At 71.0% G+C, this 55,498-nt stretch carries 51 protein-coding genes, 1 tRNA gene and 1 pseudogene (1 of these 53 running past the window's edge); 31 read left to right on the top strand and 22 right to left on the bottom strand.

What is annotated here, in order from left to right:
* Positions 1–293: 293 nt before the first annotated feature.
* Both ABD419_RS17365 and ABD419_RS17360 read left to right on the top strand, forming a co-directional pair.
* Positions 294–1,112: a SigB/SigF/SigG family RNA polymerase sigma factor gene (locus ABD419_RS17365; RefSeq protein WP_344488661.1), complete on the top strand. Its 819-nt coding sequence runs from the start codon at positions 294–296 to the stop codon at positions 1,110–1,112.
* Between the two features lie 163 nt (positions 1,113–1,275).
* Positions 1,276–1,611, top strand: a complete 336-nt coding sequence (locus tag ABD419_RS17360) for a low affinity iron permease family protein (RefSeq protein WP_344488658.1) — start codon at positions 1,276–1,278, stop codon at positions 1,609–1,611.
* On the opposite strand, the gene ABD419_RS17355 is transcribed toward ABD419_RS17360, so the two are convergent.
* The 3 genes from ABD419_RS17355 to ABD419_RS17345 form a co-directional block, all read right to left on the bottom strand.
* Positions 1,496–2,416 (bottom strand): VOC family protein, encoded by a 921-nt coding sequence (locus ABD419_RS17355; RefSeq protein WP_344488678.1) that lies wholly within the window; start codon positions 2,414–2,416, stop codon positions 1,496–1,498. The two genes, ABD419_RS17360 and ABD419_RS17355, sit on opposite strands and share 116 nt — an antisense overlap.
* Before the next feature lie 64 nt (positions 2,417–2,480).
* Entirely contained in the window at positions 2,481–3,038 is a 558-nt protein-coding gene (locus tag ABD419_RS17350) for a hemerythrin domain-containing protein (RefSeq protein ID WP_344488655.1), read from the bottom strand.
* A gap of 269 nt (positions 3,039–3,307) precedes the next feature.
* Positions 3,308–3,691, bottom strand: coding sequence for a low affinity iron permease family protein (locus ABD419_RS17345; protein ID WP_344488652.1), 384 nt, complete (start codon positions 3,689–3,691; stop codon positions 3,308–3,310).
* 320 nt (positions 3,692–4,011) lie between these two features.
* On the opposite strand from ABD419_RS17345, the gene ABD419_RS17340 reads away from it, so the two are divergent.
* Positions 4,012–4,869 (top strand): NmrA family NAD(P)-binding protein, encoded by an 858-nt coding sequence (locus tag ABD419_RS17340; RefSeq protein ID WP_344488649.1) that lies wholly within the window; start codon positions 4,012–4,014, stop codon positions 4,867–4,869.
* Between the two features lie 326 nt (positions 4,870–5,195).
* On the opposite strand, the gene chrA is transcribed toward ABD419_RS17340, so the two are convergent.
* From chrA to ABD419_RS17320, 4 genes and pseudogenes are all read right to left on the bottom strand, one after another.
* Positions 5,196–6,605, bottom strand: a complete 1,410-nt coding sequence (gene chrA / locus ABD419_RS17335; RefSeq protein ID WP_344488646.1) for a chromate efflux transporter — start codon at positions 6,603–6,605, stop codon at positions 5,196–5,198.
* Between the two features lie 22 nt (positions 6,606–6,627).
* Positions 6,628–7,059 (bottom strand): chromate resistance protein ChrB domain-containing protein, encoded by a 432-nt coding sequence (locus ABD419_RS17330; RefSeq protein ID WP_344488643.1) that lies wholly within the window; start codon positions 7,057–7,059, stop codon positions 6,628–6,630.
* The gene (locus ABD419_RS17325; protein ID WP_344488640.1) at positions 7,056–7,550 is read right to left on the bottom strand and encodes a Chromate resistance protein ChrB; all 495 of its coding nucleotides are present in this window, start codon (positions 7,548–7,550) and stop codon (positions 7,056–7,058) included. The genes ABD419_RS17330 and ABD419_RS17325 overlap by 4 nt, the downstream gene beginning before the upstream one ends.
* A gap of 141 nt (positions 7,551–7,691) precedes the next feature.
* Positions 7,692–8,139 (bottom strand): annotated as a pseudogene (locus ABD419_RS17320) (arsenate reductase/protein-tyrosine-phosphatase family protein); the annotation flags it as partial.
* 296 nt (positions 8,140–8,435) lie between these two features.
* Here ABD419_RS17320 and ABD419_RS17315 point away from each other — a divergent pair.
* Genes ABD419_RS17315 through ABD419_RS17305 form a run of 3 tightly spaced genes read left to right on the top strand, consistent with a single transcriptional unit; the run spans position 8,436 to position 10,335 of the window.
* The gene (locus tag ABD419_RS17315) at positions 8,436–8,807 is read left to right on the top strand and encodes an ArsR/SmtB family transcription factor (protein ID WP_344488637.1); all 372 of its coding nucleotides are present in this window, start codon (positions 8,436–8,438) and stop codon (positions 8,805–8,807) included.
* Positions 8,804–9,886, top strand: coding sequence for an ACR3 family arsenite efflux transporter (arsB, locus tag ABD419_RS17310; protein ID WP_344488634.1), 1,083 nt, complete (start codon positions 8,804–8,806; stop codon positions 9,884–9,886). Before ABD419_RS17315 ends, arsB begins: the two co-directional genes overlap by 4 nt.
* Positions 9,883–10,335, top strand: a complete 453-nt coding sequence (locus ABD419_RS17305) for an arsenate reductase ArsC (RefSeq protein ID WP_344488631.1) — start codon at positions 9,883–9,885, stop codon at positions 10,333–10,335. The genes arsB and ABD419_RS17305 overlap by 4 nt, the downstream gene beginning before the upstream one ends.
* A gap of 151 nt (positions 10,336–10,486) precedes the next feature.
* On the opposite strand, the gene ABD419_RS17300 is transcribed toward ABD419_RS17305, so the two are convergent.
* Positions 10,487–11,257, bottom strand: a complete 771-nt coding sequence (locus tag ABD419_RS17300) for a hypothetical protein (protein ID WP_344488628.1) — start codon at positions 11,255–11,257, stop codon at positions 10,487–10,489.
* 118 nt (positions 11,258–11,375) lie between these two features.
* Positions 11,376–12,203: a hypothetical protein gene (locus ABD419_RS17295; protein ID WP_344488625.1), complete on the bottom strand. Its 828-nt coding sequence runs from the start codon at positions 12,201–12,203 to the stop codon at positions 11,376–11,378.
* Positions 12,204–12,554: 351 nt separating this feature from the next.
* Here ABD419_RS17295 and ABD419_RS17290 point away from each other — a divergent pair, with 351 nt between their 5' ends.
* Entirely contained in the window at positions 12,555–13,193 is a 639-nt protein-coding gene (locus ABD419_RS17290) for a hypothetical protein (RefSeq protein WP_344488622.1), read from the top strand.
* A gap of 147 nt (positions 13,194–13,340) precedes the next feature.
* Here ABD419_RS17290 and ABD419_RS17285 read toward each other — a convergent pair whose 3' ends face one another.
* Both ABD419_RS17285 and ABD419_RS17280 read right to left on the bottom strand, forming a co-directional pair.
* Positions 13,341–13,889, bottom strand: a complete 549-nt coding sequence (locus tag ABD419_RS17285) for a dihydrofolate reductase family protein (RefSeq protein WP_344488619.1) — start codon at positions 13,887–13,889, stop codon at positions 13,341–13,343.
* A 125-nt stretch (positions 13,890–14,014) separates the two neighbouring features.
* Positions 14,015–14,872, bottom strand: coding sequence for an SDR family oxidoreductase (locus ABD419_RS17280; RefSeq protein WP_344488616.1), 858 nt, complete (start codon positions 14,870–14,872; stop codon positions 14,015–14,017).
* A 109-nt stretch (positions 14,873–14,981) separates the two neighbouring features.
* On the opposite strand from ABD419_RS17280, the gene ABD419_RS17275 reads away from it, so the two are divergent.
* Positions 14,982–15,593: a TetR/AcrR family transcriptional regulator gene (locus ABD419_RS17275; RefSeq protein WP_344488612.1), complete on the top strand. Its 612-nt coding sequence runs from the start codon at positions 14,982–14,984 to the stop codon at positions 15,591–15,593.
* A 253-nt stretch (positions 15,594–15,846) separates the two neighbouring features.
* Here the strand turns inward: ABD419_RS17275 and ABD419_RS17270 are convergent.
* Positions 15,847–15,919, bottom strand: a tRNA-Arg gene (locus ABD419_RS17270).
* A 14-nt stretch (positions 15,920–15,933) separates the two neighbouring features.
* On the bottom strand, positions 15,934–17,697 hold the full coding sequence (locus ABD419_RS17265; RefSeq protein WP_344488610.1) for a glycerol-3-phosphate dehydrogenase/oxidase: 1,764 nt from the start codon (positions 17,695–17,697) through the stop codon (positions 15,934–15,936).
* A gap of 69 nt (positions 17,698–17,766) precedes the next feature.
* Here ABD419_RS17265 and ABD419_RS17260 point away from each other — a divergent pair, with 69 nt between their 5' ends.
* Genes ABD419_RS17260 through ABD419_RS17235 form a run of 6 tightly spaced genes read left to right on the top strand, consistent with a single transcriptional unit; the run spans position 17,767 to position 22,649 of the window.
* Positions 17,767–18,507 carry a metal-sensitive transcriptional repressor family protein gene (locus tag ABD419_RS17260; protein ID WP_344488607.1) on the top strand — a complete coding sequence of 247 codons (741 nt, stop codon included), beginning with the start codon at positions 17,767–17,769 and terminating at the stop codon, positions 18,505–18,507.
* A 47-nt stretch (positions 18,508–18,554) separates the two neighbouring features.
* Positions 18,555–18,920, top strand: a complete 366-nt coding sequence (folB, locus tag ABD419_RS17255) for a dihydroneopterin aldolase (protein WP_344488604.1) — start codon at positions 18,555–18,557, stop codon at positions 18,918–18,920.
* A complete protein-coding gene (gene folK / locus ABD419_RS17250) occupies positions 18,917–19,438 on the top strand; it encodes a 2-amino-4-hydroxy-6-hydroxymethyldihydropteridine diphosphokinase (RefSeq protein ID WP_344488601.1) in 522 nt (173 codons plus the stop codon). Before folB ends, folK begins: the two co-directional genes overlap by 4 nt.
* Positions 19,431–19,985: a DUF3180 domain-containing protein gene (locus ABD419_RS17245; RefSeq protein ID WP_344488598.1), complete on the top strand. Its 555-nt coding sequence runs from the start codon at positions 19,431–19,433 to the stop codon at positions 19,983–19,985. Before folK ends, ABD419_RS17245 begins: the two co-directional genes overlap by 8 nt.
* Positions 19,986–20,041: 56 nt before the next feature.
* Positions 20,042–21,331, top strand: coding sequence for a hypothetical protein (locus ABD419_RS17240; RefSeq protein ID WP_344488595.1), 1,290 nt, complete (start codon positions 20,042–20,044; stop codon positions 21,329–21,331).
* A 37-nt stretch (positions 21,332–21,368) separates the two neighbouring features.
* Entirely contained in the window at positions 21,369–22,649 is a 1,281-nt protein-coding gene (locus tag ABD419_RS17235) for a hypothetical protein (protein WP_344488592.1), read from the top strand.
* 78 nt (positions 22,650–22,727) lie between these two features.
* Here the strand turns inward: ABD419_RS17235 and ABD419_RS17230 are convergent, their stop codons facing one another.
* Positions 22,728–23,513, bottom strand: a complete 786-nt coding sequence (locus ABD419_RS17230) for a DeoR/GlpR family DNA-binding transcription regulator (RefSeq protein ID WP_344488589.1) — start codon at positions 23,511–23,513, stop codon at positions 22,728–22,730.
* Positions 23,514–23,702: 189 nt separating this feature from the next.
* Between ABD419_RS17230 and ABD419_RS17225 the strand changes: the two genes are divergently transcribed.
* Positions 23,703–24,821 (top strand): N-acetylglucosamine-6-phosphate deacetylase, encoded by a 1,119-nt coding sequence (locus ABD419_RS17225; protein ID WP_344488675.1) that lies wholly within the window; start codon positions 23,703–23,705, stop codon positions 24,819–24,821.
* Positions 24,822–24,878: 57 nt separating this feature from the next.
* Here ABD419_RS17225 and ABD419_RS17220 read toward each other — a convergent pair whose 3' ends face one another.
* Positions 24,879–25,679 (bottom strand): DUF4190 domain-containing protein, encoded by an 801-nt coding sequence (locus ABD419_RS17220; protein ID WP_344488586.1) that lies wholly within the window; start codon positions 25,677–25,679, stop codon positions 24,879–24,881.
* Positions 25,680–26,182: 503 nt separating this feature from the next.
* On the opposite strand from ABD419_RS17220, the gene ABD419_RS17215 reads away from it, so the two are divergent.
* Both ABD419_RS17215 and ABD419_RS17210 read left to right on the top strand, forming a co-directional pair.
* Positions 26,183–27,040: an RDD family protein gene (locus ABD419_RS17215; RefSeq protein WP_344488583.1), complete on the top strand. Its 858-nt coding sequence runs from the start codon at positions 26,183–26,185 to the stop codon at positions 27,038–27,040.
* Positions 27,037–28,092, top strand: a complete 1,056-nt coding sequence (locus ABD419_RS17210; RefSeq protein WP_344488580.1) for a histidinol-phosphate transaminase — start codon at positions 27,037–27,039, stop codon at positions 28,090–28,092. The genes ABD419_RS17215 and ABD419_RS17210 overlap by 4 nt, the downstream gene beginning before the upstream one ends.
* A 42-nt stretch (positions 28,093–28,134) precedes the next feature.
* On the opposite strand, the gene ABD419_RS17205 is transcribed toward ABD419_RS17210, so the two are convergent.
* On the bottom strand, positions 28,135–28,473 hold the full coding sequence (locus ABD419_RS17205) for a helix-turn-helix domain-containing protein (RefSeq protein ID WP_344488578.1): 339 nt from the start codon (positions 28,471–28,473) through the stop codon (positions 28,135–28,137).
* Between the two features lie 226 nt (positions 28,474–28,699).
* Between ABD419_RS17205 and ABD419_RS17200 the strand changes: the two genes are divergently transcribed.
* The 8 genes from ABD419_RS17200 (at position 28,700) to ABD419_RS17165 (ending at position 39,325) form a co-directional block, all read left to right on the top strand.
* Positions 28,700–29,413, top strand: a complete 714-nt coding sequence (locus ABD419_RS17200) for an FHA domain-containing protein (RefSeq protein ID WP_091048899.1) — start codon at positions 28,700–28,702, stop codon at positions 29,411–29,413.
* A 189-nt stretch (positions 29,414–29,602) separates the two neighbouring features.
* On the top strand, positions 29,603–30,097 hold the full coding sequence (locus tag ABD419_RS17195) for an FHA domain-containing protein FhaB/FipA (RefSeq protein WP_344488575.1): 495 nt from the start codon (positions 29,603–29,605) through the stop codon (positions 30,095–30,097).
* 112 nt (positions 30,098–30,209) lie between these two features.
* The gene (locus ABD419_RS17190) at positions 30,210–31,454 is read left to right on the top strand and encodes a PP2C family protein-serine/threonine phosphatase (RefSeq protein ID WP_344488573.1); all 1,245 of its coding nucleotides are present in this window, start codon (positions 30,210–30,212) and stop codon (positions 31,452–31,454) included.
* A gap of 93 nt (positions 31,455–31,547) precedes the next feature.
* Positions 31,548–33,425 carry an FtsW/RodA/SpoVE family cell cycle protein gene (locus ABD419_RS17185; protein WP_344488571.1) on the top strand — a complete coding sequence of 626 codons (1,878 nt, stop codon included), beginning with the start codon at positions 31,548–31,550 and terminating at the stop codon, positions 33,423–33,425.
* On the top strand, positions 33,422–34,888 hold the full coding sequence (locus ABD419_RS17180; RefSeq protein WP_344488568.1) for a penicillin-binding transpeptidase domain-containing protein: 1,467 nt from the start codon (positions 33,422–33,424) through the stop codon (positions 34,886–34,888). The genes ABD419_RS17185 and ABD419_RS17180 overlap by 4 nt, the downstream gene beginning before the upstream one ends.
* Before the next feature lie 242 nt (positions 34,889–35,130).
* Positions 35,131–36,435: a protein kinase domain-containing protein gene (locus ABD419_RS17175; RefSeq protein ID WP_344488565.1), complete on the top strand. Its 1,305-nt coding sequence runs from the start codon at positions 35,131–35,133 to the stop codon at positions 36,433–36,435.
* A 73-nt stretch (positions 36,436–36,508) separates the two neighbouring features.
* Entirely contained in the window at positions 36,509–38,407 is a 1,899-nt protein-coding gene (pknB, locus tag ABD419_RS17170) for a Stk1 family PASTA domain-containing Ser/Thr kinase (RefSeq protein ID WP_344488563.1), read from the top strand.
* Between the two features lie 381 nt (positions 38,408–38,788).
* Entirely contained in the window at positions 38,789–39,325 is a 537-nt protein-coding gene (locus ABD419_RS17165) for a hypothetical protein (protein ID WP_344488561.1), read from the top strand.
* A gap of 182 nt (positions 39,326–39,507) precedes the next feature.
* Here ABD419_RS17165 and ABD419_RS17160 read toward each other — a convergent pair whose 3' ends face one another.
* Genes ABD419_RS17160 through ABD419_RS17135 form a run of 6 tightly spaced genes read right to left on the bottom strand, consistent with a single transcriptional unit; the run spans position 39,508 to position 45,647 of the window.
* Positions 39,508–41,289: an ABC transporter substrate-binding protein gene (locus ABD419_RS17160; protein ID WP_344488558.1), complete on the bottom strand. Its 1,782-nt coding sequence runs from the start codon at positions 41,287–41,289 to the stop codon at positions 39,508–39,510.
* Positions 41,286–41,474 (bottom strand): hypothetical protein, encoded by a 189-nt coding sequence (locus ABD419_RS17155; protein ID WP_176953316.1) that lies wholly within the window; start codon positions 41,472–41,474, stop codon positions 41,286–41,288. The genes ABD419_RS17160 and ABD419_RS17155 overlap by 4 nt, the downstream gene beginning before the upstream one ends.
* On the bottom strand, positions 41,462–42,613 hold the full coding sequence (locus ABD419_RS17150; protein WP_344488553.1) for an ABC transporter ATP-binding protein: 1,152 nt from the start codon (positions 42,611–42,613) through the stop codon (positions 41,462–41,464). Before ABD419_RS17150 ends, ABD419_RS17155 begins: the two co-directional genes overlap by 13 nt.
* Complete coding sequence (locus ABD419_RS17145) at positions 42,606–43,646, bottom strand: ABC transporter ATP-binding protein (RefSeq protein WP_344488550.1); 1,041 nt, start codon at positions 43,644–43,646, stop codon at positions 42,606–42,608. Before ABD419_RS17145 ends, ABD419_RS17150 begins: the two co-directional genes overlap by 8 nt.
* Before the next feature lie 4 nt (positions 43,647–43,650).
* Positions 43,651–44,550 (bottom strand): ABC transporter permease, encoded by a 900-nt coding sequence (locus ABD419_RS17140; protein ID WP_344488547.1) that lies wholly within the window; start codon positions 44,548–44,550, stop codon positions 43,651–43,653.
* Positions 44,547–45,647, bottom strand: coding sequence for an ABC transporter permease (locus ABD419_RS17135; RefSeq protein ID WP_344488544.1), 1,101 nt, complete (start codon positions 45,645–45,647; stop codon positions 44,547–44,549). The genes ABD419_RS17140 and ABD419_RS17135 overlap by 4 nt, the downstream gene beginning before the upstream one ends.
* A 467-nt stretch (positions 45,648–46,114) precedes the next feature.
* On the opposite strand from ABD419_RS17135, the gene ABD419_RS17130 reads away from it, so the two are divergent.
* The 6 genes from ABD419_RS17130 to ABD419_RS17105 form a co-directional block, all read left to right on the top strand.
* Entirely contained in the window at positions 46,115–47,338 is a 1,224-nt protein-coding gene (locus ABD419_RS17130; protein WP_344488541.1) for an NADP-dependent isocitrate dehydrogenase, read from the top strand.
* 207 nt (positions 47,339–47,545) lie between these two features.
* Positions 47,546–48,274 carry a phosphocholine cytidylyltransferase family protein gene (locus ABD419_RS17125; RefSeq protein ID WP_344488538.1) on the top strand — a complete coding sequence of 243 codons (729 nt, stop codon included), beginning with the start codon at positions 47,546–47,548 and terminating at the stop codon, positions 48,272–48,274.
* Positions 48,274–49,326: an iron-containing alcohol dehydrogenase family protein gene (locus tag ABD419_RS17120; protein ID WP_344488536.1), complete on the top strand. Its 1,053-nt coding sequence runs from the start codon at positions 48,274–48,276 to the stop codon at positions 49,324–49,326. The genes ABD419_RS17125 and ABD419_RS17120 overlap by 1 nt, the downstream gene beginning before the upstream one ends.
* A complete protein-coding gene (locus tag ABD419_RS17115) occupies positions 49,313–50,950 on the top strand; it encodes an ABC transporter permease (protein ID WP_344488534.1) in 1,638 nt (545 codons plus the stop codon). The genes ABD419_RS17120 and ABD419_RS17115 overlap by 14 nt, the downstream gene beginning before the upstream one ends.
* Positions 50,951–51,050: 100 nt before the next feature.
* Positions 51,051–53,195 carry an acyltransferase family protein gene (locus ABD419_RS17110; RefSeq protein WP_344488532.1) on the top strand — a complete coding sequence of 715 codons (2,145 nt, stop codon included), beginning with the start codon at positions 51,051–51,053 and terminating at the stop codon, positions 53,193–53,195.
* Between the two features lie 203 nt (positions 53,196–53,398).
* Positions 53,399–55,498 carry the 5' portion of an acyltransferase family protein gene (locus tag ABD419_RS17105; RefSeq protein ID WP_344488530.1) on the top strand. 234 nt of this gene lie beyond the right edge of the window, so 2,100 of the gene's 2,334 nt are visible here — the first part of the coding sequence; the start codon lies at positions 53,399–53,401; the stop codon falls past the right edge of the window.

Below are 55,498 nucleotides of genomic sequence, written 5' to 3'. Positions count from 1 at the left end.
GGTCACCTGGGGGACATTTGTCGGGATCGGGGTTACGGTCGGGGTATCGATGGAGCCGCTCGTTCGATGTGCGGGGTCTTCTTTGAGGTGAAGGGCCCAGAGCAGGAAGAGAACGGTCCGGGTGCTCCATGCCGATGCCGGAGACGGCGGTCCTCAAACCGCCCGGGGCGCACGCTCACCGCGACAGGGGGGCACGGCCTGCCGGTCACAGCCCGGGGCATGCTGCCTGGTCGATCCGAGACCGGTCTCGTACCGGTCTGACGCGCCAGTTGACCGCAAGGCGGTGGCCTGCCATGGCACCCGAGCACGACCGAACTGCCGAATCATCCGAAGAGCGACCGGCCGGGACCCGCGAGGAGTACCGAGCCCTGCGCCCGCTGTTCGAGCGCCTGGCCGCGCTTCCCGAGTCCGATCCGGACCGGAGCGAGATCCGCGACCGGCTCATCTGCGGCCACCTGCCGCTGGCCGAGCACATCGCGTACCGGTACTCGCGCAAGGGGATCGCGACCGACGATCTGATCCAGGTCGCGACGGTCGGCCTGATCCACGCCGTGGACCGCTTCGACCCGGCCTTCGGCAAGGAGTTCCTGTCCTATGCGGTGCCGACCATCATGGGGGAGGTGCGGCGCCACTTCCGCGACACCGCTTGGCCGATGCGCGTCCCGCGCCGGCTGCAGGAGCTGCGGATCGCGATCAACAACGCCACCGCCGACCTCGCCCAGACGCTCGGTCGCCCCGCGACCGGGCCGGAGCTGGCCGAGCATCTGGGCGTGTCCGAGGCGGAGGTCGCCGAAGGGCTCGAAGCGCGCCAGGCGTTCCGGTCGGTCTCGCTGGACGAGCCCGCGCACGCCGACACCGGGGCGGGGGCGCTGGCGGAGACGTTGGGCGCTGAGGATCTGGCGCTGCGTCTGGTCGATGACATCGGGGCGCTGGCGCCGCTGCTGCGGGAGCTTCCTGAGCGGGAGCAGCGGATCCTGGCGTTGCGGTTCTTCGGGGAGCGGACCCAGGCGCAGATCGGCGAGGCGGTGGGCCTGTCGCAGATGCACGTCTCGCGCCTGCTCAAGCAGACCCTCGAGGAACTGCGCGAACGCATGCTCACCGCACCGAAATGAAGCTGCCGAGCCGGTTCCGACCGGCCTACGCAGATGAACACCGCTCCGGGCGGCTCGCAGCGATGCCCGAGCGAATACGCGCTGCCGCAACCGGGTACCCCTCGCCGCGACACGATCGAGCGGACGGGATGTCCGCACCTGAGCGGCGAGGGATCTGGGCACGATGACTGAGAAGAAGCACTCGGGCGACGCAGCGACGATGCCGGAGGACATCTCGCATCGGACCAGCCCGTTCGACAAGTTCGCGACGAAGGCGTCCGAGCTCGCGGCTCGGGCCCCGTTCTTCCTGTTCTGCCTGCTGCTGGTGGTGATCTGGGCGCCGTCGATCATCTGGCTGCCGATGGAGCTGTGGCAGCTGATCATCAACACCACGACCACGATCATCACGTTCCTGNCTCGCCGACCTCATGCAGCACACCGCCAAGGAGGACCCGGACTCCCACGACCTGGACGACTGCCGCGAGCAGCTGCGCCGGGCCGTGGGTCTCGAGGACGATGAGAGCGCTTGATCGCGACTGGAGGAGGAGCTCATGCAGATCAGTGCCGAAGGACCGGTAGTCGCAGCGCTCGTGCGTGAGGCCGAGGGCGCGGCGTCGGGGCGCGCGGGACGGACGGTGCACGGGGGCAGCGGCCGCATCCTGGGCCAGACTCTGGTCGCGCTCAAGCGTGGTGCGGTGCTGGAGGACAATCCGAACCCCGCCGAGACCACGTTCCTGGTGATCCGTGGACGCGTCCGCCTCTCCGCCGGGGGCGACGTCCAGGAAGGCGGGGCCTTCGAGCTCCTGGCCGCGCCCGACGCCCCTGACTACGACCTCGAAGTCCTGGAGGACGCCGTCGTCCTTCTCACTGTCGCTCGCCACTGACCGGGCACCGCCGGGGGCGATCGCTCGCGCGAAGTGCGAGAGTGACGGGGCGCCCTGGTGGGCTGACACACCGGTGACGGTGCCGTCGTCGTCGGTGGTGAAGCGGCCCTTGGAGAGTTCGATCAGGACCAGTTCGTTGCCGAAGGCGTCACTGACGCCGATGACGCGGCCGACCGGGAGTTCGATCGGCTCGGTCGTCACGGCCCCGCCCGCGGCCTCGATCCGCTGGGCGGCGGCGTCGACGGTGTCGACCAGCAGATCGATCTCGGCGGTGGGTCGCTCGGTCTGGACGACCAGTTCCGTCTCGGAGTCAGGAAGCCGCAGCCCGGCCTGAGTTTCGGTCCGCCGGATCAGCTCATGGCCGAGCTTGCCGCAGTAGAAGTCGATCCCGGCCTCCAATGAAGGGACCGGCAGCCGGATGCAGTCGACGGACCTGAGCACAGGCCGATCGCTCACGCTCCCCCCTTGCTGCTCAAGATCCGCCGGCTCAGTCTGCGCTCGGGCTTCAGGATTTGGCCTGCTTCTTCAGCTCGCGTTCGAGCCGGGCCTTGTTCATGTCCGAGGCGCCGCTCATGTTCATGTTGCGGGCCTGCATCTCCAGCTCCTTGCGAGTGGCCTCGCCGGGCCGGTCGCCCAGGTGCGCGGCGCGGGAGGCGGCGAAGGCCGCGCCGAGTTCGGTGCGGCGGGCGTCGTCGAGGCGAGACTTCATCCCCGGCAGGACGGAGGACTCCTCCTCCTGGACGTGGTGGGTCACCGAGTCGACCAGCTCTTGGAGCACGGCGTCGAACCCCGGCGACTCGGGGTCGGCCTCGATGAGCTTGACGAGCAGCAGCTCGGCCTGCTCGTGCTCTTCCTGGGAGTGGGCGACCTCGTCGGTCTCGCCGGCCTCGGACTGGGCGACCGGGTAGACCTCGGCCTCCTCGGCGCGGCTGTGCGCCGTCAGCAGGGCCGCCAGCACCGGCACTGTCAGTGGCCGAGTCTCGGGGTGCTGCTTGAGCTGGTTGAACAGGCGCTCCACCTCGCGGTGGTCGGCCATGATCAGGTCCACTACATCGCCGCTCATAGATTCGCTCCTCTTGTCGTCTTGATGCTGCGTCGGTGATCGCTCGGTCAGGTGTTGAGGGCCTTGGCAGCGGCCCGCTTCGTTCCGGTGCGCCGGAGCAGGGAGTACCCCGCTCGCGGCTGGACATGCGAGCCCCATGAGCACGCCCAACAGGCGCGGGCACCCGCCGGCCACAAGGTCCCGCGAGGGGCCGCAGGTGACTGAGGGGGACAATGCGACGGGCAAGCCCGAGGAGCGGCAGGAGCCGCCCGGACGGCCCATGCGCGGGTTCAGGTGCTCTCGTCGTCTTCGAGGCCGACGGCGCGGTGCAGCTCGCTGCGGCGCTCGTTGAGGCGCTCGTCGCCGCCTTCGCGGGCGAGGTGTCCGAGGACGTCGGCGAGGCCGCCGGCGACGGCGTTGAGCTTGTGCTGGAGCGCGGCCTCATTGCGGGTCTCGCTGTTCTGCAGCAGCGCGACCATCAGGAACGTGATGATCGTGGTGATGGTGTCGATGATCAGGTGCCAGGTCAGCTTCTCGAACACGAAGAACGTGGGCGCCCAGATGAGGACGACCAAGGTGCAGAAGACGAAGTAGCCGGGGCGGCCTGTCAGCTTGGAGGCCCATGTCGAGAACCGGTCGAACCGCCCGACCCGTGCGTTGATGTCCGAAGGCATCGTGGCCGAATGTTCACCGGGGTCAACAGGGGTCTCACTCATCCCAGGAATATGCCCTGGTCCGCCGAACATAAACGGGAAATGGTGGTGGACTGACGTGGAGGCGCAGGGACGTGCATGGCCGCGATCTCGGCGGCGACGACCTCGGCGAGTGGAATGAGCGCTTCCTGCGCGGGGGCAGCTGTGCCGGTTCGCCTGCGGCGAGTCCGAGATGCCGCCGAGTTCGCCGCTCAAGTCAGTCTCGCCATGCTCTCCGATTGAGCGCGGCTTCGGATAGCCTGAGGCGTCTCGCGTCGCTTCACGGCATTCTTGGAGGCATTGTGGTCGTTCTCGTGACCGGCGCGAGCGGCAATGTCGGGTCGGTCGTCGCCCGAGAGCTCGCCGCCGAGGGCATTCAGGTGCGCACCACCGTGCACTCCGGGGCCGGGGAACCGGGTACCGTCCGGTTCGACTTCACCGATCCGGCCACCTGGGGACCCGCGTTCGACGGCGTGGACGCGATGTTCCTGGTCCGACCGCCCGCGATCGGCAACGTCGAACGGGACCTGCTGCCCGCGGTCGACGCCGCCCGAGCAGCCGGGGTCGAGCACGTGGTGTTCCTGTCGCTGCAAGGAGCCGAGCGGAACAAGGTCGTGCCGCACGCGAAAGTCGAATCGTGGCTCCGGGCCTCCGGCATGGCGTGGACGTTCGTCCGCGCCTCGTTCTTTCACCAGAACCTGTCCACCGTGCACCTCACCGACGTGCGCGACCGCGACGAGATCTTCGTGCCGGCCGGGCACGGCGCCACCGCGTTCGTCGACGCCGCCGACGTCGGCGCGGTCGCGGCCGCCGCGCTCGCCGACCGCGAAGCCCACGCGGACCGGGCCTGGACCGTGACCGGCCCGCGAGCGCTCACCTACGACCAGGTCGCTCAGATCCTCACCGCCGAACTGGGGCGTCCGATCCGATACGCGCGCCCCGGACTCCTGCGCTACATGCGCCACGCCAGACGGCACCTCCACATGCCCCGACCCATGGTGGCCGTCACCGCCGCCATCTACACCACGGCCCGCCTCGGCCTCGCCGCCGGCCTCACCGAAGACGTCGCCACCGTCCTCGGCCGGGCCCCAGTGGACTTCACCGAGTTCGCCCACCGGGAACGCGACGTCTGGATGGCCAGCGGCCCGCATCTCGACTGATGCTCAGGCCAAGGAGTCCTCGACCAGGTCACCTCACATGCGGGCGCAGGTTGCGCCGACGGCGACGGGTGCTCGACCCGCCAGGAGGTCCCGATCGCCGAGGCCGCCAGTGCCCACGCCGTCTCCCGCCGCCAGTACTCACGGGTAAGCGCCGTCGTCGCGGTGATGACAGTGGCCTCGCTGCTGCGGTTCCTGGACTGGTCGATGGGTCTACGCTCCCCGGGGGCGAGAACGCCACCGTCATGTTCGTCGTCCTACTCGACCTCGCCACCGTCCTCATCGGCAAGGGCCTCGCCGCACGCTGACCGCCCCGCTGCGCGCCAAGCTCAGGCGACGGGCAAGCCCGCGAGCCCGGCAATGAGACCGAGGGCGGCGCAGATGCCGAGGACGCGGAGGACCGACCATCGCAGGCCGAAGACGAGTACCAGTGCGATTACCGTGATCGCGACGGCGACCGGGCGGACCGAGGTGAGTTCGGGGAGCGTGAACTGGAACGGACCCGCATCGACGGCTCGGCTTTCGGCGAAGAGGGTGTTGACGGCGAAGTAGAGGGCGAGGTTGGCGATGACGCCGACGACGGCGGCGGTGATGCCGGTGAGCGCTGCCGACAGGCGCTGGTTGTTCCGCAGCCGCTCGATGTAGGGGGCGCCGAGGAAGATGAACAGGAAGCAGGGCACGAACGTGACCCAGGTGGTGAGGAGTGCGCCGAGGACGCCTGCGGTCCAGGGGTTGAGGTCGCCGGGGTTGTTGTAGGCGCCGAGGAAGGCCACGAACTGGACGACCATGATCAGCGGTCCCGGTGTCGTCTCGGCCAGGGCGAGGCCCTTGACCATGTCGGTCGCGGAGAGCCATGCGTAGTGCTCGACGGCACTTTGGGCGACGTAGGCGAGGACGGCGTAGGCGCCGCCGAAGGTCACGACCGCGGTGCCGGAGAAGAACAGGCCCTGGGCGGTGAACACCGAATCGGAGCCGGTCAGCAGGATCATCGCGAGGACCGGTGCGGCCCAGAGGATCAGGCCGACGGCGATGATACGGGTCGCGCGCCTGCCACTGGGTGCTTCGTGGTGGAGGGCGTCGTCGGCGATGAGCGGGGCGGGGCCGTCGTCGGCCTTGCCGTGGCTGCCGTTCTTCAACACGCCCGGCCTCCAATGTCCGATCGCCCATCCGGCGAGGGCCGCGGTGGCGATGACGATCGGGAAGGCGATCCCGAACAGCGCCAAGGCCAGGAACGCGGCGACGGCGAGCGCGATGAGGAGCGGGTGGGAGAGGGCGCGTTTGCCGACACGGTGCACGGCCTGGGCGACGATCGCCACGACCGCGGGGGCGAGTCCGGCGAAGAGGGCGGTGACGATGGTGGTGTCGCCGAAGGCGACGTAGACGATGGAGAGGACGAGCAGGGCGAGGGCACCGGGGATGACGAACAGGATGCCGGCGGCGAGGCCGCCGCGCACCCCGTTGAGAAGCCAGCCGACGTAGATGGCGAGCTGCTGGGCTTCGGGGCCGGGCAGGAGCATGCAGTAGTTGAGGGCGTGGAGGAACCGCTGCTGGCCGATCCAGCGGCGTTCGTCGACCAGGGTGCGCTGCATGACGGCGATCTGCCCGGCCGGACCGCCGAAGGTCTGGAGCGAGATGAGGAACCACGCTCGCAGCGCGGTCCGGAAGGGCACCACGTCGCCTTGGATCGTCACTGGCTGCTCGTCACGAGTCGGTTCGGTGCGGTCGGGTTGCGTGCTCATTGGGCAAGGGGTCCTTCACAGGTCAGGCGGGTTCGCGGCCGATGAGGGTCTGGCGGCGGTAGTACTCGTAGAGGCCGTCGAAGAGGGGCCGGGTGTGGGCGATGGTCTGCTCGTCGTCGCACACCATCGACAAGGCGCGCAGGGCGATGTCGATGCCGTGGGCCTCGGGGACGTCGAAGCGCTCGTCGTCGAGGTCGGCCTCATGGACGGTCTCTGCGATGCGCCACAGCACCGGGTCGGTCAACTCGTAGCGGCGCAGGATGGTCTCGAAGGTGCAGTCGCCGCCTTGGTGTCCGAGGTCGACGCCGCGCATGTCGAACGGCGTCGCGTCCACGGGGACGTGGGCGGGGTCGGTGACGAACACGAACTCCGCGTCCGGGTCGACGGCACGGCGGATCAGCCAGATGCACGCGGCCCGGTCGATGTGGATGTTCGCCCGCGTCGCCCACCTCATCGCTCCACCGCCCTCGTCTCGACGCTGCGGTGCAGGTCGGCGACGGCGCGGCGGGCCTCCTCGCGCTCGGGCGGCGGGAAGTAGTCGCGTCGGCCGATGCGTTGGAGTTCAGCCCGCAGCCGCCGCACCACCGGGACGCGCTCGGCCTCGGGCAGCTCGGCGGCGGCTGCGGCCGTTTCGAGGACGGCCCGGTATTCGACCGCCCGGGCTTCGGCCATGGCCGAAGCCAGATCCCGCTCTTGGGCGAGGGCCGCGGGCCGGGCGATCCAGATCGCCGCCGATCCGCCGCCTTGGACGGCTTCGTCGGCGATCCATTCCAGGTGCTCTCGTGTCCTGGCGTCGGCCGGCAGCGCGACCAGGCCGTCGGAGATCTGCGCGACGCCGAGCCGTTTGAGCTTGCGCCACAACGCGATCCGTGGACTCGACGGCTCCCGCGGCATCCGGTACGACAACAGCACCCACTCGCCCGATGACGACCCGCCAATGCTCATGTAACCATGGTTGCATGAAACCACGGTTACATCAAAGCGGGGTGCTACACGCCTCGCTGTCCACCGGTCCAACGTGCCGACGTCGACCAGGAGCTACCGCGACCCGGGGGCCACGAGCAACTTGAAACGAGTTCTCAGAGGTCAGGCCAGGAGCTCGGCCAGCAGTGCGCGGACGCGTGCGTCGATGTCGTCTCTGAGGGTGCGGGCGAAGTCGAGGTCGGCTCCGGCGGGGGACGTCGAGGTCCCAGTTCAGGTACCGCTTGCCCGGGTAGATCGGGCACGCGTCGCCGCAGCCCATGGTGATGACGACATCCGAGGCCCGCACGGCCTCGTCGGTGAGCGGCTTGGGGAACTCCTGGGCGATGTCGAACCCGGCTTCGGCGAGCGCGGCGACCACGGCCGGGTTCACCGATCCGGCGGGGGTCGATCCGGCCGAGCGGACGACGACACGCCCGGCCCCGTGGTGGGCCAGGAGCGCGGCGGCCATCTGGGAGCGCCCGGCGTTGTGCACGCACACGAACAGCACCTCCGGGACGTCGGGGACGGCGAGTCCGTTGGCTTTCGCGGTGGCGGCCAGGCGTTCGGCGGCTCCGTTAGGCGGGCGGCAGAGGTGTCCAGGAGCATCGCCGCGGCGGGCGGGATGGTGAGCGCGTCGGCATCGGACATGGCAGGGGTCCCTTCGATCCAGGGCACTCGAACTTGATGAACATCTAATTAGAGAGATGTCGAACTTGTATCGGCGTGAACATCGGCGGTCACGTGCGCAAACGCCGGGCGAACCCCTGGCATCGACACGCTGCTTGGTGCCCGAGTTGCCCCAGGCTCGATCTTTATGACCGGCATGTCCGAGTGGTGGGTTGGTTCGATCCTCGTCAAAATAGGCGCATGTCGAAGCAACCTGCACGGACCCCGCTCCCGCTCGCGCTGGCCGACTGCCACACGCCCCTGGTCGCTGAGCCGTTGAGCGCCGACCAGGCCGAGCGGCTCGCGCCCTCGTTCAAGGCCCTCGGCGACCCGATCCGGCTGCGCCTGCTCTCGCTCATCGCCTCCTTCGAAGGCGGTGAGGCGTGCGTGTGCGACCTGACCGACACGTTCGACGTCTCCGCACCGACCATCTCCCACCACCTCAAAGTGCTGCGCGAGATCGGCCTGGTCTCCTCCGAGCGACGCGGCACCTGGGTGTATTACCGCGCCGAGCAGCCCGCCCTCGACCTGCTCTCCACGATCCTCTCGGTCCCGCAGCAGGCCGGCGCATGACCGCGACAGAAGTCCCGACCGCCGCGGGCGCGCGGCTGTCGACCCTCGACAAGTACCTGCCTATCTGGATCGGCGCCGCCATGCTCGCGGGCATCGCCCTCGGTCAGTGGATACCAGCGGTGGGCAAGGCGCTCAACGCGATTCAGATTGGCGGCATTTCACTCCCGATCGCGGCCGGGCTGCTGGTCATGATGTACCCGGTCCTTGCGAAGGTCCGCTACGACCGCCTCGACACCGTCACCGCCGACAGGCGGCTCTTGGCTTCCTCGCTGGCCCTGAACTGGCTCGTCGGGCCCGCGCTCATGTTCGCCCTTGCCTGGGTCTTCCTCCCCGACCTTCCCGAGTTCCGCACGGGCCTGATCATCGTGGGCCTGGCCCGGTGCATCGCCATGGTCATCATCTGGAACGACCTCGCCTGCGGCGACCGCGAAGCCGCCGCTGTTCTGGTGGCCTTGAACTCGGTGTTCCAGGTGATCGCCTTCGGCGGCCTCGGCTGGCTCTACCTCGACGCCCTCCCGCGCTGGCTCGGCCTCGACGCCACCGGCCTCGACGTCTCCGGCTGGGAGATCGCCGCGAATGTCGCGGTCTTCCTCGGCATCCCGCTCGCCGCCGGATACCTGACCCGGGCCCTGGGCGAGCGGCGCAGGGGCCGGGACTGGTACGAGTCGCGATTCCTGCCGCGCATCGGGCCGTTCGCGCTCTACGGGCTGCTGTTCACCATCGTCGTGCTGTTCGCGCTCCAAGGTGAGGCGATCATCGCCCAGCCCTTGGACGTCGTGCGCATCGCGCTCCCGCTCCTGGCGTACTTCGCGCTCATGTGGGCCGGGTCCTTCCTCCTGGGCAAAGGCATCGGCCTGAACTACGAGCGGACCACGACCCTCGCGTTCACCGCCGCGGGCAACAACTTCGAACTCGCCATCGCCGTCGCCATCGCGACCTTCGGCGCCGCCTCCGGCCAGGCCCTCGCCGGCGTCGTCGGACCCCTCATCGAAGTCCCCGTCCTCGTCGGCCTGGTCTACGTCAGCCTGTGGGCCCGCCGGTTCTTCCGCGCACCCGAACCGCAGGAGACCCGCTTATGACCATCAACAGCTCTGCTACACAAAGGAACATCGCCATGTCCAAGCCGTCCGTGCTCTTCGTCTGCGTCCACAACGCCGGGCGCTCCCAGATGGCCGCCGGGTGGCTCACCCACCTCGCAGGCGACCGCGTCGAAGTCCGCTCCGCCGGGTCCGCCCCGGCCGACCAGGTCAACCCCGCCGCCATCGAAGCCATGAAAGAAGTCGGCATCGACATCTCCGACCAGTCGCCGAAGATCCTCACCGTCGACGCCGTCGAGGCGTCGGACGTGTGCATCACCATGGGCTGCGGCGACGCCTGCCCGATCTTCCCCGGGAAGCGCTACCTCGACTGGAAACTCGACGACCCCGCCGGGCAGGGCGTCGAAGCCGTCCGCCCCATTCGCGACGAGATCAAGACCCGCATCGAGGGCCTGCTGGCCGAACTCTTCCCCGAGGGCCAGAACGCATGAGCACCGGCGGGGTCCGCAACGTGCTGGAGTCCAAGGGGGGCGATCATATGCGGCCGCCCGTCCGGAGCGCGGGAAGGCGGCGGCACCTCGCAGCCGCTCGCCGGAGCGCAGGCCGCACCGAAGATCACCATCGGGCTCCGGAGCACCATGCTCATTCGCGGCCCGGTCCGGCGATTTCGATTTCCGGTGCTTCGACCCCGCTGGTGACGGGGGTTCGGGGCATCGGGGCGGATGCGGCATCGGGCGGGCTTGCCGGGATCGCGTCGGGGGCGGTGTCGTGGATGACCGGGAGCCTCGTCCAGCGGAGCAGGGTGCGGAGCTGGCCCGCGGCGTGCTGGATCGCGGGATCGGCGCTGAAGCGCATGGCGGTTTCGAGCGCCCGGATCTCATCGGAGAGGCGCATGGCGCGACTGCGGTGGTCGGCGAGTTCGATGACGGCTTCGCGGCTGCCGGTCTCGGAGAGCAGCACCAGGATCGGCCGGTAGCTGCCGACTTGTTCGCGCGCCTCGGCGCTGCCCGGTTGTGAACCTGGAACCTTCTCCAGGCGCACTTCCGAACGGACCTGGGAGAGGTCGAGGGCTGTGGGCGCGCGCCGTCCGGACCTCACCACGGTCAGCTCGGTGCCGTCGAGGTACAACAGATCACCCGCGCCCACCTGGAACGCGTAGCCGATGCCGTAGGGCACGATCAGGAGGATGAGCCCGACGATGACGCCGGTGCCCTCGTAGGAGAGCCCGGTGCCACTGCTGCTGCGGTAGGTCGAGCCGTGATACGCGGTCCATTCGAATCCGCCGTCCATGGTTCCGAGGACAACGGACACTGCGAGGAGGGCGACCCCGAGGCAGGTGCCCGTGATACGCATGCGGCGGACGAAGACGGCCATCTGTTCGGGGCCGAGGAAGGAGCCGATTCGCGACTCCATGCGCCGACCGCTGAATGACTTACCGGACATTGCGAGATCTGATCCCATCGGGTTGAGGTTTCGACACGGCGGCGGTCTTGGGCATCAGACTTCCTCGGTCTCGGTGTGCATGGGGGTCTCAGCCTTTCGCGTCGAACTCGCGCCAGCCGACATGGCGGCGCTCGAGCACCCGCCGCCATTCGCGATCGCTGAGGCCGTCGAGTTCGTTCCAGTACCCCAGCGGCATTTCGCCGACCCGGATCAGGTCGGCCTCGTCCAAGTAGACCAGCCCGCGGTCGAGGACGACCTCCAGCAGCCGCTGCCGCGCCTTCGCGGCGCGCGCCCGCTTGTCGCCCCTGGGCCCGCGCCGAGGGGGCTTGCGGCGCTTCGCCCGCCCTTCTGGTTTCGAGAAGGCGCCGAGCAGGAATGCCACCGCGCCGACGAGGGCCGTTGCGATGATCAGCCAGGGCAGCCAGCCCTCGGCCGAGACGGGCGAGAGCGCGAGCACCGCCCACGAAGCGACAGCGGCGAGCGCGCTGGTTCCGGCGACGGCGAGCAGCATCGGGCTCCGGCGCCGCGTCTCCCACCACATGCTCAGCATCGAGCCGACGCTGACCAACCCGAACAGGAACAGCACGGTCGCCGGGGAGAGCCACCCGTTGGCGGCGTCCTGGCCGTCCTGGGCGGCGGCGGCGATCGCCGCGAAGCCGACCACCGCGCCGCCGACGGTCGGCACCGCCAGGACCGCGATGAGGACCCAGGCGACGACGCCGACCAGGCGCATCACCAAGGATCCGGGCAGCGGCGGGTACTCGCGCGCGAGCACGGCCGCTTCGGCCTCGCCCCAGCTGAACGGCTGCGGGAACTCCCTCTCCCGGGCCCAGGAGTCGACCGCGTCGCGCGCCCATTCGACTTCGGCCGCATCGGTCTTGCGCGCCCAGCTCTCGACCGCCTTCGGAAGCTCCATTGCTGCTCCTACTCGAGGCCGCAACCGCTGTCGGATCGCCGGCGAAACGTTCGTTCCCGTCTCCGCCCGCCCCAGCCGCGCGGCGGACCGATAGCACTTGCAGCGCCGCCGCGAATTCTACGGAACCCGCGCAAGAGCACCATTCTCCTCGAAGCCCGCATGGCCTTCCCCGGCGAACTCCTTGAACCCGCGAGGACGTCCGCTTCGAGTCTGCAGCCGAACCCAGCAACGAACCGCAACCCTTCCACCACGGCGCCGACGCGCATCGCGTCATGGTCGCCACCTGGCCGGTGGACGCGGGTCGGCAGAATGGGGACCTGCTCGAATCACGACGATGGAACGGGGTCCCTGATGGGCGTTTGGGAGCACATGTGGGTCGCGCCCGCCGAACCGGTCCGGATGCCGCTCGACCGCTTCGCACGGCTGTGCGCCGACCTGCTCGACGAGCGCGTGACGCGGCAGCGGTGGGTGCTGGTCACCGGCCGGCTCGACTCGGCCGCGCCGATCGCCATCGGGAACCAGGCGGCCGACGCCTTCCGCGAGCAGGCGCGCGACGAACTGCTCGGCACCACCGTCGAGACGTACCGGGGGCTCATGACCTTCCGCGCCTTCGGCACCGGCTCCCGCGAAGCGGCCGCCGCGCTCGCCGCGCTGCCCGCCGACTGCGGGGACGTCGCCGTCTACTTCCCCGGCCTCGATTTCGGCAACCCCGGGATGGCCGAGGTGTACGGGGACGTGAGCGACCCTGAGGCGGCGCTCTACTCCCTGGCCGAACCGACGGCGCTGCGGGACGAGCGGGACAACCCCGACTTCATGGGCCCGGACGGGCCCGACTTCGAGGTCGACCCGGTCGTCATGACCGAGCACCCGGTGCGCACGGTCTTCGCCACCTACGCGAAGAACGGCCCCACCCGCCCCCACGGGCCGCTCCGCGACGTCCTCCTGCGGCACTTCGGCGCCGGTATGCTGGAGTGCTGCGCCTTCGATTGACGACGGCCACCGGTCGTCGTGCATGAACAAGGATCCTCTTCCCAGGCCACTACCCTGGACGCGAGGCCTCTACCTGTCAGACGAATCCGCTACAAGAGCGGACCAACGTCCCTGAACGTCACACCCAGTCGGCCATCGCAGTCGTGGTCATGCCGTACCGCCATGGGTGTAAGCCAGGACGATGACGCCCGAGGCGAAGGTCGTGGTCTTGATCAACTTGAGGTGGGTGGTATTGAGGCCGTCCAGGAGGCGCTCGCCGCTGCCGGCGATGGTGGGGTACATCCAGAAGTGGTACTCGTCAACGAGTTTGTGCTCCAGCAGGGTGCGGTCCAGTTCGCCGGTGCCGAACTTCAGGATGTTCTGGCCGGGCTGCTCCTTGAGCCCGGCGACCTCCTTGGCGACGTCGCCGTCAAGGATGGTGGCGTTCCAGGTGGTCTCGGTGAGGGTGCGGGAGGCGACGTACTTGGGCAGGCTGTTCATCCGGACCGCGTACTCGCCCTCGACCGCCTCCATACGCGGCCAGACCCTGGCGAAGTCCTCATAGGTCCGCCGCCCCAGCAGCAGCGCGTCGGAGGCGAACAGCAGGTCGCGGGCGTATCCGGCGTATTCCTCGTCGAAGTAGGGGCGGCCCCATTTCTCTGGTGCGGAGATAGCCCCGTCCAGGGTCACAAACGTCGACTCGATGAGCTTCCTCATTACTGGCCCTTTCAAAGCTGGCTGGTTGGTGCTTCCGGGTGCGGCCAGGAGCCGCACAGGTCGATTGCAGTTGCAGCGGGTCGGTTGCCACCCGTACTCAGCACGTGCGGGTTTCTACGTGATGATCAGGCGATCTGCTCTGGGGCGGGGACGGCATGCTCGGCGGCCCGGCTGACCGGTTCCCAGCTCTCCCAGACCGCCATCCGCTGCCGGGAGATGTCGAAGGCGAGGTCGTAGACCATGCTGCCGAGCAGCAACCGCGGTGGCGGGTTGTCGCTGTCCACCAGCTTCAGCATCGCCGCGGCCGCCAGCTCGGGCTTGCTGTCGACCGACCCCTCCGCCCATTGCCTGGCGAGTTCCTCGCGGAGCGGGCCGTACGGCTCCAGCGGGGCGGTCGAGGCCATGCTGGTGTACAGGTCGGTCCAGTAGCCGCCGGGCTGCACGATGGTGACCTTGACGCCGAACGCCGCGGCCTCCATCGCCAGCGCCTCGCTCATGCCCTCCAGCGCGAACTTGCTCGCGCTGTACATCCCGGTGGTCGGGAAGCCGCCGAGACCGGCGATGCTGGAGATCTGCACGATGTGCCCGCTGTTCTGGCTGCGAAGGTGCGGCAGGGCGGCCTGGCAGACCCACAACGCGCCGAACAGGTTGACCTCCAGCTGGGAGCGTGCCTCGGCCTCGGTGAACTCCTCGACCATGCCCGATGACATCGTCCCGGCGTTGTTGACCACGATGTCCAGCCGTCCGAAGCGCTCGACTGCGGAGGACACGGCGGCCATCACCGCGGCCCGGTCGGTCACATCCAGATTCAGCGTGAGTATCCGGTCGGCGTGGCGCTGGTCGAAGTGATCCTGGGTGATGCTCCGAGCGGCCGCGGCTACCTGGTCACCGCGTTCCAATGCGGCCGTGGCGAACGCGTGGCCCAAACCGCGGCTGGCGCCGGTGATGAACCATGTCCGCGGGGCAGCGGGTGTTGTGCGCAATGAAATCTCCTTCTGTCGAGACGAACCGTCTCGTCTCGACAGAATGCTACGGGCACTCGCCTGTGTTGTCAAGACGGAACGTCTCGTCTTTGTTTGCTAGGCTGCGGGCATGATGACGCAGCGTCCGTCGCCGGCGAGCGCGGCCCGCCGCAGCGAGGCCTCTCGGCGGGCCATCCTCACCGCCGCGTTCGAGCTGGTCCAGGAAGTGGGATACGCCAAACTGAGCATCGAGGGCATCGCCGCACGGGCCGGTGTCGGCAAGCAGACCATTTACCGCTGGTGGCCATCGAAGGGCGCGGTGCTCCTCGAGGCCTTCCTCATGCTCAGCGAAGGCGAGGACGGTCAGCCCGCGGCGCTGCCCGACACCGGCGATCTGCGGGCCGACCTGACCACGGTGCTGCGTGCCACGGTTGAGGAACTGAACGATCCACGCTTCGACGTGCCGATGCGGGCGCTGGCCACCGAGGTCGCGCACGATCCGAAGTTGGCCGCCGATTACGCCGAGCGACTTGACCGGCCGCTGAGGATGATCAAGTTGGAGCGGCTGCGAAGCGCGCAGCGGGCTGGACAACTCGCCGAGGACCTCGACCTCGATGTGGCAGTGGACATGGTGTGGGGTCCGGTGCTCAACCGCTGGCTGCAGCGCAGCGGGCCTCTCACCATCGAGTACGTCGACAGCGTCGTCACGACCGCCCTCAACGGGTTGCGTCACCGCCCTTAGGCGATCCAGGGCGGGGTGCCATGATCGGCACCGTCCGGAGTGCGGGCGCGTGCGGTACCCGCGGTGACCGCGGCGGTGTATCCCTCCCCGCCCGCCGTGATGCGGCGCGGTGCGTCTGCGGGCCATGGCGGGTCACAACGTCCCCCGATGGCGACCGCAACGGTGATGGCACCGTGCGAGTCAAAAAGCCGACGACCCTGCTGGTCATCGGCCTTGTGCAACATGAATTATATTCACGCTTATCAATATTATGTGCCCCCGGCAGGATTCGAACCTGCGACGCACGGTTTAGGAAACCGACGCTCTATCCCCTGAGCTACGGGGGCGACGGATGCCGAGTCTAGCCGATCGGTCGGGAGCGGGCGAGGCGGCGCAGCTCGACGGCGGCGAGCCTGGCGGTCTCGGCGGCGTCGTCGTCGGGCTGCTGCTGGGACCGGCGTTCGGCGTCGACGCGGTGCAGGTAGGTCTCCACTTCGAGGGCCTGGCGGGGGTCCTCCCAGCCGAGGACGGCGCCCGCGAGTGCGGCGGCGTCGGCGGCTGCGAGGGTGCCGCGGTCGAAGGACTCGATCGACAGGCGCAGCCGCCGCGTCAGGAGGTCGTCGAGGTGCAGCGCGCCTTCGTACCGGGCCGCGTAGACGACCTCGGCGCGCAGGTAGTCGCTCTCGGCGAGCGGCCGGCCCAGCTGGGGCTGCTCGGCGATCATCGTCAGCAGTTGGGGCGCCAAGCTGCCGTAGCGGCGCAGCAGGTGCTCGACCACGGCGACGGAGGTCTTGGCGCGCTTGGCGATCCGTGCGCGGTTGTCCCAGTAGACCGCGAAGCCGTCGGCGCCGAGGAGGGGGAGGAGGTGGGTCCCGCTGGCGGGCACGTCGGGGCCGAGGCGGGCGGCGGCGGCGTCGACCGCGTCGCGCGCCATGATCCGGTAGGTCGTCAGCTTGCCGCCCGCCACGAAGAACAGGCCCGGTTCGGGCTCGACCACGGCGTGCTCGCGGCTGAGCTTCGAGGTCTCCTCGGTCTCGCCGCGCAGCAGCGGCCGCAGCCCCGCGTAGACGCCCTCCACCTGCGACACGTCGAGGCGCCGGCCCAGGACGTCGCCGGCCTGCTGGAGCAGGTAGGCGACGTCGCTCGCCGACGCGGCCGGGTGGGCCGGGTCGAGGTCCCACGCGGTGTCCGTGGTGCCGACCAGCCAGTGCCGGTCCCACGGGATGATGAACAGGACGCTCCACTTCGTGCGCGAGATGATCCCCGCCGAGCCCCGGATCGCCGCCTCCGGGAGCACCAGGTGCACGCCCTTGGACGCCTTCACCGCCATGCCGGACCGCTCGGGGAGCATCCGCGCCAGCTCGTCGCTCCACACGCCCGCGGCGCAGACGACGGTCCGCGCCCGCACGGTCCGCTTCGTCCCCGACTCGACGTCGAGGACCTCCACCCCCGCGAGGCGGCCCCGCTCGCGGACGAAGCCGACCGCCTGGGCCGAGGTCGCCACCGCCGCGCCGAGCGAGGCCGCGGTGCGGGCCAGGGCCACGACCAGGCGGGCGTCGTCGACCTGGGCGTCGTAGTAGCGGATCGCCCCGTGGACGCGCGGGTCGAGGTCGGGGAAGGCGCGGAGGGCGCCCGCGCGGGAGAGGTGCCGGTGCCAGGGGAGGCCGCCGCGGCCGGTGCGGGCGGCGCCGAAGCCCATCGCGGTCGCGAGGACGTCGTAGGCGGCGACGCCCGCGCCGTAGTACGCCCGCTCCCACACCCCCTTGAGCGGCAGGAGGAACGGCACGGGCCGCACCAGGTGCGGGGCGAGGCTCCCGGCGAGGAGGCCGCGCTCGGTGAGGGCCTCGTGGACCAGGCCGAGCTCGAGCTGCTCCAGGTAGCGCAGGCCGCCGTGGACGAGCTTGCTCGACCGCGAGGAGGTGCCGGAGGCCAGGTCGCGGGCCTCGACGAGGGCGGTCTTCAGGCCCCGGGACGCCGCGTCGACGGCGGCTCCGGCGCCGGTCGCGCCGCCGCCGACGACGAGCACGTCGAACACGTCCCGGCCGAGCCGCTCCAGATCCGCCCGCCGCCGCTCCGGGGAGAGGCGGCCGGCCTGCGATCGGGTCCACGAGGCGGGCGTGCGCATGCGTTCACGATACGTGCAGCGAGCTGGGCTGACACCCGTCTCCGCGCACCCGGCGCGTAAATTGGAGGGGTGAGCCCGCACCCCCCTTCGCGCCCGGACAAGCTCACCGTCTTCGCCCGGTTCCTCCAGTTCAAACTGCGGGTCCCGGTCATCGTCGCGGTGTGCGTCTCCATTCCCGCCGTGTTCCTCACCGTCTGGACCGACGGCGACCTCGCCTTCGCGGGCAAGGTGATCGGGTGGACGGCGGGGGCCGTCCTGTGGTTCGAGTCGGTGGTGCTGCTGGTCGCGGCCGAGCACAAGCGCGACTGGCTGTGGCGGCACAAGTGGATGCTGCTGGTCTGCGCGCTCACGCTGGTGAGCCTGGTGGTCGCCGCGGGCGGCGCGCAGGTGCTGCGGCTCGCGTACCTGGTGGGCACCATCAGGGCGCTGCGCGCGAAGCGGATCTTCGACGCCGCGGGCATCCTCGCGCGGCGCTTCAGCCTGGGCCTGTGGTGGAAGTCGGGCCTGTTCACGGGGGCGGGCGTGGTCGCGGCGGGGATCGCCGCGGTGCTGCTGTTCGACCCGGACGCCGAGTACCGGGAGCTGCTGCACTGGTTCGACGCGAACCTGCGGCTGCTGCCGATCCTCCTCGCGGGCGCGGTCCTGGCGGTCGCCACGTGGTACTTCGTGCGCTCGCGCACGGCGGCGCGGCGGGCCGGCAAGGTCCCCGCCGTCGAGGTCGTGGAGGCGGCGGTGTCGGTCCCCGAGCCGCGCCTCGCCGCCGAGGTCCCGGTCGAGGCCGCGGCGGCGGAGGCGGCGGAGGCCCCCTGAGTTCGTCCTTCCTCGACGCCGCGGCCGGTTCGAGTAGGCTCGGGCGCGTGGATACCGACCTGATCACCCTGACCGGACTGCGCGTCCACGGGCGCCACGGCGTGTTCGACTTCGAGCGGGACGCCGGACAGGACTTCATCGTCGACGTCGCCCTCCGCACCTCCACCGCCGCGGCCGCCGCCAGCGACGACCTTCGGCACACCGTCGACTACGGCGCGCTCGCCGACACGCTCGCCGCGATCGTCGCGGGCGAGCCGGTCAACCTCATCGAGACCCTCGCCGAGCGGCTCGCCGCCGCGTGCACCGCCCTGGAGGGCGTCCGCTCCGCGACGGTGACCGTCCACAAGCCACAGGCGCCGATCGCGCAGCAGTTCACCGACGTCGCCGTCACCATCGAGCGGAGTGCGCAATGAGCCGGGTCGTCTTCAGCATGGGCTCCAACCTCGGCGACCGCGAGGCGGCCCTGCGGGCCGCCATCGCCGCGACCGCCCCCGAGGCCGTCTCCGACGTGTACGAGACGCCGCCGTGGGGCGGGGACGACGAGCAGCCCGCCTACTACAACATCGCGGTCGTCGCCGACGACCCCGCGCGCTCCCCGCAGGACTGGCTCGCGCTCGGGCAGCGCCTGGAGGCCGAGGCGGGCCGCGTCCGCGACCCCGAGCGCCCCTACGGGCCCCGGACCCTCGACGTCGACCTCATCGCCGTGTGGGACGGGGACGGCGCCGTCCACTCCGACGAGCCGGACCTCCGGCTGCCGCACCCGCTCGCCCATCTGCGGGCGTTCGTCCTGGTCCCGTGGTTCGCCGTGGACCGCGAGGCGGAGCTCCCCGGGAAGGGCCGGGTGAGGGACCTGCTACGGGACGAGACCGTCGCGGCGGACGCGCGCGCACTCCGCCGACTTCACCCGATATGGTCAGAGCATCATGAGTGACGGGAACCACGGTCCGACGCCGAGCCTTCGACCGACCGCGCCGTCCACCCTCGCGGTGGCGGCCCTCGTCGGGGCCGCGCTGACGCTGCTCCTCGTCGCCCGCTACTACCAGCAGGCCCCCGACCTCGGCTGGTACAACTCCGTGGTCGTCCTCGCCCTCGCCGCGCTCCTCGCATGGCTGGCCTGGACCACCCGGAGGACGCTGCGCCCCAAGAAAAGCAGCTTCCAGACGGCCGCGGTCGACGGGAGCGACCCGTCGCCCGCCCGCGGACGGCTCGACGGTCCGGAGCACGCGCTCCAGATCGCGCGCTTCGCCGTCCTCGGCAAGGCCGCCTCGATCGCCGGGGCCGCCTTCTTCGGCGCCTACCTCGGCTTCACCGTGTGGCTGGCGGTCCAGGCAGGACGTTTGACCGCCGCCACCGACGACCTCCCCAAGGCGGTGCTCGGCACCGTCGCCTGCGCCGCGCTCACCGCGGCCGCGGTCTGGCTCGAGCACTCCTGCCGCATTCCCCCGCAGGACGACGACGACCGCACCGACCGACCCTGAACCGACCCCGCTGAACCCATCCCCCCATACTCCGCGCGTGTTTTGAGGTGCGCCCCATGAAATTCGACTCCCCATCCCGGAGCGGCGACCGCGATTCGACCTCCGGTGCGACGACGTCGCAGATGAAGGCCGTCCCGGCCGGCGACGACGAGTCCCCGGCCGACCGCATGGCGGTCCACGTGGTCTGGGAGATCGGCCTGCTGCTGCTCTGCTGCGGCGTCCTGTTCGCCCTCACCCGGTCGAGCGCCGGCCCCTTCGCCGACGGCTCCTGGTCCGGCTTCGCCGACGCGCTCGCGCCGGTGCTCATGCTCGCCTGCGCGATGGCGGTCTCGCTGCGCGTCGGCGCCGTCAACCTCGCCGTCGGACCGATCGCGCTGCTCGCGGCGTGGATGTTCGTCGACGCGTCGAGCTCCGGCTCGGCCATGGCGCTCGCGGTCGGCCTCGGCGCCGCCGCGTTCACCGGCATCGTCCTCGCCACCGTCACCGCGTGGCTGCGCGCCCCCGGCTGGGCCGCGAGCGGCGCCGTCGGCGGCGCGATCGGCCTGTGGGCCGGCGGCGCCGGCGACCCGGGCGCGTTCTCGCTGGCCGCGCTGCCGGGCACCGGCGTCCTCGCGGCGCTCGCGGGCGCGGCGGGCATCTCGCTGTTCCTGGGCCTGGTCGGCGCGTTCGCGGGTATCCGCTCGCGCCTCGCCCCGATCCGCGACACCCCCGCCGGCGAGCGGCACGGCCGCGGGGGACTGGTGTTCCTCGGCGTGCTGCTCTCCTCGGCCCTGGCGGGCGCGGCCGGCGTCGTCGCCGCCTGGACCTCGGTGCCCGACGCGGGCGCGGCCGGGCTCCCCGACCCGATCCTGCTGACGGTGCTCGCGCTCGGCGCGGCGCTGCTGGGCGGGACGAGCCTCATGGGCCGCCGCGGCGGCGTGTGCGGCACCGTGTTCGCCGCGACCCTCGTGCTGGGCCTGATGTGGCTCGCCGAGGCGCGCGGCTGGAGCTTCGACCCGAGCTGGATCGCGCTGAGCGCCATCGTCGCCGGGTTCCTGGTGACCCGCCTCGTGGAGGCCATGAACCAGGTCGACGAGGTCGAGGCCGCCTCTACCTCCCGTGCCGGGTCGGTCGACGACCTGCGCGACGAGGACCCCCGCGACACCGGCTCCTACGAGCGGTACGACGACGACCTCGCCGACCTCGGCTCCGGCGGCGACCCGTGGACGAACACGGGCGGCATCCGGACCACCGGGGGCATCCCCAAGCAGCAGCCGGCCGACCCGTTCGGGGCGTCCGGCGCCTTCGACGACCTGCGGGACGGGTACGGGACCCGCTTCGACACCGACCGGCGCTACAACCGCTGACCCCACCGCCCTCCACACCCCGCAGAGGACAGACGACATGACGTACGTACCCCCAGAACGCGACGACCGGCTCGACCAGACCCAGCGGCTCGACGTCGCGGCCCCGGCAGTCGGCAACGGCGTCGACAACCAGAGCGCCCAGCCGATCGACCCGTTCGCGGGCCGCCCGGCCACGACCGTGGGCTACGCGGAGGCGCCCGCCCCCGTGCGCGACCGGGTGGGCTTCCAGTTCATCTGGGAGGCCATCCTCCTGCTGCTGACCCTGAACGCGCTGTTCCTGCTCTACCAGCGCCGCGACGAGGTCTTCGGCGGCGGCATCACCATGGACGCCCTCAGCCCGCACTTCGCGAACCTCGCCTCGGTGCTGCTGATCGTCACCGGGTTCGGGCTGACGCTGCGCCTCGGCGCGGTCAACCTCGCGGTGCCGGCCATGCCGGTGCTCGCGCTGTACCTCCCGTCGCTGTTCGTCGGCGAGAACCCGCTCGTGGGCCTCGCCTACACCGCGGGCGCCGCGCTGGTGCTGGCGATCCTGTTCACCGTGCTCACGGTGGTCTTCCGCATCCCGGCCTGGCTCGCGGGCCTCGCGTCGCTCGTCGTGATCGCCGGTTCGTTCCCGGCGCTCAACGAGCTCGTCGAGCGGCTCGGCGCGGAGGACGGCGGCACCTGGACCAACCCCGGGAACGCGTGGCTGTTCGCCGGGGCGGCCGCGCTCGCGGCGGCCGGTGGCCTCCTCGGCCTCGCGCCCGGCGTGCGCGACCGGCTCAGCCTGGTCAAGGGCGCCGCGGACGGGACCGGCGACCGCGACGGCGGCTCGGTCTTCCTGCTCCTCGCAGGGAACCTCCTCGCGCTGTTCCTCGCCGCCCTCGCCGGGTTCCTCCCGATGGTCTTCGGCGGCGGCCCGGAGTCGGTGCAGTGGGCGGTCGACTCCACGTTCACGCTCGGGATGCTCTCGGGCACCGACGTGACGCCGTTCGTGCTCATCGCGGTGTTCCTGGCGGGCACCAGCCCGTGGGGCCGGCGCGGCCCGGTGTTCGGCACCGTGCTCGCCACTGTCGCGGTGTGGGCCCTGCTGCTGGTGTGGGCGAGCCTCGACCCGGACGTGTACGGCGAGTGGACCGGCGCCGTCTACGCCGGCCTGCTCCTGCTCGGCCTGTTCGTCGCCTTCGGCCTCGACCGCCTCGGCCGGCCCAAGGAGTACGCCGACGTCGAGTCCGACACCGCCGAGATGTCGCCCTACGACTCCCCGAACGGCGCCGTCGACGACGGCACCGGCCTCTTCGAACCGACCCTCCCGGACGCGACCACCGCGGCCCGGTAGCACTCGGGACGACAGCGGGGCCGCCCATCGGGCGGCCCCGCTCCGCGTTCGGCGCCGCGCCTCGGCGGCGCTGCGCCCCTACACCACGATGACGCGGATGCCGGCTTCCTCGAAGCCGCGCAGCTGCTCGGCGGGGGCGTTGCCGTCGGTCACGAGGGTGTGGACGCGGTCGGTGGGGCAGATGCGCGCGAAGGCGTGGCCGCCGATCTTGGAGCCGTCGGCGATCACGACCACCTTGCGGGCCCGGGCCGCCATGAGCGCGTTGATGGCCGCCTCGCCCTCGTGGTGGCTGGTCGCGCCCAGCTTGTGGTCGATGGCGTCGACGCCGAGGAACGCGATGTCGAGGGTGATCTCGCGCAGGATCGGCGCGGCCAGGGGCCCGATCAGCTCGTAGGACTGCGGCCGGACCACGCCGCCGACGACCACGACCTTGAGGTGCGGGCGCACGATCAGCTCGTTGGCGATGTTCAGGGCGTTCGTGACGATCGTCAGCCCGGTCGAGCCGGGCGTGGCGACGAGGTCGGTGCGCATCGCGAGGGAGCGGGCGACCTCGGTGATCGTGGTGCCGCCGTTCAGGGCGATGACCTGGCCGGGGCTGACGAGGCCGGCCGCGGCGGTGCCGATGCGGTGCTTCTCCTCGACGTGGCGGGCGGTCTTGTAGCGCAGCGGCAGGTCGTAGGAGATGCCGCCGGCGACCGCGCCGCCGCGGGTGCGGGTGATCATCTGCTGCTGGGACAGCTGGTCGAAGTCGCGCCGGATCGTCGCCTGCGAGACGCCGAGCCGCTCGGCCGCCTCCTCCACGGTGATGCGTCCGGTCTCTGCGAGGATCTCCAGCAGGGTGTTCCACCGGGCGTAGCGGTCCACGTCGCTCCTCGTCGTTCGGAAGATCGGGACGGCGGCGGGCCGCCGCCGTCTGCACGATAGTGTTCGAAGTATGCTCTGGGGCGCTCGGGCCGTGCTCATGCGATGCTCGTGCGCTCACGATCATTGTGCCGCACCGGGGTGGGCCGACACACGCCGGATCGATTGGAAGGAGCGCCGGTGGACGGCGTCATGCTCCCGGCCGTGGGCCGGATCGTCACCCCCGACGGGATCGTCAACGGGACCCTCATCGTCGACGGCGACCGCTTCGAAGGGGTCCTGGAGCGGGACGGCGAGCCCACCGGGTGGGTCCTCCCCGGCTTCGTCGACGCCCACTGCCACGGCGGCGGCGGGTTCTCCCTCGCGAACGGCGACCCGGACTCGGCCCGCGCGGCCGCGGCGTTCCACGCCTCGCGCGGGACGACGACCATCGTCGCCTCCCTGGTCTCGCAGACCCGCGAGTTCCTGCTCGACGCGACCAAGGCCCTCGCGCCGCTGACCGCCGAGGGCGTCATCGCCGGCGTCCACTTCGAGGGGCCCTACATCTCGGCCGCCAAGTGCGGCGCCCACGCCAAGGAGGTCCTGCGCGACCCCGACATCGGGGAGCTCACCGAGCTCATCGAGGCCGGGCGCCTCGCCGACGGGACCGGCGCCGTCAAGATGGTCACCATCGCCCCCGAGCTCACCGGGGCCCTGGAGGCCATCGAGTTCCTCGACGGCCAGGGCGTCGTGCCCGCGATCGGGCACACCGCCGCCTCCTACGAGGAGACGATGGCCGGGATCGACGCGGGCGCGCAGGCCGCCACGCACCTGTTCAACGCCATGCGGGCCTTCAACCACCGCGACCCCGGGCCGATCCCCGCGCTCATGAACGACGAGCGGATCTTCTCCGAGGTCGTCGCCGACCCGGTGCACCTGCACCCCGGGACGATGCGGTTCGCGTTCGACCTCTCGCTCCCGGCGTGGACGCTCCTCGTCTCCGACGCGATGGACGCCGCCGGCCTCTCGGACGGGCACTACGTGCTCGGCCGCCACGAGGTCGAGGTCGAGGACGGGGTGGCGACCGTGGCCGGGACCGACGTCATCGCCGGCTCCACGATCACGCTCCTGGACGCGTTCCGCAACGCCGTGCGCCTCGCCGGGCAGTCCGTCGAGGCCGCCTCGCAGATGGCCTCGGCGACCCCCGCGGAGCTGCTGGGGCTGCGCGAGGTCGGGGCGATCGAGGCCGGGAAGTACGCCGACGCCGTGGTCCTCGACGACGACCTCAACCTGGTCTCGGTCATGCGCCGCGGCGCCTGGCTCCAGGTCTGACCCGCGACGCGGAGCGGGGCCGGGGCGACGAGCCCCGGCCCCGCTCCGCGTCCGCGCCTACATCGGCGCGGTGTCGTACATGGTCGAGCTGCCCGCGCCGATGAGCACGTAGATCAGGCAGAACGTGAAGAACGAGACGATGCCGAGCACGAGCCCGGTGATCGCGAACGGCTTGTTCGTGGCCTGGCCCTTGTTCGCCCGCGACCACCCGATCGCGCCGAACACGATCGCGAGGACGCCGAGCGGCCAGCTGAACGCGTTGAGCCCGGGGATGAACGAGAGCGCCACCGCGATGATGCCCAGCACCAGGGCGGCCTTGCCGAGCCCGTTGCGCGCCTGCTGCCCGTAGAGCGGCCCGTCGGCGTTGTACTGCGGCGGGGGAGGGGGCGGCGGCGGGACGGCCCCGCCGCCCGCGTACGGGCTGTACCCGGCGCCCGGGGGCGGCGGGAGCGGCGGCGCGGGCGGGACGGCCCCCGGCGACGGCGACTCGGGCACCGAGCGGGGCGCGCCCTCGCCGGTGTCGGTGAAGCCGTCCGGGTTGCCCTCCGGCGCGGCGCCGGCCTCGGGCCGGGAGTACCCGCTCCCCGGATCGGCGCCCGGCGCCTGCTCGGGCCGGGAGAAGTCGTGCGGTGTGGTGTCGGGCGCGGCGCCGCCGTACTGGCCGGGCGTCCCCCCGGGGGCGCCGCCGACCGGCGGGCCCTCGCCGTAGCCGCCCGGGGTCCCGTCGTCGTTGCCGCTGAAGGGCGCGTTCCCGGGCTCCCCCTGCGGGGCGCCGTCGGCGTTCGGGCTCCAGGCGGGCCCGTCGTCCTCCGGCCGCTCGGGCTCGGGCGGCCCGGGGGCCGGCGGGTAGGTCGTCATGGTGCCCTCCTCGGCTCGGATGCGCTCGCGGCGCCGATGCCCCGCAAGGTAACCCAATCCCCACGGGGCGTGTGCCGAATCAGGGGAACCGGCCGGGGCCGCCGCCGATTCGAGAACTCCGTTCGGATTTTTTGGAGTTAGGGGTTTACTACCCGTCAGTAGACGAGTAGAAATGAGTTACGGATCCGGAAGGACTTCCCGGGGACACGGTCTCCAGAGATCGGAAGGATTCGTGCACCGCCGCCGAGCACCCACGTGCGACCTGAGCCGTCGGGAGGCACAGCGGGCCCAGCACCTAGGAGCAGGGCGCCGCTAACAAGACTTCACGCTTGGTAACTCGGTCGGAAGTGCAGCTAGTTCGAGCGGCCCAGTCGAGGCGATTGACCGACTGGGCCGTGTCGTATGCCCGCCAAGCGGTTCCGCCCCTTCCTGAAGCCCTCTCCGGGGACCCTGTGTCCGAACTGACTGGGAACCTCGGGCCGCGGCTGCAAGAATGGGCCACGATGACCACGATCGAAGCCGGCTGGTACGCCGACCCCGCCGACCCGTCCACCCAGCGCTACTGGGACGGCTCCGCCTGGGTCGGGAAGCCGATCCCCGCGGGAGCCGAGCCGCCCGCCGAACCCGAGCCGCTCGACCCCGAACCCGAGCCGGTTCCACCCTCTACTCAGGACGCCAACGTCCAGGAGCTCCCGCCGGACCCGCGCTTCGGCGCCGGCCCGCCGCCGAAGGTGATCCAGCGGACCCCCGGCGCGGTCCAGCCGCCCGGCTCGGTCCCGATCCGGTCCCTCGGCGTCACCGTCGGCTGGATCTCCCGGCCCGACGTCGACCGCATCCTCGAGGGCCGCGTGCTCGCCCACCCCGGGCAGCGGTTCGTCGCGCGCATCGTCGACACCGTCGCCCTCCTGCTCCTCAACGTCGTCGTCAACGGCTACTTCGTCTACCAGTTCATGCAGACGGTCTGGCCGTACGTGCTGGAGATGGCCGTCGCCGACGACCCCAACGACATCCAGCTCCCCGCGCGCGCCTCCGACCAGTGGTGGGTCGTCCTGCTCATCTCGCTCGGCCTCTGGTTCGCGTACGAGGTCCCCGCCACCCTCAACTCCGGGCAGACCCTCGGCAAGCGCCTCATGGGCATCAAGGTCGTCTCGCTCGCCCCCGCCTCCCTCGGCTGGGGCCGGCTCCTGCTGCGCTGGTCCTACGCCGCCCTGCCGCTCCTGTGCTTCCCGTTCGGCGCGATCCTCTGGATCATGGACGGGATATGGTGCACCCGAGACCAACCCTTCCGCCAGTGCCTCCACGACAAGTCGCCGGGAACGGCCGTCGTGGAGGCGGGACCCCACAAGGAGCCAGTGCGATGACGACCGAGCCGATCCGCGACGACCTCGCGGCGATCCCCCGCTACGTCCCCGGGAAGGCGCTGCCCCAGGCGCTCAAACTCTCCAGTAACGAGGTGCCCTACGGGCCGCTCCCGGGGGTCGCCGACGCGATCGCCGCCGCGGCCGCCGACGTGCACCGCTACCCCGACATGGGCGTGGCGCGGCTGCGCGACGAGCTCGCGGCCCGCCTCGGCGTCGACGCCGGGCGGATCGCGACCGGCACCGGGTCGGTGGCCCTCATCGGCCACCTCCTCCAGGCCGTGTCCAGCCCCGGCGGCGAGGTCGTCTACTCCTGGCGGTCCTTCGAGGCCTACCCCATCGCGGCCACCGTCGCCGGGCTGCGGTCGGTCCAGGTCCCCAACACGCCCGAGCACGGGCACGACGTCGACGCGATGATCGCGGCCGTCGGGCCGAACACGCGCGCGGTGATCCTGTGCAGCCCCAACAACCCGACCGGGCCCGCGCTCACCGCCGACGAGATCGACCGGGTCTTCGACGCGGTCCCCGAGTCGGTGCTCGTCGTCATCGACGAGGCGTACCGGGAGTTCGTGACCGACCCGTCCCTGCCGGACGGCGTCGAGCGGTACGGGGACCGGCCGAACGCGGTCGTGTTCCGGACCTTCTCGAAGGCGTGGGGCCTCGCGGGCCTGCGCATCGGCTACATGGTCGCGCGGCCGGAGGTCGCCGACGCGGTGCGCCGGTGCGTGATCCCCTTCGCGGTCAACGGACCCGGCCAGGCGGCCGCCCTCGCGGCCCTCGCCGCCGAGGACGAGATGCGCCGCCGCGTCGCCCTGGTGACCTCCGAGCGCAAGCGGGTCGTCGAGGCGGCCCGGGACGTGCTGCCGGAGGTGCCGCAGACGCAGGCGAACTTCTTCTGGCTCCCCCTCGGGGCGCGCGCGGTCGAGTTCGCCTCGCACTGCGAGAAGCTGGGAATCCTGGTGCGGCCCTTCGCGGGCGACGGCGTCAGGGTGACGATCGGCCTGCCGGAGGAGAACGACGCGGTCCTGGAGGCCCTGCGGTCGTTCGCGGCCTGACCGGTGCGGAAGTCCGGGCGCCCCACCGGCGCCCGGAGCCGGCTACTTGACGGAGCGCTCGTTCTGGTCGCAGAAGGCCTCGTACATCTCGGTGAGGGTCTGCTTCTGGCGGGGCGTGAGGTCGCGGTCGGTCGCGATCGCCAGCGGCGTCGCCGAGCCGTCCTCGCCGCTGCCGACGGAGGCGCGGAGGTACATGATCGGGGTGGTCATCCGCAGCGCCAGCGCGAGCTGGCGGAGGACCGCGCCGCTGGGGCGGCGCACGCCGCGCTCGCCCTGGAGGTAGGGGTTCGAGACCCCGGCGGAGTCGGAGAGCTCGCGGAACGAGACGTGCGCGCGTTTGCGCACGTCCCGGACGAATGAGCTGAAGTCGCGATCTGTCACCCGCGTCACCATACGCGCCTCGGGCCGGGTCCGCCACCTGGCCCCGCCTGACCTGACCGACATTCGGTACTACCGGCCGACACGGTGCTCACCCGATCAGACGATATGAAAGCGACTCGGGAGGCGGTTGCGTCTCAACCCCTCGCCGTCGTGTGAAGCCAGCCGATACCATCGGAAGTCGACGCGTAGCGCGTCCCTGCGACGCCAGACGAGGAGGGGAGAACCGGTGAGCGTTCTGCAACGCTTGGAAAAACAACTGGAGGGCCTGTTCGAGGGCACCTTCAACAAGATGTTCAAGGGCGTTGTGCACCCGGTCGAGATCGCCAGCGCCATGCAGCGCGAGGCGGAGACCCACAAGGCGGTCCTCGCCGGCGGCCGCGTGCTGGTGCCGAACCGATACGTCATCGACCTCTCGCCGCCCGACCACGACCGGCTCGCGCCGTACGCGGCGGCGCTGGCGCAGGAGCTGGCCCAGTCGCAGGCCGAGTTCATCGGCGAGAACGGCTGGACGGTGTACGGCGACGTCATCGTCGAGATCGAGCGCGGCGAGGGCCTGGACACGGGCATGTTCCGTGTGACGGCCGAGGTCGCGGCCCTGAACGAGGGCGTCGACCAGCCGGTGTCCGGCGGCGGTTACGGTCCCGCGCACCCGCAGGCCCCCACGGGTCCGGTGCTGGTGACGGCCGACGGCCGGCAGTTCTCGGTGGCGCACGGCGCCACGGTGATCGGCCGCGGCGAGCAGGCGCAGATCCGCCTCCCCGACGTGGGGATCTCCCGGCGCCACGTGCGCATCGACTTCGACGGCCGGCAGGTGTCGGTGACGGACCTGGGCTCGACGAACGGGACGCTGGTCAACGGCCAGCGGATCGCGACCGTGTCGATGCAGCCCGGCGACGTGATCCAGATCGGGACGACCTCGCTGACCCTCCAGGCCGGCTAGTCCCGCACGAGTCTCGGCACGCCCCGACCCGCCAGGGTCGGGGCGCCGTCGTATGCGGAGCTCGATCCCGTACGGCCCCTTATGGGTAGCGGTGGGATGACCGGGCGGGTTCGGGATCTCGGCTTCTCGGGCGCGCGCACGTGGGCTACCGTGTTCGTGACCGTTCGTTCATCCGCTTGGGAGCGCCGCATGCCTGAGATAGTCCAGACCGTCGCCCGGTTCGGTTTCCTGGTGCTGCTGTGGCTGTTCGTCTTCGCGGTGGCCAGGACGATCACCCGCGACCTCCTGGCGCAGCGGCGCCCCGCCGCGGCCGGCCCGGCCGCGGGGCCGGTGTCGGCGCCGCCGGCGCCGGGCAACCGGGGCGGCGCCCGCCCTCAGCAGGGCGGCGCGCACGCCGCGCAGTGGCTGGTCGTGACCACCGGCGAGCTCCAGGGCCGCCGGTTCGTGCTGTCGGGCCAGCCCATCTCGATCGGGCGCGCGGCGGACTCCACGATCGTCATCCGGGACGACTTCGCGTCGAACCGGCACGCCCGGGTCGTGCCCATGGACGGGCAGTGGATGGTCGAGGACCTGGGCTCCACGAACGGCACGTACCTGGGGCGCGCTAGAGTCACCAGACCCACGCCGGTCCCGCTCGGGGTGCCCATCCGGATCGGGCGCTCCTCTTTCGAACTGCGTCCGTGAGCCCGAGTGTGACGCGGCGATGTCGGCATCGATCTGCGGGCGTGCCCCGCGCTACGGCGGTTGATACATGAGTTTGCACCTGCGTTACGCGGCCGTCTCCGACCGCGGTGTGGTGAGGCAAGGCAATCAGGACTCGGTGTTCGCCGGGGCCCACTTCATCGCCGTGGCCGACGGCATGGGCGGCATGGCCGCCGGCGACCTGGCCTCGGCGATCGTCATCAACACCGTGGCCCGGCTGGACGTCCCCCCGCCCGCCGACTCGGTCGTGGACGAGCTCGCCGACGCCGTCGCCGACGCCAACCGCGCGATCCGCCGCTGCGTGGCCGACGACCCGCAGAAGGAGGGCATGGGCACGACGCTCACGGCCCTGTGGTTCGACGGCGAGTGGTTCAACCTGGTGCACATCGGGGACTCGCGGGCCTACCGGATGCGCGAGGGCGGGTTCGAGCAGGTCACGGTCGACGACACGTACGTGCAGATGCTCGTGGACGAGGGCCGGATCACCGCCGAGGAGGCGGAGCGGCATCCGCAGCGGTCGCTGCTGCTGCGGGCCCTGGGGGCCTCCGAGGTCGAGCCGGCGTTCCAGACGATCAAGGGCGTGGCCGGGGACCGGCTGCTGCTGTGCTCCGACGGCCTGTCGGGCCCGGTCTCGGACGCCGACATCGCGCGGACCCTGCAGACGGCGGCGACGCCGCAGGAGGCCGCCGAGACGCTGGTGCAGCAGGCCCTGGACGCGGGTGCGCCCGACAACGTGACCGTGCTGATCGCGGACGTCGTCGAGGAGTACCCGGGGGAGCAGCGGCAGATCATCGGCGGCGCGGCCGCCGACCAGCGCCTGGCCGAGTCCGACACGGCGGTGCTGCGGGCCGTGCGCGAGGAGGACGGGGCGCCCGGCGACGACGCGACGGTCGACCTGCGGGCCGACGGCGGCGATGCCGGCGAGGAGCCGAAGCAGCCGAAGAAGAAGAAGCGCGGGCGGGTGTGGCGGACGGTGCTGTCCTGCCTCATCGTGCTGGTCCTGGCGGCCGGCGCGGGCGCCTACTGGGCGCGCACGCAGTACTTCATCGGGGTCTCCGACGCGGGCAACATCAGCCTCTACCGGGGCCTCCCTTTTGAGGTGGCCGGGCTGCGCGCGGCCTGGCTGGAGACCGAGTCGGACCGTCCCGCGTCCGAGGCGACCGACGAGGTCGAGGCGGACCTGAAGGCCGGCATCGAGACCGACGGGCGCGCGGACGCCGAGGCCGAGTTCGAGGCGCTCATCGATCCGGCCTCCACCAACGGGAACCTGGACGAGCTGTGCTCCGTTTCGGACACTGAGGCCGTGCCTACGGCTTCAAAGGACTGCCGCGACGACTGAGCGTCACCGTTGTACGCTCACAGCGTCCGACCCCCGAGTGCGCGGGGGCCGAGCGCGAAGGCGCCCTAGAACACGCAGATCGAGGGGAACCCGATGGCCCAGCCCATGTCGGCGACAGCCCGGGCGGCGGCACCGTCCGAGACGCCGCTCACCCCGCTGTCGGGCATGCCCAAGCGCATCGGCCGCGAGATCACCATGCTCGTCATGGGCGGGATCGGCGTCTTCTGCTTCCAGCTCACGATCGACATGGCGCTGTCCCAGCGGACCACCACGGTCACCTACATGCTGCCGATCACCATCTTCATCGTGTCGATGTGCGCGTGGGCCTCGGTGAAGTTCCTGGCGCCGTACGCCGATCCGCTGTTCGTGCCGATCGCGGCGTTCCTGACCGGCATCGGCATCGTGTACATCCGCCGCATCGACCGCACGGCCCTGACCGACGACCCGCTGCCCGAGTCGGCGGGGATCTTCGGCGGCCAGGGCGGGCGCCAGCTCATGTACTACATGGCCGCGGTCGTGCTCATGACGGTGCTGCTCGCGGTGGTGCGCAACCACCGGATGCTCCGCGGCTACGCCTACATCCTCCTGTTCGCGGGCATCGCGCTCGCGGCGCTGCCGGGCTTCCTGCCGGCCTCGATCTCGGAGTCGGGCGGCTCCAAGAACTGGATCCGCTTCGGGTCGTTCTCGGTGCAGCCCAGCGAGTTCGCGAAGCTGATGCTGCTGATCTTCTTCGCGGTGTACCTGGTGCGCAAGCGCGACATGCTGTCGGTGGCGGGGAAGAAGATCCTCGGGCTCCAGCTGCCGCGCATGAAGGACCTGGGCCCCATCGTGATCGTGTGGGCCGCGAGCCTGCTCATGCTCATCTTCGAGCGCGACCTCGGCACCTCGCTGCTGCTGTTCGCGATCTTCCTCTCGATGCTGTACATGGCGACGCGCCGGGCCTCGTGGATCGTCATCGGCCTCACCATGTTCTTCGGCGGCTGCGTCGCGATCTTCCCGTTCTTCTCCCACCTGCAAGTGCGCGTGGACATCTGGCTCGACCCGTGGGACCAGACGAAGGTCTTCGAGACCGGCACGTCGTGGCAGCTGGTGCAGGGCCTGGTCGCCATGAACTCCGGCGGCCTGCTCGGGAACGGCCCCGGCTCGGGCAACCCGAACCTCATCCCCGCCTCCGAGTCCGACTTCATCCTCGCCGCGATCGGCGAGGAGGTGGGCCTGATCGGGCTCATCGCGATCCTGCTGCTGTACGCGATCCTCGTGGAGCGCGGCTTCAAGACCGGCATCATGTCGCGGGACCTGTTCGGGAAGCTCATGGCCGGCGGCCTGGCGTTCCTGGTCGCGTTCCAGCTGTTCGTGGTGTTCGGCGGCGTCACCGGGCTCATCCCGATGACCGGCCAGACCACGACGTTCCTGGCCGCGGGCGGCTCCTCGCTCGTCGGCTCGTGGCTGCTCATCGGGCTCCTGGTACGCGTCTCCGACGACGCCCGCAAGCCCTGGCAGGCCTCCTACGGCCTCATGAAGACCGAGGCCCCGCCGGAGTTCCTCGCCGAGCAGGCCGCCAGGCGCGCCGCCGAGGAGGCCGCGAAGGGCGAGCTCGCCGGCGTCATGGACTCCGGCCCGATCCCCGGCGGCGACCAGCCGACCGAGCTCATCATCCCCGGCCACCTCCCCGGCACGCCCGGACCCACGGGCACCATGGAGGAGGACGTGGTCTCCCCGACCCGCCAGGGCCCGACGTCCGCCCCGCCGTCGCCGCCGACCGGCGGCCCGTTCTCGCCGCCCCCGACCGGCCCCCAGTCCCCGCCGCCCGCGGGCCCGACGCAGCCGTACCGGCCGCAGTCGCCGCCCCCGCCGAACCCGAACCACGGCGGGCCGCAGGGCCCGGCGACCCGTCCGGCCCCCCAGACCCCGCCCCCGCCGCCGCCCTCGGCGTTCGATCCCCGAACCGACTCGAAGGAGGGCGACCGATGAACCCTGCCCTGCGACGCACCGGCGTCATCGCGCTGATCCTGCTGGCCGCGCTCATCGCCCAGTCCACGTGGGTGAGCTTCTTCCACCACGACGACTACGACCTCATCGCCGACTCGCGGACCCTCATCGCCGAGTACTCGGTGCCGCGCGGGCAGATCCTCGCCGGCGACACCGTCATCGCCCAGTCGGTGGAGACCGACGGCGACTTCTACGTCTACGAGCGCGAGTACCCCGAGGGCGACTACTTCGGGAACATCACCGGCTTCAAGTCGTTCAACTACGGGTCCTCCGCGATGGAGGAGGCCGAGAACTCGATCCTGAACGGCACCAGCTCGCTCCTGGCGTTCGACGACTTCTGGGCCACGGTGAAGAAGGACCAGAAGCCCGGCGGGAACGTCGTCACCACCATCGACGCCGACCTGCAGCGGACCGCGTACGACGCCCTCGCCGACTCCGGCGTCAAGGGCGGCGCGGTCGTCATCGACCCGCAGACCGGCCGCATCCTCGCCCAGGCCTCGTTCCCGGGCTGGAACCCGACCGACGTGTCCTCCAACGACGGCGACACCGCCACGACGGCGTGGGCCGCGCTCAACGACGACGAGGACGAGCCCGGCGTCGACCGCACCCGCTCGACCTTCTACCCGCCCGGGTCGACGTTCAAGACCGTCGTCGCCGCCGCGCTCATCGAGTACACGGGCGCGACCGCGGACACCATGGTCCCGGCCGGGAACGGCTACAACGCCCCCAACACCGACCACGAGATCACCAACTCCTCCGACCAGTGCCCGAACGAGGAGTACACCCTCGAAGAGGCGTTCGCGAAGTCCTGCAACACCACGTTCGCGCGGCTGTGCGTCGAGGAGCTCACCGCCGACCAGATCAAGGAGATGGCCGAGAACTTCGGGTTCGGCGAGGCGTTCGAGACCCCGCTGTACACCCAGCCCTCCGGGACCGGCGACCTGTCCGAGGACGCCTTCCGCGCCCAGGCGTGCATCGGCCAGCAGGACGTGCAGGAGACCGTGCTCCAGAACGCGATCATCGCCGCCACCATCGCCAACGACGGCGAGCGCATGGAGCCGCAGCTCGTCGACCGGCTGACCGACTCCGCGGGCGAGACCGTCCAGAACGGCGGCGAGGACTCCGCGGGCCGCGTCATCGACGGCGACACCGCCGAGGAGCTGCGCACGATCATGGAGGCCGTCGTCACCGACGGCACCGGTGGCAACGCCGCGGTCGACGGGTACACCGTCGGCGGCAAGACCGGCACCGCCGAGCACTCCGACTCCAGCGACAACGTCCTGCCCGACCACGGCTGGTTCCACGGCTGGGCGATGAACGAGGACGGCGAGCCCGCCGTCGCGGTGGCCGTGTTCCTCGACTCGTACGGCTCCGGCGCCTCCGCCGAGGCCGCCGACATCTCCGGGACGCTCATGGAGCAGGTGCTCGAGGGCGGCGGCGAATGAGGCCGCGGCCGCACCCGCACGGCAACGGAGCGTTAGGAAGACGCGAGCGTGACACGGTTTCCCCGAGATCGCCGGGAACGGCAACCGAAGGGGCCGCCGGGACGTGGATCTTCGGAGACGGTTCGACGGCATCGCGATAACGGGAGCCCAGGTGCCGGGCGTCCGACCAGTAGACTGAAGCGTCGGTCCCCCCGGATCGGACCCGCCCTGAACTGGGCCGCCGAAAGAAATGAGGAGACGCCGTGTTGAGCCCCGAAATGCTCCTCGGGCAGCGCTATCGGCTGCGCGAGCGCATTGCCGTGGGCGGCATGGGCGAGGTCTGGAGGGCCGAGGACACCGTCCTCGAGCGCACCGTGGCCGTCAAGGCCATGCTGCCGTCCCTGCTGAGCGAGCCGGGCTTCACCCAGCGGTTCACCGCCGAGGCGAAGACCGTCGCCGCGCTCACCCACCCCCACATCGTCAACGTCCACGACTTCGGGAACGCCGACCTGCCCAGCGGCGAGACCACCGCCTACCTCGTCATGGAGTTCGTCGAGGGCAAGTCCCTCGCCGACCTCATCGCCGAGCGCGGGCGCATCGACGCCCGCGAGCTCATGCCGATCATCGCGGCCACGGCCGAGGCCCTGCACCACGCCCACGTGCACGGCGTCATCCACCGCGACATCAAGCCCGGGAACATCCTGGTGCGCGACCGCGACGGCCGCGCCGTCCTCACCGACTTCGGCATCGCCCGCTCCGGCGCCTCCGGCGACCTCACCCAGACCGGCGCCGTCATGGGCACCGCCTCCTACATCGCCCCCGAGCAGGCCGAGGGCACCGGCGTGCTCCCCGCCTCCGACATGTACTCGCTCGGCGTCGTGGCCTTCCACGGCCTCACCGGGCACCGGCCGTTCCAGGCCGAGAACCCCATCGAGCTCGCCCTGCACCACGTGCGGACGCCCGCGCCGCCGCTGCCGCAGGAGATCCCCCCGGGCGTGCGCGCGTTCGTCGAGCGCGCCATGACCAAGGACCCGCACCGCCGGTTCGCCACCGGCGCCGAGATGGCCGCCGTCGCGCTCACCGCCGTCGACGCGCCCCCCGCCACCTCCGTGATGCCGCCGCTCGGGGCCCTGCCCCAGCGCGCCGGCGTCGTCGCCATGGGCGGCCCGCCCGCGGGCGTCGCCGAGCAGTACCCGCCGCACGGCGGCCCGCCCAGCCCGGCCCGCATCGACCTCGGCACCCCGCCCGGGACCGGGGCGGCCAAGCCCGGACCGAACAAGGCGCTGCTCGGGGCGATCGTGGGCCTGGCGGCCCTGGTCCTGGTGGGCGGTATGGTGTGGCTGATCCTGTCGATGAACGGGAACGACGACCCGAACGGCGGCGGCGAGGACCCCACCGACGGCGTCACCACCTCCGAGTCCAGCGAGGATGACGAGGAGGGCACCACCGACCAGGGCACCGAAGAGGAGTCCACGCCCGACGACCCGAGGACCACCGCCGACGGCCCCACCGACGGCGGGGGCGGCGGTGTCGGGGAGTGCCTCCCCGGGGCCGACTGCAACGACTGATAGCGGGCTTCCCGGCCTGGCGCTGCCACTAGAATCAATCCGCGATGAACGGAACACGAGGACGTAAGACGCGATGACGACAGAGCCCCGCCTGCTCGGCGGCAGATACGAGATCGGCGAGGTCGTCGGCTACGGGGGGATGGCTGAAGTCCACCGCGGCCGCGACCTGCGACTCGGCCGCGACGTGGCGGTGAAGCTGCTGCGGGCCGACCTCTCTCGGGACGAGTCGTTCCTCATCCGCTTCCAGCGCGAGGCCCAGAACTCCGCCTCGCTCAACCACCCCAACATCGTCGCCGTGTTCGACACCGGCGAGGACATGGGCATCCCCTACATGGTGATGGAATACGTCAACGGCCGCACCCTCAAAGAGGTCCTCATCGCCGAGGGCCGCTTCGAGTACACCGCGGCGTGCGAGGTCGTCGCCGACATGTGCTCGGCGCTCGACTTCAGCCACAAGCACCACATCATCCACCGGGACGTCAAGCCCGGCAACGTGATGCTCTCGGACACCAACCAGGTCAAGGTCATGGACTTCGGCATCGCCCGGGCCCTCGCCTCCAACCAGGCCACCATGACCCAGACCAGCGCCGTCATCGGCACCGCGCAGTACCTCTCCCCGGAGCAGGCGCGCGGCGAGACCGTCGACGCCCGCTCCGACGTGTACGCCGTCGGCTGCGTCCTCTACGAGCTCCTCGTCGGGCACCCGCCGTTCACCGGCGACAACCCCGTGTCCGTCGCCTACCAGCACGTGCGCGAGGAGGCCCGGCCGCCTTCGGAGCTCAACCCGAACGTCCCGCCCTCGGTCGACGCCGTCGTCATGAAGGCCCTCTCGAAGAACCCCGAGCACCGGTACCACTCGGCCGCCGAGATGCGCGAGGACCTCATCCGCGCCGCCCGCGGCCAGGACGTCATGGCCCCCGCGGTCATGGGCCCCGCCGACCGGACCGCGATCATCGACCCCGACGCCACCGCGCCGATCCGCCAGCTCCCCACGTCCTCCGGCAAGCGCCGCCCGTGGCTCATCGCCCTGGGGGTGGTCCTGGCGCTCGTCGCGGTCTCCGCGGCCGCCTGGGGCATCATGCGGGCCATGAACGAGACGGCCCTGGTGCCGGTGCCGCTGGTGATAGGCCAGACCCAGGAGGCGGCGACGGAGACGCTCACCGCCGACGGGTTCGAGGTCGAGGTCGTCGAGCAGAAGGCCGAGACGGCCGACGACTCCGCCCTCGGGAACGTCATCGACCAGAGTCCCGGCGCCGAGCAGGAGGTCGACGAGGGCTCGACCATCGAGATCACCGTGCTCGTCCAGCCCGACGACGTCGAGGTCACCGACGTGCTCGGCGAGAAGGTCGAAGACGCGGAGGCCACGCTCACCGAGGACCTTCTGGTCGTCGAGGTCAACAACGTCCCCAGCACCGAGGAGCCCGGCACCGTCCTGGAGCAGGACCCGGCCGGCGGTGAGATGGTCCCGCCCGGCACCACGGTGACGCTCACCGTCTCCGAAGGCGGCGAGGCCACCGTCCCGAACGTCGTCGGCATGACCACCGACCTGGCGATCTCCACCCTTGAGGGCGAAGGCTTCACCTACGAGCTCGTGTACGGCAACGGCGGTTCCACCATCGGCGCCGTCTACGAGCAGAACCCGCAGGACGGCTCCACCGAGCAGGACGGCGCCACGGTCACCATCACCGCCAAGGGCGTGTCGGTCACCTGGGACGCCTCGACCACGCCGCAGGCCCTCATGGACACGCTGAACGCCGCCGGGCTCGTCGCCACGATCGAAGGCGACACGACGCTCGAGACCATCGAGAGCGTGGCCGGTCCCGACGGCGACCTCACCAGCGGCACCGCGGTCGCCCCCGGCTCGGCCATCACCATCGTCCCCGCCGCGGACGACGGCGGCGGAGGCGGCGACGAGACCACCACCGACGGCGAGTCCTGCAACCCGATCGACCCGACCTGCGACGACACGTAGGTTGACGAACTCCTGACAGGGGCTCGGTGCGGTGGCACCGGGCCCCTGTCGCGTGAGCTGAGTCTCGAACCTGAGCCCACCGCGCGTCGCTACCGACTTGGCCCAAATTTCTGTAGTGTTATCTGTACATGCCGAGACATCCCAACAAGCACATCCGCGCGGCGATCGAGTACATGGAGGCGAAGGGCTGGAAGATCAAGGCTTCGGGAGGACACGCATGGGGCCGGGCCTTCTGTCCTGGCGGCGGCTCGGGTTGCCGGCCGCCGCGATCGATCTGGTCGACGCCGAGGTCGCCAGAGGACTTCGCCAAGCTGCTGTTGAGGGACGCGGCCGAATGTCCGCATGGCACGGAAGCGGACCAGTAGAAGGGAGCATGAAACAGTGACGATCTACGAGTTCGAATTGCACTTCACCGCCCCGCCGGGCGAGCAGGTCATCGATGCGCTGTACGAGGCCGGTTGGGGCGACGCCCTGGTCGCCTTCGACCCCGACACCGGTGGCGAGGGCTGGGGGACCTTCTCCCGCGAGGCGCCCTCGGCACTCCAGGCCGTCGTGTCCGCCATCAGAGAGGGCCGCATGGCCGGAGTGGAGCTCCTCGGCGTCACCGAGGACTACGTGACGCTCACTGAGATCGCGAACCGCACTGACCGGACCCTCTCCGCCGTCGACCACTGGGCCACCGGCAGGCGCGGGCCCGGCGACTTCCCCGCCCCGCGGGTGCCGCGGCCGCGGGTGAGCCTGTACTCGTGGGCGGAGGTCACCATGTGGCTCGTGCAGCACGGCCTGGCGGCGATGTCTCCTGAAGGAGTCGAGGTCGCCCGGGTCTGCGAGGTCGCCGACGCGACCCTCCGCGCTCGGCGCTTGCAGAACCGCCTGCCCGAAGCCGACCGGGAGGCCCTCAACCTCGCAGTCGCCTGACGGGCCGCGAGAGGCACCGGGCACGCGGAAGGGCCCCGGCCGTGAGGCCGGGGCCCTTCGCTTCTCTCGCCGCGCTCAACCCGCCTCGGTGTCGCGCGGCAGCGGCAGGGCCCCTGTGGAGGCCCCGCCGCCGAGTCCTGCTCCCGGAGCGAGCAGCGTCTCCGGGAGCGGGTCACGGTCCCCTACGCGGGCTCGATGCCGCCCTCGAGGATGCGGACCATGACGGGGTTGTCGAAGTAGATGTCGTTGAGCTCGTAGTCGCCCGCGTCGATCGACTTCACGCGCTCGCCGTCGATGGCGTAGGAGACGCGCTGGTTCAGGAACAACGGCAGGCGCGGCAGGGTCTCGTTGAAGACGATGCCGAGCGTCTTGTTCGCCTCGGCCTGCTCCTCCGGGGTGCCCTTCTGCGAGGCCAGGTACAGGTCGTCCACGTTGACCGTGCCGAGCGAGGTCGTCTCGACCTCGGCGGTGGCCAGGCCCATGCCCGGCGCGTCGGTGGTCTGCGAGTTGTCCGTGAACCAGGCCATCTGCCAGGAGCCGTACACGTAGGGCACGAACGGGTTCGCCCACTGGCGCACGGCGATGTCGAACTCGCCCGCGCCCCAGATGCCCCACGGGTTGTCGGCCGGGACGTTCTCGTAGGCCACGTTCAGGCCGAACTCGGTCAGCTGCGACGCCGCCTGCTCGCCGGTGAGCGAGAAGTCGGTCCAGCCCTCGACGCCGATGATGGTGTACTCGGCGAGCGAGCCGTCGGCCTTGTGCCAGCCGTCGGACTCCTTCGCCCAGCCGGCCTCGGTCAGCAGCGCCTCCGCCTTGGCGTGGTCGGTCGCGTAGAACTCCAGCTCGACGTCGTCGAACAGGCCCTCGGCGTGCGGGTCGGGAAGACCCGAGTAGGTCGAGGGGACGTAGTAGCCGCCCGCGCCCTTGGCGATCTCGCCGATGACCTCGGTGTCGAAGACGTACATGAACGCCTTGCGGACCCGGGCGTCCGCGAACTCGGGGAACCGGCCCTCGTTGAGCATGAGGCCGACACCGTCGTAACCGGGGGTCGAGATCTCCTTGAGGCCCTCGACGCCGGCGATCGTGGAGCGGTCGGTCGCGCCGAGCACCTGGGTGGAGTAGTCCACCGCGGAGGACAGCAGGAACTGCACCGAAGCGGCGTTGTCGCCCTTCTGGACCTCGATGGTCTCGAACTTCACCTGGTCGGCGAAGAGGCCGTCCTCGTGGACCGACAGGGTGATGACGGTCTCGCCGATCTGCTCGAACTTGTACGCGCCGCAGGAGATGAACTCCTCGTCGAGGAAGTCCTCCGCCGCGATCTTCTCGGCCAGGGCCACCTGGCCCGGTCCGCCCTGGACCTCGCCGGCCTCGACCAGGCCCTGGGCCTCGTCCATCCACGCGCCGTAGCGCGAGTAGGGGAGGACCTGCGCCTTGAGCGCGCCGTGCTCGACGCCCGTGAACGCCTCGGTGTAGGTGACCGTGACGGTGGTGTCGTCGTCGGCGACCGCGGACTGGAGCTGGTCCCAGCCGATGGTGCCCTGCGCGGCGTTCAGCTTCTGCAGGTAGATCGTCCCGGCCACGTCCTTGGCGAGGACGTCGGAGCCGTCGGTCCACTTGATGCCCGAGCGCAGCTTGATGGTGAGGGTCGTGCCGTCCAGCGTCACGGACTCGGCGAGCTGCGGCACCCACTCCTGCGTGTCCCAGTTCAGGATCGCGGCGCGAGGGATGAAGAGCTCGGCGACGGGAGCGGCCGTCAGCAGCACACCGGTGTTCAGGGCCGCGTTGTAGTGCTCGACGGAGATGTCGAACGGGTACACGTACACGAACTTGCCGCTGGCGCCGTCGCCTTCGCCGCTGTCGGCCTGGCACGCGCCGAGGACGGAGGTGGTCGCAACGGCGCCGGCTCCGAGGCCGACCGCCTGCATGAGGTTGCGTCGGCTGATCTCGAATCGCTGAGAGGTCATCGCCGTTTCCTTTCGATGTAGAGGGCGATAGAGGTAATGAGGATGAGGAACACCCCGAGTCCGACGGTCAGCGCGCTGACCGAGGACTCCGCGGTTCCGCTGGGCAGGAGGAGCAGGAGGAGCCCGGCGGCCAGGGTCAAGAGGACCCCGAACGCCAGCCCCGCGCGGGCGATCAGGCCGACCATGCCGCTCCCGGTGACTTGTGTGGATCTTCGGTCGCCCCCGTGGAGGCGGGACGCCGCGAACCGGGAACGGCGTCGAGGGTGAGCGTCCGGTCGTCGCGGCCGTCGGCCGCGCTCCGGACCGCGTCGCGCCGCTGGTCGCGCGCCACGATGTGGCAGGCGACGCGGCGGCCGCCGGCGGCGCCGTTGCCGTTCGCACCCGTGCGGTCGAGGCCCGGTTCGGCCGCGTCGCACAGGCCCGGTTCGAATGCGGGGCACCGGGGGTGGAAGGCGCAGCCGGCGGGAAGAGCGGTGAGGGACGGGATCTCGGCCGAGCGCAGCTGCTCGGCGGACTGGTTGGCCTTCGCGAGGTCCGGGTCCGGCTCGCACACGGCGCCGATGAGCGCCTTCGTGTACGGGTGCTGGGGGTTCCCGATGACCTCGGGCGTGGGGCCGTGCTCGACGACCTTCCCGAGGTACATGACCGCGATCTCGCCGTCCCACGCGAAGTACTTCGCGACGGCGAGGTCGTGGGTGATGAACAGGAACGCCACGTCGAGGTCGTCGCGGAGCCGCCCGAGGGTGTTGAGCAGGCTCACGCGGATCGAGACGTCGAGCATCGACGTCGACTCGTCGCAGATGAGCAGCTCCGGGTTCATGGCGAGCGAGCGGGCCACGTTGACGCGCTGGCGCTGGCCGCCGGAGAGCTGGTGCGGGTACGAGTCGAGGTAGGACTCGGGCGGGGTGAGGTTGACGAGCTGGAGCAGCTCGGCGGCCTTCGCCCGGGCCTCGGTGCGGCTCTTGACCAGGCCGTGGCGCTTCAGGCCCGCGGTGAGGGTCGAGGCGACCGTGCGGGTCGGGTTGAGCGCGGCGTACGGGTCCTGGTGGATGTACTGCACGGCCCGGCGGTAGGCGGTCTTCTCGGCGGCGCCCATCTCGGTGAGCGACTTGCCGCGGAACTCGACGGCGCCGGCGGTGGGCCGGGTGATGCCGGCGGCCGCGCGGGCGGTCGTGGTCTTGCCGCAGCCGGACTCGCCGACGAGGCAGAGGACCTTGCCGGCCTTGACCTCCAGGTCGACGCCGCCGACGGCGGCGACCGGGCCCTTCTTGGTGTCGAAGACCTGCTCCAGGCCGCGGAGCTTCAGCAGGGGCGCGTCAGACATTGGCGTTCTCCTTGCGCTGGAGGCGGACCTGGTCGTGGTGGAGGCAGGCGACCGAGTGGTGCATCGCCAGGGGCCGGTCGGTGAGCAGTTCCAGCGGGACGCGGTCCTGCCCGCACTCGGCGGTCGCGAAGGCGCAGCGCGGGTTGAACGCGCAGCCGTCGGGCATCGCCTTGAGGCTCGGCGGGTAGCCGGGGATCGACTCCAGGGCGGGCCGCGCGCCCTTGACGGGCATGACGGCGTTGATGAGCCCGGCCGTGTACGGGTGCTTGGGCTCGTAGAAGATGTCGCGCGCGGAGCCGGTCTCGATGATCCGCCCGGCGTACATGGTGGCGACGCGGTCGGCGAGCTCGGCGGCGAGGCCGAGGTCGTGGGTGATGAACACCATCGTGAACCCGAACTTCTTGCGCAGCTCGTGGAGCTGCTGCACGATCGAGCGCTGCGTGAGCAGGTCGAGCGCGGTGGTCGGCTCGTCGAGGACGAGGACCTGCGGGTCGAGGGCGATGGCGAGCGCGATGAGGGCGCGCTGCTTCATGCCGCCGGAGAGCTCGTGCGGGTACGACTGGAGGACGCGGTCGGGGTCGAGCCGGACGGTCTCCAGCAGCTCCCCGGCGCGGGCCTCGACGGCGGCCTTCGACCACTTCCTGCCGTCCGAGTGGTCCCGGAGGGTGTCGGCGAAGTGGTCGACGATGCGGATGACCGGGTTGAAGGCGTTCATCGCGCCCTGGAAGACCATGGCGGCCTCGTTCCAGCGGAAGCGGCGCAGCTGCTCCTTCTTCATCGTGAGGAGGTCGGCGCGCCGCCCGTCCTTGAGCCGGTAGGTGAGGGAGCCGGAGGTGATCTCGCCCAGGCCGGGCAGGAGCCGCAGCAGGCCGAGGCCGAGCGTGGTCTTCCCGCAGCCGGACTCGCCGACGAGGGCGAGCGACTGGCCCTCGTACAGGTCGAGGTCGACGCCGCTGACGGCGGTCACGGACTCCTTGCGGCCGGTCCGGTACGCGATCGCGAGGTCGCGGACGCTGAGAATCGGGTCGGTCATGGTCTCACCTTTCCCGGAGGCGCGGGTTGAGGGCCTGGTCGAGGCCGCGGCCCATCGTCACGAGCCCGATCGTGAAGAGCACGATCATGATCAGCGGCGCGACGACGAACGGCAGGGCGACCGGGTTGAGGTAGAAGTTCTGGCCCCAGGACTGGTGGATCATCAGGCCCCAGTTCGGCGTGCCCGAGGGCATGAGGCCGAGGACGTAGAGGCCGACGATCGCGTAGATGGCCTGGTTCACCGAGATCACGAAGTTCACGAAGATGAACCCGGCCATGTTCGGCAGGATCTCGCGGAAGACGATGCGGGCGGCGCCGAGGTTCTGGAGCCGCGCGGCCTCGACGAACTCGCGCTCCTTGAGGGACATGACCTGCGCCCGGATGGAGCGGAACAGGAAGGCCCACATGGTGGAGCCGACCACGATCGAGATGCCCCACGGCGGGATGTCCTCGAAGAACGCGACGACCGCGAGCATGAGGAGGAACTGCGGGATCGTGACGGTGACGTCGGTGAGCTGGAGCAGCACCGCGTCGATGCGGCCGCGGAAGTACCCGGCGATCGACCCGAGGGCGACGGCGACGAAGGTCGCCATGAGGGCCGCGAGCGTGCCGACCCAGATCGGCTGCGCGCCGGAGTTCACCAGGATCGTGAAGGTGTCCTTGCCCTCGTACTGCGTCCCGAGCCAGTGCTCGGCGGACGGCGAGGTCCAGATCTGCGTGGTGTCGGTGGGGTTGTCCTGGTTCACCAGGAGCGGGCCGACGAAGGAGAACAGCACGATCGCGAGGACGAGGACCGTCCCGGCGAACCCGGCGGGGGAGCGGGTCAGGCCGATCCACAGGCGGCCGAAGAAGGTCTCTCCGAACTGCTTGCGCGGCTTGGCGATGGCGGCGTCGAGAGCGGTCACGCGTCCTGCCCTTCGGACTTGATGCGGGGGTCGATCCTGACGAGGAACAGGTCCACGATGAGGCTGGCGATGACCACCGAGGTGGCGAGGATGATGACGGCGGCCTGCACGACGGGGTAGTCGCGGTTGGAGATGGCCTCCATGAGCATCTGGCCGGCGCCGGGGTACTGGAGGATCTGCTCGATGACGATCGAGCCGCCGACGAGGGTGCCGAGCTGGAGCGCGATCTGGGGGATGATCGGCAGCATCGCGTTGCGGCCCACGTAGCTGCGGCTGATGCGCCCGGCCTTGAGGCCGCGGGCCTGCGCCACGGTCACGTAGTCCTCGGTGAGGACCTCGGTGGTGGCGGCCTTCATGTTGAGCATGAAGGAGCCGGTGGCGGTGAACGCGAAGGCGATGATCGGCAGGATCGCGTGGAAGATCGCGTCGCCGAAGAAGACGAAGTCGAAGCCGGGCTCGACGCCGGCGGTGATCCGCCCGCGCATGTCGAGGAAGGGCAGGACTCCGAGCATCGTGTAGCCGACGACGATGACCGCGGCGATGAGGATGTAGTTCGGGACGCCGGTGAGGAAGGACCCGACGGAGGTCATCGCGTGGTCGAACCAGGAGCCGCGGCGGTAGGCCATGGCCATGCCGACCGACAGGCCGACGACGACCGCGAGGACCACGCCGGCGCCGACGGCGAACAGCGTCCACGGCAGGTACTCCATGACGTGCTCGAACACGGTCTTGGAGGGGTTGGTGAGGGAGTTCCCGAGGTCGAAGGTGACCAGGCCCCGCATGAACTCGAGGTACTGGACCCACACGTTCGCGTTCGGGTCGTAGGAGATGATGTTCGCCGCCGTGGCCATCGCCTGGTCGTGGCTCATGCCCGCGCTGTTGAGGCGCCCGGCCATGATCTCGATCGGGTCGCCGGGCATCAGGTGCATGAGCAGGAAGGTGATCGTCGCGACCAGCCAGATCACGAACACGGACTGGCAGACGCGGCGGAAGGCGTAGGAGGTCCACACGCGGCGGAGCAGGGAGGAACGCGCGGCGGGGGGCGGCGTACCGACCGCCGCGGAGGTTCGCGGCGGGGGTGCGGTAGGTGCGGTCACCTGGGGCACTCCTTCGTGCGTGGTCGTGGCTCGTCCGCGGCTCGCAGGGCTTCGCCGCGGAGAGGTCTCGGATCCCGAAACAAATTGGAAAGATTGTTTCTAGTTAACGAACCTACCTGTCGTGACCCGGCGCACGCCAGCCTTGAGACGGAATCGTTACGTTGAACTTCAGGGAACGTTTTCCCAGGTCTCATCCGGCGGGTGCCGTCCGACGGTAGCCGGTTCGCGACGCTGCGAACGGGCCGTTCGGCCCGCGCGGTCCGATACCGGGCCCGGGGGTGGGGCGATAGGCCCGTTCGGCCGATTCCCGGTCCGCCGAGCGGCCGGTCCCCGGGGCGGCCGTGACCAACGACTCGCCGGGCGGACGACGGCTCTCCGCACCAGTCCAGTACGCTCGTACTGTTAGGAGCAGTCCGCTCCCCGTCCCGACCACGCGCGGCGAAGCGCAAGGAGAGGTGCCGAAACCCATGGCGAAGATCAAGGTCGCGAACCCCGTCGTCGAGATCGACGGCGACGAGATGACCCGCATCATCTGGAGCAAGATCAAGGACGAGCTGATCCACCCCTACCTGGACGTGGACCTGCACTACTACGACCTCTCGATCGAGCACCGCGACGCCACCGACGACCAGGTCACCGTCGACGCCGCCAACGCGATCGCCGAGCACCACGTCGGCGTCAAGTGCGCGACCATCACCCCCGACGAGGCCCGGGTCGAGGAGTTCGGCCTCAAGAAGATGTGGCGCTCGCCGAACGGCACCATCCGCAACATCCTCGGCGGCACCATCTTCCGCGAGCCCATCATCATGAGCAACGTGCCGCGCCTGGTCCCCGGCTGGACCAAGCCGATCGTCGTCGGCCGCCACGCCTTCGGCGACCAGTACCGCGCCACCGACTTCAAGGTCGACCGCCCCGGCACGCTCACCGTCAGCTTCACCCCGGACGACGGCACCGAGCCGATCGAGTTCGAGGTCGCCCGCTACCCGGAGGGCGGCGGCGTCGCCCTCTCGATGTACAACTTCCGCAAGTCCATCGAGGACTTCGCGCACTCCTCGTTCCGCTACGGCCTGCAGCGGAACTTCCCGGTGTACATGTCCACCAAGAACACCATCCTCAAGGCCTACGACGGCATGTTCAAGGACGTGTTCCAGGAGATCTTCGACAACGACTACAAGGCCGACTTCGAGGCCAAGGGCCTCACCTACGAGCACCGCCTCATCGACGACATGGTCGCCGCGGCGCTCAAGTGGGAGGGCGGCTACGTCTGGGCCTGCAAGAACTACGACGGCGACGTCCAGTCCGACATCGTGGCGCAGGGCTTCGGCTCGCTCGGCCTCATGACCTCCGTGCTCATGACCCCCGACGGCAAGACCGTCGAGGCCGAGGCCGCCCACGGCACCGTCACCCGCCACTACCGCGCCCACCAGCGCGGCGAGAAGACCTCGACCAACCCGATCGCCTCGATCTTCGCCTGGACCCGGGGCCTCGCCCACCGCGGCAAGCTCGACGGCACCCCCGAGGTCACCGCGTTCGCGAACGAGCTCGAGAAGGTCGTCATCGACACCGTCGAGAGCGGCAAGATGACCAAGGACCTGTCGCTGCTCATCGGCCGCGACGAGCCGTGGCAGACCACCGACGAGTTCCTCGACACCCTGTCGGAGAACCTCGCCAAGGCCATCGCGGCGAAGTAGGGCGTAACCGGGTCGTCGCAGACTCGTTGTAGAGGGTGCGGTCACCGCCTGCGCGGTGGCCGCCCCTTCCCAGTTGGAGGCCCCGGCCGACGTGTGCGAGCGCACAGTCGGCAGGGGCCTCCCCCCTTTCGCGGCTTGTAAACTAGCCGGGTTGCACACCGGTTCGCGCAGATTGCGCAGGACCGCGCCCCCGACCGAAAGGCAGACATGAGAGGCGTCATCCTCGCCGCCGGACAGGGGCAGCGCCTGCGCCCCGACACCGACAGCCTCCCCAAGACGCTCCTGCCGGTCACCGGGACCGAGACCATCCTCGACACCATCGTCCGCGGCCTCGCCGAGGTCGATGTGACGGACATCGCCATCACCGTCGGGCACGCCGCCGAGCGCATCCGCGAGCACGCCCCGTCCCTCGAATCGCGCTACGGCGTGCGGGTGACGATCGTCGACAACGACAGGCCGCACTGGAACAACGCCTACTCGCTGTGGACCGCCCGCGAGCACTACGCCGCCGGCGCGATCCTCGTCAACGGCGACACCGTCCACCCCGCGAGCATCGAGCGGAACCTCCTCGCCGCCGCGGCGACCGACGAGCGCCTGCTCCTGGCCCTCGACGACCACAAGGAGCTCACCGACGAGGCCATGAAGGTCGCGATCGGCGCGCACGGCGTCGAGCTCATCCACAAGGTCCAGCCGGTCGAGTCCGCCGCCGGGGAGTACATTGGCGTCAGCCTCATCCCCGCCGGGGTCGCCGAGGAGCTGACCAAGGCCCTCGAGGCGACCTACACCCGCGACTCGACCCTCTACTACGAGGACGCCTACCAGCTCCTCGCCGAGGCCGGGCGCATCGGCACCGTCTCCACCGGGCCCGTCCGCTGGACCGAGGTCGACGACCACGCCGACTGGGCCCTGGCCAAGCAGATCGCCGGAGCCCTGTAGTGCCGACCTTCGCCCGCACGGTCCTCGCGCCGATCACGGTCGAGGTCTCGTCCGGGGCCGTCGCGCGCCTCCCGGAGCTCCTGGCGGACTCCCGGATCTCCTCGGGCGGGCGCGTCGCCGTCGCGCTCGGGCCCGGCCTCGGGGAGACCATCGCCGACCAGCTCGACCACCTGCCCGACGCCGTCGTGCACACCGTCAAGCCCGGCAGCCTCGACGCCGCCAAGGAGCTGACCAGGCGCCTGCGCGACGACCACGTCGACGCCCTCGTGGGCATCGGCGGCGGCAAGCTTCTCGACACCGCCAAGTGGGCGGCCTCCGACCTGGGCCTGCCGATGGTCTCGGTCGCCACGAGCCTCGCCCACGACGGCCTCGCCTCGCCGACGGCCTCGCTGGAGCGCGACGGCGTGTCCGTCTCGTACGGGGTCCACCCGCCGCTCGCCGTCCTCGCCGACCTCGACTTCATCCGCAGGGCGCCCGCGAACCAGCTCCAGTCCGGCATCGGCGACGCCCTCACGAACCTGTCCGCGGTCGCCGACTGGCAGCTGTCGCACCGGGTCACCGGCGAACCCGTCGACGGCCTGGCCGCGGCCGTCGCGCGCACCGGCGCCGAGGCGGTCCTGCGCCACCCGGGGACGATCGCCGACGACGCGTTCCTGGCGACCCTCGCCGACGCGCTCATCCAGGGCGGCCTCGCCTCCAGCATGGCCGGCTCCAGCCGGCCCTGCTCGGGCGGCTGCCACGAGATCGCGCACGCTCTCGAAGCGCTCCACCCCGGCCTGGCCTCCCACGGGGCCGAAGGCGCGCTCGGGGCGCTCATCTGCACCTGGCTGCGGGGCGACGAGGCCCTGTTCGCGGAGCTCGCCGCCGCGCTCGCGCGGCACGGCCTGCCGCGCACCGCGAGTGAGCTCGGACTGACCACTGCCGAGCTCGCCACAGCGGTGGCCTACGCGCCGAGGACCCGGCCAGGCCGGTATACGATTCTCGAACATCGTGAACTGGACTCGGTGGCGCTGGAGCGACACCTGACGGAGATGATGCATGAGCTCGATTAGCCCGCACCCCGACGGCGTCTCCGGCCCAGCCGGGAAGCGCGACGGGAGCCCGGACTCCACTGACGCGGCCGCCCCCCAGGGCGGCTTCGGCGCCGGGCCTTCGGCCGCACCCGCGGGTTACCCGCCGGGGGCCATGAGCTCCGGTTCGGCCGCGTTCGCGAGCCCTCCGCCCTCGGCCGCGCCCGGCGCCACCCCGCCGCACCCCGGCCAGGCGCCCGGCGCCCCCGGCGCGCAGCAGCCCGCGCCGCAGGGCTACGGGCAGCACTCCCCGCAGCATTCGCCGCAGCACCCCGCCCCCTACGGGGCCCCCGGGCACCCGCAGGCACCGCCGCCCGCCGCGTACGGCTCCCCGCAGCAGCCCTACGGCGCCCCCCAGGCCCCGTACCACCCCGGTCAGCCGCCGCACCCCCACCAGTCCCCGCAGATGCCGCACGGCCAGCCCCCGCAGGGCCACCAGCCGCCGCAGCCGTACGGCCAGTCCGCGCCGCAGCAGCACCAGTTCCAGCAGCAGGGCCAGCAGCACGGGCAGCAGCAGCACGGCCTGCCGCAGACGCCCCCGCCGCCGCCCGCGGTCGCGCCCCCGCCGCCGCACGTCGTCGCCGGCAGCCCGGGCCAGGTCCCGCAGGCGCCGTACGCGACCCGCGTCGAACCGGGCCGCGACATGCCGATGGCCGGGCAGTCCCCGATCCGCCGGAACTTCGACGACACCGCCGAGCTCCCCGCGTTCCTCGACTCCGCGCGCAGCGACGAGGGCCCGCTGGAGAAGTCCCGCGAGGCCGAGGTCAAGCCGCTCAAGCGGAAGTTCCCGCTGACGACCGGCTTCACCGCGCTCCTGCGCCACCGCTACGCCATGTCGGTCCTGGTCCGCCGCGACCTTGCGGTCAAGTACCAGGCCACCGTCATGGGCTACGTGTGGTCGCTCATCGAGCCGCTGGGCCTGACCCTCATCTACTGGTTCGTGTTCGACCTGGTCTTCGGCGGCGGCAACTCGCTGCCGGGCACCTCCGGGTACCTGCTCTTCATCGTCTCCGGCATCTTCGCCTACCAGTGGTTCAGCTCCGCGGTCGGCGAAGGCCAGAAGGCCCTCGGCGGGCAGGCCAGCCTCATCACGGTCATGAAGGTCCCCAGAGAGGTCTTCCCCGTCTCGAAGGTGCTCGCGCGCTTCGCCGAGTACGTGGTGGGCTTCCCGATCCTCCTCATCGTCGCGATCCTCGACGGCGGGCGGTTCGGGTTCAACCTCCTGTGGCTGCTTCCCGCGATCCTGGTGCAGGCCATGCTGACCACGGGCATGGTGTTCGTGCTCTCGGCCGCGAACGTCCTGTTCAAGGACGTCCAGCGCTTCATGCCGCTGGTCATGCGCGTCCTGTTCTACGGCTCCGCGATCATCTACCCGGTCTCGAAGGTCGCCGAAGCGCCCTCCATCAAGAGCAACCCGTGGGTGTACGACATCTTCTCCTCGAACCCGCTCGTCGGCATCTTCTCGATGCACCGCGCGGCGTTCAACCCCGAGCTCGCCCCGACCACGTACCAGGTGTGCGTGGCCGTCGGCTTCTCGATCTTCCTGCTGTTCTTCGGGCGCTGGATCTTCTACCGCCTCGAACCGCGCGTCCTCAAGGCGCTCTAGCGCACCGAACGGCCCCGACCCGCAGGTCGGGGCCGTTTTGTTTCCCTCCGGGCCGCACCCCGTTCACCGCCGCTTCTCCTGACTCGTGGACACTGTCCCGATGCCTTCGACGGGGCCCTCGGCGACCACTGCCCCCAACGCCCGCACCGACACCCTCGTGCTCCCGCGCCTCGCCCCCGCCCCGGAACCGGAGCGCTGGACCCCGATGGGGTTCCGCCCCGACGTGCAGGGCCTGCGCGCCGTCGCGGTCGGCCTGGTCCTGCTCTCCCACGCCGGGTTCCCGCGCTCCGAGGGCGGGTACGTCGGCGTCGACGTCTTCTTCGTCCTCTCGGGCTTCCTCATCACGTCGCTCCTGGTCAAGGAGGTCTTCGACACCGGGACCATCTCCATCGCGGGGTTCTACGCCCGCCGCGCCCGCCGCATCCTCCCCGCGGCCGCGGTCGTCACCGCCGCCACCGCGCTCGGGGCCTGGATGTGCTTCCCTGTCACGCGCCTCGACGCGGTCCTCCAGGACGCCCTCGCCGTCGTCGTCTACATCGTCAACTACCGCTTCGTCGCCGAGCAGACCGAGTACCTGAACGCCGACCAGATGCCGTCCCCGTTCCAGCAGTTCTGGTCCCTGGCGGTCGAAGAGCAGTTCTACGTCGTGTGGCCGCTGCTCCTCCTCGTGCTCCTCCTGTGCGTCCGCCGCGACCCCCGCCGCCTCGTCACCGCCGCGATCACCGCCTCCCTGCTCGTCTTCGCCGCCACCCTCGCCCTCTCGGTCGCCGTCACCGCCCAGTCCCAGCCCACCGCCTACTACGCGGCCCACACCCGCGCCTGGGAGCTCGCCGGCGGCGCGCTCCTCGCGCTCGTGCTCCCGGCCCTCCAGAAGACCCCGCGCGCCCTCGCCTGGGTCCTCGGCATCGGCGGTCTCGCCGCGATCCTCCTGTCGGGCTTCATGTTCACCGACGAGACGGCCTTCCCCGGCTATGCCGCGCTCGCGCCCGTCCTCGGCACCATGGCCGTCATCGCGGCCGGCTCGGGCCCGGGCCGCAACCCCGCCTCCACGCTCCTGTCGACCGGCCCGTTCCAGTTCGTCGGGAGGATCTCCTACAGCCTCTACCTGTGGCACTGGCCGATCCTCATCCTCGCCCCGCTCGCCCTGGGCGTCGACCCGTCCCTGCGCCTCAACCTGGTCCTCCTCGCCGCCACCGTCGGCGTCGCCCAGCTCAGCTACACGTACATCGAGGAACCCGTACGCAACCGGCGCTCACTCAAGCGCACCGGCGCCGGCCTCCTCCTCGGCCTCAGCGCCTCCGTCGCCTGCGCCGCCGCCGTCCTCGCCCTCGTTTACGTGTTCCCCAAGACCCCCGACGGCACCGAGCCGGTCGACCTCACGCAGATCGAGCCCGTCCAGGAGTACTCCGCCCTGGAGCAGCGCCTGCTCGACGGCCTCGCCGTCACCGCCGTCCCGGCCGACCTCGTCCCGTCCCTCACCGGCGCCGACGGCGACCGCCCCGAGACGTACGCCGACGGCTGCCACCTCGACTTCGAGGTCGTCGCACTCCCCAGCGGCTGCTCCTACGGCGACACCGCCTCCGACGTCGAGGTGATGCTCGTGGGCGACTCCCATGCGGCCCAGTGGTTCCCGGCACTCGACGCGCTCGCCGACCGCAACGGCTGGGAGCTCGTCAGCCGCACCAAGAGCTCCTGCACGCCCGTGTCGGTACGCGTCGACAGCACCATGCACGAGGGCGAGTACACCGAGTGCTGGGACTGGAAGCAGGAGGTCTTCGCCGAGATCGACGCCGTCCGGCCGGAACTGGTCGTCTACGGCGCCTCCGACAAGACCGGCGTCACCGGCCTGGAGGGCGAGGCCGCCGCCGAGGCGTGGGGCGAGGGCTGGGCGCAGACCATAGAGCGCTCCGCGTCGGCGCAGCACATCGCGGTCCTCACCGACACTCCCTGGGCCACAGGAGAAGCCGCGCCGGAGTGCCTGTCGCTCCACATGGACGCGGTGGACCGGTGCGTGAGCGAGGACCCCTACGCGGTCACCTACGTCGACCGCCGCGAGGCCGGCCGCGCCGCCCAGGAGGCCGCAGGCGCCCAGGTCGTCGACACCGAGCAGTGGTTCTGCCTCGACGGGCGGTGCCCGCTCGTCGTGGAGGGCATGGCGGTCTACCGCGACGGCCACCACGTGTCCACGCCGTACGCCGCGTCCCTCGCGGTGCTCCTCGGCGAGGCGCTCCCGAATCTCCAATAGCGGTGTGAGAGAGACAATTCGGGCGCGTTCCCTCCTCGTGCGGCACCGCGGAGCGGGGCGGCCGTCGGTACGATGTGAGGAAGGCACGCAACCAGTTGCGTGTCCGGATCGTCGGACTGGTCACCGCCCAAGCCGACCGGGCCCCGGACGCGCCTAGTATGGGGCGACCCCGCCCCCGGCATCCCCAGACGGAGAACTCGGACATGACCTCGCCCCAGCCCCCGCGGCCGCAGACCAGAGCCGCTACCGGGGGCGGCGTCAACGAGGAGACCCTCCACCTGCCCTCGACCACGCCCGGCGCCGCCTCGTCCTCGGCCGCCGCGGCCCAGACGCAGCGCACCGCCCCCAGCCCCTACCCGGTCCGCCCCCCGTTCCGCGCCCCCGCGCCGCCACCGCCGACCTCCCCGGCCCCGCCCGGCATCCGCACCACCGGCGCCCACCCCCGGCCCGCCCCGGCCCCCGCCCCCGCCCCGGTCCGGCCCCCGCAGCGCTGGGAGGGCGTCGGGTTCCGCCCCGACATCCAGGGCCTGCGCGCCGTCGCCGTCGCCCTGGTCGTCCTGTCCCACATCGGCCTGCCGTTCGCGGCGGGCGGGTACGTCGGCGTCGACGTCTTCTTCGTCGTCTCGGGATTCCTCATCACCTCGCTCCTGGTGAAGGAGGCCTTCGACACCGGCAAGATCTCGCTCGCGGGCTTCTACGCCCGCCGCGCCCGACGCATCCTCCCCGCGGCCACGGTCGTCACCATCGCCACGGTCGTCGGCGCCTGGCTCTGGTTCCCGGTGACCCGCCTCGAAGACGTCATGCAGGACGCCTTCACGGTGATCGTCTACGTCGTGAACTACCGGTTCATCGCCGAGCAGACCGAGTACCTCAACGCCGACCAGATGCCCTCACCGTTCCAGCAGTACTGGTCCCTCGCGGTCGAAGAGCAGTTCTACGTCGTGTGGCCGCTGCTGCTCATCGGCCTGCTCCTGCTCATCAAGCGCGATCTGCGCAAGCTCGTGGGTGCGGCCGCGGCCGCCTGCGCGGGGATCTTCGCGCTGAGCTTCGTGCTCTCGGTGATGATCACCGAGGTCTCGCAGCCGGCCGCGTACTACGCCGCGCACACGCGCGCCTGGGAGCTCGCCGCCGGCGCGCTGCTCGCCTTGTCGCTGCCGACACTGAAGAAGACGCCGAAGGGGCTCGCGTGGGTCCTCGGCATCGCCGGCCTCGCCGCGATCATCGCCTCCGGCGTCCTCTACAGCGACACCACGCCGTTCCCCGGCTACACGGCGCTCCTGCCGGTCCTGGGCACGATGATGGTCATCGCCGCGGGCACCGGCGCCGGGGCCAACCCCGTGACCTCCCTGCTGTCGACCGGCCCCTTCCAGTTCCTCGGCAAGATCTCCTACAGCCTGTACCTGTGGCACTGGCCGATCCTGATCCTCATCCCGCTGGCGGTCGGCGCCGAGCCGTCGATCCTGCTCGGCACCGTGCTGGTCGCCTGCGCGGTCGCGGTCTCCCAGCTGACCTACCAGTACGTCGAGGAGCCGCTCCGGAACGCCCGGCCGCTCAAGACCAACAACGTGTGGGGGCTCGTGACCGGCGTGGCCTGCTCGCTCATGGGGATCGCGATGGTCCTCACGATGACCGTGGGCTTCGGGAAGGTGCCCGAGGACGAGGAGCCGGTGGACCTCGACGCGGTCGAGGAGGTCGAGGACGGTTCGGAGATCGAGGCGAAGCTGCGTGACGCGGTCGCCGCGACGACCGCTCCCGAGGAGCTGAGCCCGTCCCTCGCGTCGGTCGGCGAGGACAAGCCCGTCATCTACGACGACGGGTGCCACCTGGAGTTCGAGCAGACCGAGTGGCCCGAGGACTGCGTCTACGGCGACCCGAACGGGGCGCAGACGATGGTGCTCGTGGGCGATTCGCATGCCGCCCAGTGGTTCCCGGCGTTCGAGGCGATCGCGTCGGACAACGGCTGGAAGCTGGTGACGCGCACCAAGAGCTCCTGCACCCCGGTGTCCGTGCGGGTCGACAACACGAACCTGGGCCGGGAGTACACCGAGTGCGAGGAGGCGCGCGAGGACGTCTTCGACGAGATCGACCAGATGCAGCCCGCGATGGTGATCCTGGTCAGCTACGAGAGCATCGACCTCAGCGGCGTCGAGCCCGACGAGACCACGGGTCCGTGGCTCGACGGCTGGACCGAGACCATCGAGCGCGTGCAGGGCTCGGCGGAGCGGGTCGTGGCCATCGCCGACACCCCGTGGGCGGACGGCCCGGTGCCCGACTGCGTCGCGAGCCACGAGGACTCGCTCCAG

Origin of the sequence: Glycomyces endophyticus (genome assembly GCF_039531525.1) — a bacterium.
Lineage (GTDB): Bacteria > Actinomycetota > Actinomycetes > Mycobacteriales > Micromonosporaceae > Glycomyces > Glycomyces endophyticus.
Note: the sequence above shows the minus strand (reverse complement) of the source record. Positions and strands in the feature narration are given on the sequence as shown.

Excerpts from the sequence above, each read along its gene's own strand:
- ABD419_RS17365 (WP_344488661.1), top strand. The coding sequence starts at position 294 with ATGGCACCCGAGCACGACCGAACTGCCGAATCATCCGAAGAGCGACCG.
- ABD419_RS17350 (WP_344488655.1), bottom strand. The coding sequence starts at position 3,038 with ATGAGCGGCGATGTAGTGGACCTGATCATGGCCGACCACCGCGAGGTG.
- ABD419_RS17345 (WP_344488652.1), bottom strand. The coding sequence starts at position 3,691 with ATGCCTTCGGACATCAACGCACGGGTCGGGCGGTTCGACCGGTTCTCG.
- chrA (WP_344488646.1), bottom strand. The coding sequence starts at position 6,605 with ATGAGCACGCAACCCGACCGCACCGAACCGACTCGTGACGAGCAGCCA.
- ABD419_RS17330 (WP_344488643.1), bottom strand. The coding sequence starts at position 7,059 with ATGAGGTGGGCGACGCGGGCGAACATCCACATCGACCGGGCCGCGTGC.
- ABD419_RS17325 (WP_344488640.1), bottom strand. The coding sequence starts at position 7,550 with ATGAGCATTGGCGGGTCGTCATCGGGCGAGTGGGTGCTGTTGTCGTAC.
- ABD419_RS17315 (WP_344488637.1), top strand. The coding sequence starts at position 8,436 with ATGTCGAAGCAACCTGCACGGACCCCGCTCCCGCTCGCGCTGGCCGAC.
- arsB (WP_344488634.1), top strand. The coding sequence starts at position 8,804 with ATGACCGCGACAGAAGTCCCGACCGCCGCGGGCGCGCGGCTGTCGACC.
- ABD419_RS17305 (WP_344488631.1), top strand. The coding sequence starts at position 9,883 with ATGACCATCAACAGCTCTGCTACACAAAGGAACATCGCCATGTCCAAG.
- ABD419_RS17300 (WP_344488628.1), bottom strand. The coding sequence starts at position 11,257 with ATGGAGTCGCGAATCGGCTCCTTCCTCGGCCCCGAACAGATGGCCGTC.
- ABD419_RS17295 (WP_344488625.1), bottom strand. The coding sequence starts at position 12,203 with ATGGAGCTTCCGAAGGCGGTCGAGAGCTGGGCGCGCAAGACCGATGCG.
- ABD419_RS17290 (WP_344488622.1), top strand. The coding sequence starts at position 12,555 with ATGGGCGTTTGGGAGCACATGTGGGTCGCGCCCGCCGAACCGGTCCGG.
- ABD419_RS17285 (WP_344488619.1), bottom strand. The coding sequence starts at position 13,889 with ATGAGGAAGCTCATCGAGTCGACGTTTGTGACCCTGGACGGGGCTATC.
- ABD419_RS17275 (WP_344488612.1), top strand. The coding sequence starts at position 14,982 with ATGATGACGCAGCGTCCGTCGCCGGCGAGCGCGGCCCGCCGCAGCGAG.
- ABD419_RS17265 (WP_344488610.1), bottom strand. The coding sequence starts at position 17,697 with ATGCGCACGCCCGCCTCGTGGACCCGATCGCAGGCCGGCCGCCTCTCC.
- folK (WP_344488601.1), top strand. The coding sequence starts at position 18,917 with ATGAGCCGGGTCGTCTTCAGCATGGGCTCCAACCTCGGCGACCGCGAG.
- ABD419_RS17245 (WP_344488598.1), top strand. The coding sequence starts at position 19,431 with ATGAGTGACGGGAACCACGGTCCGACGCCGAGCCTTCGACCGACCGCG.
- ABD419_RS17240 (WP_344488595.1), top strand. The coding sequence starts at position 20,042 with ATGAAATTCGACTCCCCATCCCGGAGCGGCGACCGCGATTCGACCTCC.
- ABD419_RS17235 (WP_344488592.1), top strand. The coding sequence starts at position 21,369 with ATGACGTACGTACCCCCAGAACGCGACGACCGGCTCGACCAGACCCAG.
- ABD419_RS17225 (WP_344488675.1), top strand. The coding sequence starts at position 23,703 with ATGCTCCCGGCCGTGGGCCGGATCGTCACCCCCGACGGGATCGTCAAC.
- ABD419_RS17220 (WP_344488586.1), bottom strand. The coding sequence starts at position 25,679 with ATGACGACCTACCCGCCGGCCCCCGGGCCGCCCGAGCCCGAGCGGCCG.
- ABD419_RS17215 (WP_344488583.1), top strand. The coding sequence starts at position 26,183 with ATGACCACGATCGAAGCCGGCTGGTACGCCGACCCCGCCGACCCGTCC.
- ABD419_RS17210 (WP_344488580.1), top strand. The coding sequence starts at position 27,037 with ATGACGACCGAGCCGATCCGCGACGACCTCGCGGCGATCCCCCGCTAC.
- ABD419_RS17195 (WP_344488575.1), top strand. The coding sequence starts at position 29,603 with ATGCCTGAGATAGTCCAGACCGTCGCCCGGTTCGGTTTCCTGGTGCTG.
- ABD419_RS17185 (WP_344488571.1), top strand. The coding sequence starts at position 31,548 with ATGGCCCAGCCCATGTCGGCGACAGCCCGGGCGGCGGCACCGTCCGAG.
- ABD419_RS17180 (WP_344488568.1), top strand. The coding sequence starts at position 33,422 with ATGAACCCTGCCCTGCGACGCACCGGCGTCATCGCGCTGATCCTGCTG.
- pknB (WP_344488563.1), top strand. The coding sequence starts at position 36,509 with ATGACGACAGAGCCCCGCCTGCTCGGCGGCAGATACGAGATCGGCGAG.
- ABD419_RS17160 (WP_344488558.1), bottom strand. The coding sequence starts at position 41,289 with ATGACCTCTCAGCGATTCGAGATCAGCCGACGCAACCTCATGCAGGCG.
- ABD419_RS17155 (WP_176953316.1), bottom strand. The coding sequence starts at position 41,474 with ATGGTCGGCCTGATCGCCCGCGCGGGGCTGGCGTTCGGGGTCCTCTTG.
- ABD419_RS17150 (WP_344488553.1), bottom strand. The coding sequence starts at position 42,613 with ATGTCTGACGCGCCCCTGCTGAAGCTCCGCGGCCTGGAGCAGGTCTTC.
- ABD419_RS17145 (WP_344488550.1), bottom strand. The coding sequence starts at position 43,646 with ATGACCGACCCGATTCTCAGCGTCCGCGACCTCGCGATCGCGTACCGG.
- ABD419_RS17130 (WP_344488541.1), top strand. The coding sequence starts at position 46,115 with ATGGCGAAGATCAAGGTCGCGAACCCCGTCGTCGAGATCGACGGCGAC.
- ABD419_RS17125 (WP_344488538.1), top strand. The coding sequence starts at position 47,546 with ATGAGAGGCGTCATCCTCGCCGCCGGACAGGGGCAGCGCCTGCGCCCC.
- ABD419_RS17115 (WP_344488534.1), top strand. The coding sequence starts at position 49,313 with ATGAGCTCGATTAGCCCGCACCCCGACGGCGTCTCCGGCCCAGCCGGG.
- ABD419_RS17110 (WP_344488532.1), top strand. The coding sequence starts at position 51,051 with ATGCCTTCGACGGGGCCCTCGGCGACCACTGCCCCCAACGCCCGCACC.